This window comes from Kribbella sp. DT2 (assembly GCF_049844575.1).
GTDB lineage: Bacteria > Actinomycetota > Actinomycetes > Propionibacteriales > Kribbellaceae > Kribbella.
Genome location: NZ_JBNCLH010000001.1, coordinates 226,595 through 281,399, shown reverse-complemented (window position 1 = coordinate 281,399; position 54,805 = coordinate 226,595). Strand labels below are relative to the sequence as shown.

At 69.7% G+C, this 54,805-nt stretch carries 54 protein-coding genes and 2 tRNA genes (1 of these 56 only partly in view); 23 read left to right on the top strand and 33 right to left on the bottom strand.

What is annotated here, in order from left to right; genetic code table 11:
- The 4 genes in view from ACLQ2O_RS01310 to ACLQ2O_RS01295 are tightly spaced (at most 55 nt apart) and all read right to left on the bottom strand, a layout consistent with a single transcriptional unit that may run on beyond the window.
- Positions 1–231, bottom strand: the 5' portion of a protein-coding gene (locus ACLQ2O_RS01310; protein WP_425826239.1) for an MBL fold metallo-hydrolase. 513 nt of this gene lie to the left of the window's left edge; 231 of the gene's 744 nt are visible here — the first part of the coding sequence; it begins with the start codon at positions 229–231; its stop codon lies off the left edge, out of view.
- A gap of 22 nt (positions 232–253) precedes the next feature.
- Positions 254–1,213 (bottom strand): acetylxylan esterase, encoded by a 960-nt coding sequence (locus tag ACLQ2O_RS01305; protein WP_425826237.1) that lies wholly within the window; start codon positions 1,211–1,213, stop codon positions 254–256.
- Positions 1,214–1,255: 42 nt separating this feature from the next.
- Positions 1,256–1,714, bottom strand: coding sequence for a hypothetical protein (locus ACLQ2O_RS01300; protein WP_425826235.1), 459 nt, complete (start codon positions 1,712–1,714; stop codon positions 1,256–1,258).
- Positions 1,715–1,769: 55 nt separating this feature from the next.
- A complete protein-coding gene (locus ACLQ2O_RS01295; protein ID WP_425826233.1) occupies positions 1,770–3,317 on the bottom strand; it encodes an LCP family protein in 1,548 nt (515 codons plus the stop codon).
- Between the two features lie 298 nt (positions 3,318–3,615).
- On the opposite strand from ACLQ2O_RS01295, the gene ACLQ2O_RS01290 reads away from it, so the two are divergent.
- Positions 3,616–3,705: transfer RNA gene (locus tag ACLQ2O_RS01290), tRNA-Ser, on the top strand.
- 55 nt (positions 3,706–3,760) lie between these two features.
- Here ACLQ2O_RS01290 and ACLQ2O_RS01285 read toward each other — a convergent pair.
- Positions 3,761–4,648 (bottom strand): LLM class flavin-dependent oxidoreductase, encoded by an 888-nt coding sequence (locus ACLQ2O_RS01285; protein WP_425826231.1) that lies wholly within the window; start codon positions 4,646–4,648, stop codon positions 3,761–3,763.
- A 147-nt stretch (positions 4,649–4,795) separates the two neighbouring features.
- On the opposite strand from ACLQ2O_RS01285, the gene ACLQ2O_RS01280 reads away from it, so the two are divergent.
- Positions 4,796–5,029 (top strand): hypothetical protein, encoded by a 234-nt coding sequence (locus ACLQ2O_RS01280; protein WP_425826229.1) that lies wholly within the window; start codon positions 4,796–4,798, stop codon positions 5,027–5,029.
- A gap of 152 nt (positions 5,030–5,181) precedes the next feature.
- Here the strand turns inward: ACLQ2O_RS01280 and ACLQ2O_RS01275 are convergent, their stop codons facing one another.
- The 3 genes from ACLQ2O_RS01275 to ACLQ2O_RS01265 all read right to left on the bottom strand — a co-directional run bounded on the left by ACLQ2O_RS01275 (position 5,182) and on the right by ACLQ2O_RS01265 (position 8,277).
- On the bottom strand, positions 5,182–7,059 hold the full coding sequence (locus ACLQ2O_RS01275; protein ID WP_425826227.1) for a phosphoenolpyruvate carboxykinase (GTP): 1,878 nt from the start codon (positions 7,057–7,059) through the stop codon (positions 5,182–5,184).
- A gap of 283 nt (positions 7,060–7,342) precedes the next feature.
- Entirely contained in the window at positions 7,343–7,873 is a 531-nt protein-coding gene (locus ACLQ2O_RS01270) for a YciI family protein (RefSeq protein ID WP_425826225.1), read from the bottom strand.
- A gap of 59 nt (positions 7,874–7,932) precedes the next feature.
- Positions 7,933–8,277, bottom strand: a complete 345-nt coding sequence (locus tag ACLQ2O_RS01265; RefSeq protein ID WP_425826223.1) for a hypothetical protein — start codon at positions 8,275–8,277, stop codon at positions 7,933–7,935.
- 197 nt (positions 8,278–8,474) lie between these two features.
- On the opposite strand from ACLQ2O_RS01265, the gene ACLQ2O_RS01260 reads away from it, so the two are divergent.
- Positions 8,475–8,672 (top strand): hypothetical protein, encoded by a 198-nt coding sequence (locus ACLQ2O_RS01260; protein WP_425826221.1) that lies wholly within the window; start codon positions 8,475–8,477, stop codon positions 8,670–8,672.
- Between the two features lie 367 nt (positions 8,673–9,039).
- On the opposite strand, the gene ACLQ2O_RS01255 is transcribed toward ACLQ2O_RS01260, so the two are convergent.
- A complete protein-coding gene (locus ACLQ2O_RS01255) occupies positions 9,040–10,023 on the bottom strand; it encodes an aldo/keto reductase (RefSeq protein ID WP_425826219.1) in 984 nt (327 codons plus the stop codon).
- On the opposite strand from ACLQ2O_RS01255, the gene ACLQ2O_RS01250 reads away from it, so the two are divergent.
- The gene (locus ACLQ2O_RS01250; protein WP_425826217.1) at positions 10,001–10,570 is read left to right on the top strand and encodes a TetR/AcrR family transcriptional regulator; all 570 of its coding nucleotides are present in this window, start codon (positions 10,001–10,003) and stop codon (positions 10,568–10,570) included. The two genes, ACLQ2O_RS01255 and ACLQ2O_RS01250, sit on opposite strands and share 23 nt — an antisense overlap.
- A 180-nt stretch (positions 10,571–10,750) precedes the next feature.
- Here the strand turns inward: ACLQ2O_RS01250 and ACLQ2O_RS01245 are convergent, their stop codons facing one another.
- The 3 genes from ACLQ2O_RS01245 to ACLQ2O_RS01235 form a co-directional block, all read right to left on the bottom strand.
- Positions 10,751–10,897 (bottom strand): hypothetical protein, encoded by a 147-nt coding sequence (locus ACLQ2O_RS01245; protein ID WP_425826215.1) that lies wholly within the window; start codon positions 10,895–10,897, stop codon positions 10,751–10,753.
- A gap of 315 nt (positions 10,898–11,212) precedes the next feature.
- Entirely contained in the window at positions 11,213–11,719 is a 507-nt protein-coding gene (locus tag ACLQ2O_RS01240; RefSeq protein ID WP_425826213.1) for a DinB family protein, read from the bottom strand.
- A 76-nt stretch (positions 11,720–11,795) separates the two neighbouring features.
- Positions 11,796–11,871: transfer RNA gene (locus ACLQ2O_RS01235), tRNA-Arg, on the bottom strand.
- 107 nt (positions 11,872–11,978) lie between these two features.
- Between ACLQ2O_RS01235 and ACLQ2O_RS01230 the strand changes: the two genes are divergently transcribed.
- From ACLQ2O_RS01230 to ACLQ2O_RS01205, 6 genes are all read left to right on the top strand, one after another.
- On the top strand, positions 11,979–12,176 hold the full coding sequence (locus tag ACLQ2O_RS01230; RefSeq protein WP_425826211.1) for a hypothetical protein: 198 nt from the start codon (positions 11,979–11,981) through the stop codon (positions 12,174–12,176).
- Positions 12,177–12,463: 287 nt separating this feature from the next.
- Positions 12,464–13,042, top strand: coding sequence for a hypothetical protein (locus tag ACLQ2O_RS01225; protein ID WP_425826209.1), 579 nt, complete (start codon positions 12,464–12,466; stop codon positions 13,040–13,042).
- 62 nt (positions 13,043–13,104) lie between these two features.
- Positions 13,105–14,403: a hypothetical protein gene (locus ACLQ2O_RS01220; protein ID WP_425826207.1), complete on the top strand. Its 1,299-nt coding sequence runs from the start codon at positions 13,105–13,107 to the stop codon at positions 14,401–14,403.
- A gap of 161 nt (positions 14,404–14,564) precedes the next feature.
- A complete protein-coding gene (gene fgd, locus ACLQ2O_RS01215) occupies positions 14,565–15,569 on the top strand; it encodes a glucose-6-phosphate dehydrogenase (coenzyme-F420) (RefSeq protein ID WP_425826205.1) in 1,005 nt (334 codons plus the stop codon).
- A 13-nt stretch (positions 15,570–15,582) separates the two neighbouring features.
- Complete coding sequence (locus ACLQ2O_RS01210; protein WP_425826203.1) at positions 15,583–16,470, top strand: DUF72 domain-containing protein; 888 nt, start codon at positions 15,583–15,585, stop codon at positions 16,468–16,470.
- Positions 16,471–16,503: 33 nt separating this feature from the next.
- A complete protein-coding gene (locus ACLQ2O_RS01205) occupies positions 16,504–17,091 on the top strand; it encodes a GNAT family N-acetyltransferase (protein WP_425826201.1) in 588 nt (195 codons plus the stop codon).
- Position 17,092: 1 nt separating this feature from the next.
- Here ACLQ2O_RS01205 and ACLQ2O_RS01200 read toward each other — a convergent pair whose 3' ends face one another.
- On the bottom strand, positions 17,093–17,467 hold the full coding sequence (locus ACLQ2O_RS01200; protein WP_425826199.1) for a hypothetical protein: 375 nt from the start codon (positions 17,465–17,467) through the stop codon (positions 17,093–17,095).
- Between the two features lie 68 nt (positions 17,468–17,535).
- On the bottom strand, positions 17,536–18,075 hold the full coding sequence (locus ACLQ2O_RS01195) for a GNAT family N-acetyltransferase (protein ID WP_425826197.1): 540 nt from the start codon (positions 18,073–18,075) through the stop codon (positions 17,536–17,538).
- A gap of 324 nt (positions 18,076–18,399) precedes the next feature.
- Between ACLQ2O_RS01195 and ACLQ2O_RS01190 the strand changes: the two genes are divergently transcribed.
- Entirely contained in the window at positions 18,400–19,167 is a 768-nt protein-coding gene (locus tag ACLQ2O_RS01190; RefSeq protein WP_425826195.1) for an SDR family NAD(P)-dependent oxidoreductase, read from the top strand.
- Positions 19,168–19,171: 4 nt separating this feature from the next.
- Here ACLQ2O_RS01190 and ACLQ2O_RS01185 read toward each other — a convergent pair whose 3' ends face one another.
- The 7 genes from ACLQ2O_RS01185 to ACLQ2O_RS01155 are packed head-to-tail and all read right to left on the bottom strand — an operon-like array spanning position 19,172 to position 28,065.
- On the bottom strand, positions 19,172–20,485 hold the full coding sequence (locus tag ACLQ2O_RS01185; RefSeq protein WP_425826193.1) for an aspartate aminotransferase family protein: 1,314 nt from the start codon (positions 20,483–20,485) through the stop codon (positions 19,172–19,174).
- Positions 20,486–20,508: 23 nt separating this feature from the next.
- The gene (locus tag ACLQ2O_RS01180) at positions 20,509–21,879 is read right to left on the bottom strand and encodes a hypothetical protein (protein WP_425826191.1); all 1,371 of its coding nucleotides are present in this window, start codon (positions 21,877–21,879) and stop codon (positions 20,509–20,511) included.
- A complete protein-coding gene (locus ACLQ2O_RS01175) occupies positions 21,876–22,679 on the bottom strand; it encodes an amidohydrolase family protein (RefSeq protein ID WP_425826189.1) in 804 nt (267 codons plus the stop codon). Before ACLQ2O_RS01175 ends, ACLQ2O_RS01180 begins: the two co-directional genes overlap by 4 nt.
- Positions 22,676–23,452 (bottom strand): amidohydrolase family protein, encoded by a 777-nt coding sequence (locus ACLQ2O_RS01170; RefSeq protein ID WP_425826187.1) that lies wholly within the window; start codon positions 23,450–23,452, stop codon positions 22,676–22,678. Before ACLQ2O_RS01170 ends, ACLQ2O_RS01175 begins: the two co-directional genes overlap by 4 nt.
- Entirely contained in the window at positions 23,445–25,667 is a 2,223-nt protein-coding gene (locus ACLQ2O_RS01165) for a heparinase II/III family protein (protein ID WP_425826185.1), read from the bottom strand. Before ACLQ2O_RS01165 ends, ACLQ2O_RS01170 begins: the two co-directional genes overlap by 8 nt.
- A gap of 14 nt (positions 25,668–25,681) precedes the next feature.
- Positions 25,682–26,734, bottom strand: coding sequence for a Gfo/Idh/MocA family protein (locus ACLQ2O_RS01160; RefSeq protein WP_425829045.1), 1,053 nt, complete (start codon positions 26,732–26,734; stop codon positions 25,682–25,684).
- Positions 26,735–26,739: 5 nt separating this feature from the next.
- Complete coding sequence (locus tag ACLQ2O_RS01155; RefSeq protein ID WP_425826183.1) at positions 26,740–28,065, bottom strand: ABC transporter substrate-binding protein; 1,326 nt, start codon at positions 28,063–28,065, stop codon at positions 26,740–26,742.
- Between the two features lie 205 nt (positions 28,066–28,270).
- Here ACLQ2O_RS01155 and ACLQ2O_RS01150 point away from each other — a divergent pair, with 205 nt between their 5' ends.
- From ACLQ2O_RS01150 to ACLQ2O_RS01135, 4 genes are read left to right on the top strand one after another with little or no spacing between them, the layout of a single operon-like run.
- Positions 28,271–29,152, top strand: a complete 882-nt coding sequence (locus tag ACLQ2O_RS01150) for a carbohydrate ABC transporter permease (RefSeq protein ID WP_425826181.1) — start codon at positions 28,271–28,273, stop codon at positions 29,150–29,152.
- Entirely contained in the window at positions 29,152–29,979 is an 828-nt protein-coding gene (locus ACLQ2O_RS01145) for a carbohydrate ABC transporter permease (RefSeq protein WP_425826179.1), read from the top strand. The genes ACLQ2O_RS01150 and ACLQ2O_RS01145 overlap by 1 nt, the downstream gene beginning before the upstream one ends.
- Before the next feature lie 48 nt (positions 29,980–30,027).
- The gene (locus ACLQ2O_RS01140; RefSeq protein ID WP_425826177.1) at positions 30,028–31,599 is read left to right on the top strand and encodes a hypothetical protein; all 1,572 of its coding nucleotides are present in this window, start codon (positions 30,028–30,030) and stop codon (positions 31,597–31,599) included.
- Positions 31,596–32,432 (top strand): fumarylacetoacetate hydrolase family protein, encoded by an 837-nt coding sequence (locus ACLQ2O_RS01135; protein ID WP_425826175.1) that lies wholly within the window; start codon positions 31,596–31,598, stop codon positions 32,430–32,432. The genes ACLQ2O_RS01140 and ACLQ2O_RS01135 overlap by 4 nt, the downstream gene beginning before the upstream one ends.
- A 44-nt stretch (positions 32,433–32,476) precedes the next feature.
- Here ACLQ2O_RS01135 and ACLQ2O_RS01130 read toward each other — a convergent pair whose 3' ends face one another.
- The 3 genes from ACLQ2O_RS01130 to ACLQ2O_RS01120 form a co-directional block, all read right to left on the bottom strand.
- Positions 32,477–32,851, bottom strand: coding sequence for a YciI family protein (locus tag ACLQ2O_RS01130; RefSeq protein ID WP_425826173.1), 375 nt, complete (start codon positions 32,849–32,851; stop codon positions 32,477–32,479).
- A 79-nt stretch (positions 32,852–32,930) separates the two neighbouring features.
- Complete coding sequence (locus ACLQ2O_RS01125) at positions 32,931–33,560, bottom strand: FMN reductase (protein ID WP_425826171.1); 630 nt, start codon at positions 33,558–33,560, stop codon at positions 32,931–32,933.
- Positions 33,557–34,831 (bottom strand): LLM class flavin-dependent oxidoreductase, encoded by a 1,275-nt coding sequence (locus ACLQ2O_RS01120; RefSeq protein WP_425826169.1) that lies wholly within the window; start codon positions 34,829–34,831, stop codon positions 33,557–33,559. The genes ACLQ2O_RS01125 and ACLQ2O_RS01120 overlap by 4 nt, the downstream gene beginning before the upstream one ends.
- 221 nt (positions 34,832–35,052) lie before the next feature.
- Between ACLQ2O_RS01120 and ACLQ2O_RS01115 the strand changes: the two genes are divergently transcribed.
- Positions 35,053–36,705 carry a glycosyl hydrolase family 28-related protein gene (locus ACLQ2O_RS01115; protein ID WP_425826167.1) on the top strand — a complete coding sequence of 551 codons (1,653 nt, stop codon included), beginning with the start codon at positions 35,053–35,055 and terminating at the stop codon, positions 36,703–36,705.
- 30 nt (positions 36,706–36,735) lie between these two features.
- Here ACLQ2O_RS01115 and ACLQ2O_RS01110 read toward each other — a convergent pair whose 3' ends face one another.
- Complete coding sequence (locus ACLQ2O_RS01110) at positions 36,736–37,608, bottom strand: aldo/keto reductase (protein WP_425826165.1); 873 nt, start codon at positions 37,606–37,608, stop codon at positions 36,736–36,738.
- 150 nt (positions 37,609–37,758) lie between these two features.
- Between ACLQ2O_RS01110 and ACLQ2O_RS01105 the strand changes: the two genes are divergently transcribed.
- Together ACLQ2O_RS01105 and ACLQ2O_RS01100 are read left to right on the top strand one after the other, a co-directional pair.
- Positions 37,759–39,315 carry an alkaline phosphatase D family protein gene (locus ACLQ2O_RS01105; protein ID WP_425826163.1) on the top strand — a complete coding sequence of 519 codons (1,557 nt, stop codon included), beginning with the start codon at positions 37,759–37,761 and terminating at the stop codon, positions 39,313–39,315.
- On the top strand, positions 39,315–40,136 hold the full coding sequence (locus ACLQ2O_RS01100; RefSeq protein ID WP_425826161.1) for a polysaccharide lyase family protein: 822 nt from the start codon (positions 39,315–39,317) through the stop codon (positions 40,134–40,136). The genes ACLQ2O_RS01105 and ACLQ2O_RS01100 overlap by 1 nt, the downstream gene beginning before the upstream one ends.
- Before the next feature lie 42 nt (positions 40,137–40,178).
- Here ACLQ2O_RS01100 and ACLQ2O_RS01095 read toward each other — a convergent pair whose 3' ends face one another.
- Positions 40,179–41,759 carry an alkaline phosphatase D family protein gene (locus ACLQ2O_RS01095; protein ID WP_425826159.1) on the bottom strand — a complete coding sequence of 527 codons (1,581 nt, stop codon included), beginning with the start codon at positions 41,757–41,759 and terminating at the stop codon, positions 40,179–40,181.
- Positions 41,760–41,903: 144 nt separating this feature from the next.
- On the opposite strand from ACLQ2O_RS01095, the gene ACLQ2O_RS01090 reads away from it, so the two are divergent.
- From ACLQ2O_RS01090 to ACLQ2O_RS01075, 4 genes are read left to right on the top strand one after another with little or no spacing between them, the layout of a single operon-like run.
- Complete coding sequence (locus ACLQ2O_RS01090) at positions 41,904–42,131, top strand: hypothetical protein (protein WP_425826157.1); 228 nt, start codon at positions 41,904–41,906, stop codon at positions 42,129–42,131.
- Positions 42,128–42,994 carry a Fic/DOC family protein gene (locus tag ACLQ2O_RS01085; protein ID WP_425826155.1) on the top strand — a complete coding sequence of 289 codons (867 nt, stop codon included), beginning with the start codon at positions 42,128–42,130 and terminating at the stop codon, positions 42,992–42,994. Before ACLQ2O_RS01090 ends, ACLQ2O_RS01085 begins: the two co-directional genes overlap by 4 nt.
- A gap of 17 nt (positions 42,995–43,011) precedes the next feature.
- Entirely contained in the window at positions 43,012–43,494 is a 483-nt protein-coding gene (locus ACLQ2O_RS01080) for a GNAT family N-acetyltransferase (protein WP_425826153.1), read from the top strand.
- Between the two features lie 40 nt (positions 43,495–43,534).
- Positions 43,535–43,999: a hypothetical protein gene (locus tag ACLQ2O_RS01075; RefSeq protein WP_425826151.1), complete on the top strand. Its 465-nt coding sequence runs from the start codon at positions 43,535–43,537 to the stop codon at positions 43,997–43,999.
- Between the two features lie 9 nt (positions 44,000–44,008).
- On the opposite strand, the gene ACLQ2O_RS01070 is transcribed toward ACLQ2O_RS01075, so the two are convergent.
- The 5 genes from ACLQ2O_RS01070 to ACLQ2O_RS01050 form a co-directional block, all read right to left on the bottom strand.
- Positions 44,009–45,463, bottom strand: coding sequence for a diguanylate cyclase domain-containing protein (locus ACLQ2O_RS01070; RefSeq protein ID WP_425826149.1), 1,455 nt, complete (start codon positions 45,461–45,463; stop codon positions 44,009–44,011).
- 184 nt (positions 45,464–45,647) lie between these two features.
- Positions 45,648–46,406 (bottom strand): sugar phosphate isomerase/epimerase family protein, encoded by a 759-nt coding sequence (locus ACLQ2O_RS01065; RefSeq protein WP_425826147.1) that lies wholly within the window; start codon positions 46,404–46,406, stop codon positions 45,648–45,650.
- Between the two features lie 28 nt (positions 46,407–46,434).
- Entirely contained in the window at positions 46,435–47,265 is an 831-nt protein-coding gene (locus tag ACLQ2O_RS01060; protein WP_425826145.1) for a sugar phosphate isomerase/epimerase family protein, read from the bottom strand.
- A complete protein-coding gene (locus tag ACLQ2O_RS01055) occupies positions 47,262–48,404 on the bottom strand; it encodes a dihydrodipicolinate synthase family protein (RefSeq protein WP_425826143.1) in 1,143 nt (380 codons plus the stop codon). Before ACLQ2O_RS01055 ends, ACLQ2O_RS01060 begins: the two co-directional genes overlap by 4 nt.
- A complete protein-coding gene (locus ACLQ2O_RS01050) occupies positions 48,401–49,558 on the bottom strand; it encodes a Gfo/Idh/MocA family protein (RefSeq protein WP_425826141.1) in 1,158 nt (385 codons plus the stop codon). The genes ACLQ2O_RS01055 and ACLQ2O_RS01050 overlap by 4 nt, the downstream gene beginning before the upstream one ends.
- A 269-nt stretch (positions 49,559–49,827) precedes the next feature.
- On the opposite strand from ACLQ2O_RS01050, the gene ACLQ2O_RS01045 reads away from it, so the two are divergent.
- Positions 49,828–51,378: a threonine/serine ThrE exporter family protein gene (locus ACLQ2O_RS01045; RefSeq protein WP_425826139.1), complete on the top strand. Its 1,551-nt coding sequence runs from the start codon at positions 49,828–49,830 to the stop codon at positions 51,376–51,378.
- A 279-nt stretch (positions 51,379–51,657) separates the two neighbouring features.
- Here the strand turns inward: ACLQ2O_RS01045 and ACLQ2O_RS01040 are convergent, their stop codons facing one another.
- Positions 51,658–53,250: an RICIN domain-containing protein gene (locus tag ACLQ2O_RS01040; protein ID WP_425826137.1), complete on the bottom strand. Its 1,593-nt coding sequence runs from the start codon at positions 53,248–53,250 to the stop codon at positions 51,658–51,660.
- The gene (locus ACLQ2O_RS01035) at positions 53,247–54,794 is read right to left on the bottom strand and encodes a DUF4185 domain-containing protein (protein ID WP_425826135.1); all 1,548 of its coding nucleotides are present in this window, start codon (positions 54,792–54,794) and stop codon (positions 53,247–53,249) included. The genes ACLQ2O_RS01040 and ACLQ2O_RS01035 overlap by 4 nt, the downstream gene beginning before the upstream one ends.
- Between the last annotated feature and the right edge of the window lie 11 nt (positions 54,795–54,805).

Genomic DNA, 54,805 nt, shown 5'->3' with positions numbered 1-54,805 from the left:
CGCCAAGGCGTAGTCGGCGTTCAGCAGGTCGCCGACGTGGTCCAGGTGGAGGTGGGACACCCACACTGCGTCGAGCTGGTCCAGCGTCGTGTGCCGGAGCAGCTCGGCCAGAGAGCCAGGGCCCGTGTCCATCCACACCTGCGCGCCCCCGCCCTGCAGGAGGTAGCCCGAGCAGGGCCGGTCCGGCAGGGGGTAGGGCGCCGCGGTGCCGAGGACGGTCAGGCCGGTCATGCCCGGGACCTCGCGAACCGCTTCAGAGCTTGGCGCCGATCAACTGGAAGATGTCGTCGTGCGCGCCGGGCAGGTCGTCGTGGCCGAGGTCCGGGTAGGTCCGGATCTCCTTCGGCCCGGCGAGCCGGTTGTAGATCGCGTACTGCGTCGAGGGCGGGCAGACCTGGTCCTCGAGGCCGGTGAACAGCGTGACCTCGGCCTGGATCCGCGGTGCCAGGTGCTGGACGTCGATGTAGCCCAGCGTCGTGAAGACCTCCTGCTCGCGCAGGTGCCGCGGGTCGCGCTTCTTGAACCAGGTGGTGATCTCGTCGTACGGGCCGCGCTCGAGGTTGAGCTCCCAGGCGCGCTGGTAGTCGGAGAGGAACGGGAACACGCTGGCGGCGTACTTGATCTCGGGGGTGAGCGCTGCGCAGACCAGCGTCAGGCCGCCGCCCTGGCTCCAGCCGGTCGCGGCGACCCGGGACGCGTCGACCTCGGGCAGCGCGCGGACGATGTCGGCCAGCCGGCGGGTGTCGAGGAAGACGTGCTTGTAGAGCAGGCTGTCCGGTCCGCTGTCGAGCCCGTGGACCAGGTGGTTGTGCAGGCTGAAGCTGTTCGGCTCCTGGGACGTCGTACGGAAGCCGACCTGCTCACGCACGTCCAGGGCCGCGATGGTGAACCCGCGGGCGGCGTACGGCAGCAGGTCGACCCAGCGCGGCTGCTCGCCGCCGTACCCGTGGAACATCAGGACGGCGGGCCCGGTCGGCTCCTGCGGGCGGATCACCTTGGCGTGCACCCGGTAGCCGCCGGTGCCGTTGAAGTACAGGTGCTGGGCGGTCGCCGTGGTCAGCGGGAAGTCGGTCGCGTCGACGAAGGACGCGTCGGCGTCGATCGCGGCCAGCTCGGCCAGCGCCTTGTCCCAGAACGCGTCGAAGTCGTCCGGACGCGGGTTGGTGCCCTGGTAGACGCTCAGTTCCTCGGCAGACAGCTCGAACGACAACACTTGGCGACTCCTCGATCAGATCCGGACAAAATTCACCACGGATCATTCTGCGCGATCAGCGTCCTCACCGGCAGTGCCGTCCCAGATCGTGTAACCGTGCGCCGCGTTCAGCCGCTCCCGCAGATCGATCGCAAGCTGCTCGTCGCGGCCCGGCGGCAGCCAGCGTACCGGGATCAGGACCGAACTGTCCTTGTGCTTGGTCCGCAGGGCGAGGGCCTCGCCGTGGGTCGTCTCGACCCGGCCGACCTCGGTGACGTCGGTCCACTCGGTCTTCACGCCGCGGACCTCGATCCGGTCCTTGCCGAGCTTCAGCAGCACCGGCGGGCGGAGCAGGATCCCCAGGCCGGCCAGCGCCACCAGTCCGCCGAGCACGAGGAAAACAGCCACCACCGCACCCGGCAGCCCGACCGCCCACGCGATCGCGGCCACGCCGAGCAGGATCAACCCGGCGGCCAGGACTCCGAGGAACCGTCCTGCCCGCATCCGGTACGTCGTACGCATCGCACCAGGATCTCACCCGGTACGCCGGACCCGGCGGACCGGGTCACGACGTCGGTCAGGGCTTGGACGGGTGGTACGCGCAGGCGTCGCTGAGGTCCTCGGTGCCACCGGCGGGCGGCTTCGGGGGCGTGACCTTACCGGCCGACGGCTTCTTGGTCGGCGTCACGGTGGTCGTGGCGGCCGGCTTCTTGTTCGCGATCGCGTTCTGGACGATCTGCGCCATCGCCTCGTAGTCCGGGCGCTGGCCGCTCGGGAAGTTCTTGTTCTTGTCCAGGTCGACGTTGGTGACCTTGGCGCCCTTCACCTTGAGCCCGAGCTCGATGAAGGCCGGCAGGATCTCCTGCGGGATGTCGGTCCGCAGCAGCGTCTTGCTGGCCGAGGCGATCTGCTGGTACTTGGTCACCAGGGTCCTCGGGTTGGCGCTGCTGACGATCGCGTGGATCGTGCAGCGCTGCCGCTCCTGCCGGGACGGGTCGTCCAGGCCGTACCGGCCGCGGGCGAACCAGAGCGCGTCGTGCCCGTTCAGCTTCTGGTTCGCGCCGGGCTCCAGGTAGTCCTTCGGCAGGATGTCGTCGTTCGGGCTCGGGCCCTTGGTGTCGCCGCCGATCGGGACCTTGTAGTTGATGTTCACGGTGATCCCGCCGAGCGCGTCGACGATCGACTGGAAGCCCTTGAGGTTGACCTGCATGTAGTAGTCGATGTCCAGGCCGAGCGCGGCGCCGGCCGACACCTTCAGCACGTCGGCGCCCTCGTTGTCGGACGCGCCGAGCGCGCCGGGGTGGGCGGCCGGCAGGTTGCGGTACATCGCGTCGAGGTAGAACTCGGGCTGCTCGGCCGGGCCGTCGGGGTCGTAGAAGCCGTCCGGGTAGAACTTGTGCAGCGGGGAGTCCTCCGGGAACGGCATCCGCATCCAGTTCCGGCTGAGCGAGATCAGCTTGGTGTCGCCGGTCTTGGTGTCGATGCTCGCGACCATCACCGTGTCGGTCCGGGTGCCCTCGCGACCGGCGCCGTCGTCCGCGCCGAGCAGCAGCAGGTTCAGCCGCGGAGTGTCCGCCCAGGGGTCCTTCTTGTCCTCGACCTGGGGCCGGGTCGCGCTCTTGGAGTTGCCCTCGGAGGCGAACACGCTGCCGACCAGGTCGCGCTGGGCCATCACCGACTGCGCGGCGACGGTCGTCGGTACGGCGATGCCGAAGCAGAGCAGGCCGACGAACGCCGAGCCGGCCAGCCGGCCGACCGCGGTCAGGCTGACCGGGCGCAGCAGCTTGTGCGAGGCGACCACGATCCAGATCCAGATCAGACCGAGCACGATCACCGCGGCGGTCGCGATCAGCAGCTGGCTCGGGTCGACCGCGAGCGTGAGCACGGTGTCACGCTTGGTCAGACCGATGAACGCCAGCAGTCCGAGCAGGCCGATGCTCAGCGTCATCACGAACGCGCCGAGCTTGGTCCGGCCGCCCATCACGAACCCCGAACCCGGGATCAGGGCGCTGACCAGGGTCAGCCCGATCGCCTTCGAGACCGTCCGGGTGCGGTGCGCCTTGTGGCGCGACCGGTTGGCCTTGGGTGCAGACCTCCGGCCGGCTGCGCGATTGCTCCGCGACATGGCTCCGTTCCCTGGATCGACGACGGGTGGCGGCGAGACGGACCCGCGGCTGGCGGGTCCAGAGGGCAGGCTGATGGCCTGGTGGGATCAGCTCCCCAGTAGTACAGACGCCGTCACGGCCTCCTCGGTTGACTTCGACCTGCGACCCCCGTCGATTCGGCCAGATTACAGGGGGCCTGGTCGACACTCCCAAGGCGTCCGGTCCCGGCCACCCCCGGCGGCCGGGAGCCCGCTTTGCTCCGACGGCCTCCGGCCGGATAGTCTTGGTCGTCGTCGTGTCCCTCACGGGGCCGTCGGAGGAGGCGTCGCCTAGTCCGGTCGATGGCGCCCGCCTGCTAAGCGGGTTGAGGGTAATCCCCTCTCGCGAGTTCAAATCTCGCCGCCTCCGCAGTACGCAAGAGCCGCCAGCACGCCGCTGGCGGCTCTTGCCGTTCCGGCCGGTTTCAGCCGAACGCGATGACCTTCGCCGCGGCCAGCCGCTCGATCGAGCGGGGCGTCATCGGCTCGGTGTCGACGATCAGGTGCTCGACGCCCAGTTCGGCGTACGCCGTGAAGACTTCGGCGAGCTCCTCGACGGTGCCGGTGAAGGCGCCGGAGTCGTCGGCCGGCTTCTGCTCGACGTCCCGGACGGTCAGACCGACGGTTCTGCTCACCTCGCCGGCCGGGCGGTTGTTCCTGGTCAGGGCCTCGTCGAGGTCCGCCAGCCGCTCGCGGACCTTGTCGTCGACCGCCCCGAACCACGCCGTGTTCCACTGGTCGGCCCACTGCGCGGTCAGGTCCAGCATCCGCGGCTGCCGGGACGCGACCAGGATCGGGATCCGTCGCTCCGGCGGCGGCGCGAGCACAGCCTCGTTGACCTCGTAGTACGTGCCCTTCCGCGTGACCGTCTCGCCGCGGACCAGGCGCGCGACGATCTCCACCCACTCCGCGAAGCGACTGGCCCGGTGGTCCGTCGGCAGCCCGAACGCCACGTACTCCGGGTCGTGCCAGCCCGCGCCCACGCCGAGAATCACCCGTCCACCGGAGACCTCGTCGAGCGTCGCGGCCATCTTCGCGACCAGCCCCGGGTCCCGGAACGACGAGCACAGCACCATCGTGCCGAGCTCGACCCGCTCGGTCACCGCCGCCACCGCGCTCAGCAGCGTCCACGCCTCGTGGATCCCGTGCGTCGTACCGGCCGGGTCGCGGTAGAAGAAGTGGTCCGCGAGCCAGACCGAGTCCAGCCCGGCCTCCTCGGCCGTGAGCGCGAGCCGGCGCGTATCGGCCCACCGAGGCATCTGTCCGTCCGGCCCGTCCTCGCCACCGACGGGCAACATCACACCAAGTTTCATCTGGCCAACATATGTGCCCCGACGGCGTGGCCGCAGGTGTGACCGAGTTTCGGGGTGGGTAACTGGGGAGGTGCCCGGCGGGTGAGGCCGCGGTGAGGAGCGGGCGTAGGTGAAGCCTTTTTGACCTCACGAAAGGGTGTGGTGGCGGTGACGGATTTCGCAGTCCGACCGCAGGTGTACGACCTCCGTTTGTTCCTCCAGCTGTCCCTCCCGGCGCACGTCGCCTGCTGGGTCGACAGCACCTGGCGACCGGCCTGGCTGATCAGCCGGCTGCACTGCGGAGACGGCTGGGTCGGCCTCGTCCAGTACGACGGCCCGAACGGCCAGGAGCTCACCGCGCGGATCCCGCTCGACCGCCTCGCGCCACCACCCCGCGCCTGACATCGGCGGGACGCCTCACGCGCCCGGGCCCGGTCGGCGATGCACCCGCCGGCCAGGAGCTCCGGGAACGGCGAAGCGCCTCGCCCTGGGTAGGGCGAGGCGCTTCGCGCGGTCCGGCGTACTGGCTTCCGGTCAGCCGCCGGCGTTCGGGGTCAGGCGCCGAGACGGCTCCGCAGCCCGTCCAGCTCCAGCCTGAGCGCAGCCGGGACGGTGTCGCCGAGCTTGGCGAACCACTCCTCGATCAGCGGCAGCTCGGCCTTCCACTCCTCGGCGTCGACGTTCAGCGCGACCTGCAACGCCTCCGGCGTCAGGTCCAGCCCGCTCACGTCGAGCGCGCCGACGGCCGGTACGGCGCCGATCGGGGTCTCGACGGCCGCGGCCTGGCCCTCGAGCCGGTCGACGATCCACTTCAGCACCCGGCTGTTCTCCGAGAAGCCCGGCCAGACGAACTTGCCCGCCTCGTCCTTGCGGAACCAGTTCACGTAGAACACCTTCGGCAGCTTGTCGGCCGCGTGCTCCTTGCCGACGGTCAGCCAGTGGTCCAGGTAGTCGCCGGCGTTGTAGCCGAGGAACGGCAGCATCGCCATCGGGTCGCGGCGGACCACGCCGACCTCGCCGACCGCGGCCGCGGTGGTCTCCGACGACAGCGTCGCGCCCATGAACACGCCGTGCTCCCAGTCGCGGGCCTCGGTCACCAGCGGGACCGTGGTCGCGCGGCGGCCGCCGAAGATGATCGCCGAGATCGGCACGCCGTTCGGGTCGTCGTACTCGTCGGCGATGATCGGGCACTGCAGGATCGGCGTGCAGAACCGGCTGTTCGGGTGGCTGGACAGCTCGCCGTTGCCCGGCGTCCAGTCGCGGCCCTTCCAATCGGTCAGGTGGTTCGGCGGGGTCTCGGAGTAGCCCTCCCACCAGACGTCGCCGTCGTCGGTCAGCGCGACGTTGGTGAAGACCGAGTTGCCCTTCTCGATCGTGCGCATCGCGTTCGGGTTGGTCTTCCAGCCGGTGCCCGGCGCGACGCCGAACAGGCCGAACTCCGGGTTCACGGCGTACAGACGGCCGTCCTCGCCGAACCGCATCCAGGCGATGTCGTCGCCGAGCGTCTCGACCTCCCAGCCGTCCAGCGTCGGGTCGAGCATCGCCAGGTTGGTCTTGCCGCAGGCGCTCGGGAACGCGGCCGCGACGTAGTGCACCTTCTTCTCCGGCGAGATCAGCTTCAGGATCAGCATGTGCTCGGCCAGCCAGCCCTCGTCACGGGCCATCGCGCTCGCGATCCGTAGCGAGTAGCACTTCTTGCCGAGCAGCGAGTTGCCGCCGTACCCGGAGCCGTAGGACCAGATCGTCCGCTCCTCGGGGAACTGGACGATGTACTTCTCGTCGTTGCACGGCCAGGTGACGTCCTCCTGGCCGGCTTCCAGCGGCGCGCCGACCGAGTGCAGGCACGGCACGTACGGCGCGTCGGTGCCCATCCTCGCCAGTACGTCGGCGCCGGTACGGGCCATGATCCGCATCGAGGCGACGACGTACGCCGAGTCGGTGATCTCGACGCCGAACATCGGCTTCTCGGCGCTCAGCGGGCCCATGCAGAACGGGACGACGTACAACGTCCGGCCCTTCATGCTGCCGCGGTACAGGCCCGTCATCAGGGCCTTCATCTCGGCCGGGTCCATCCAGTTGTTGGTCGGACCGGCGTCGGCCTCGTCGACCGAGCAGATGAACGTGCGCTGCTCGACGCGGGCAACGTCCGACGGGTCGGTGCGGGCCCAGAAGGAGTTCGGCTTCTTCTCGTCGTTGAGGCGGACCAGCGTGCCGGCCGCGATCAGCTCGTCGGTGAGCTTCGCGTACTCGGCCTCGCTGCCGTCCACCCAGTGGATCCGGTCCGGCTGGGTCAGTGCGGCGACCTCGGCAACCCAGGCGCGCAGGCCCTGGTGCTCAGTCGGGGCGTCGGTCAGGTCGATGGTGTGCGGTGCGGCGGAGCTCTCGACGCTGAGCGCTTCCTCGGTCTGGGCAGGGCTGGCGGTGGTCGTCATCGGCGGCTCGTTCCCCTGTTCGGCGGTGTGATCTGTCGCATACCAGTCAACGCAGTGGGCGTATACCAGTGTGCAAGTGGTACTAACCGTACGCGACCAGGTGGGGTGTTGAGAACCGCCAGTTAGTGAGGACGATCACAAAGTTCTGCCGACAACCGCTTTCCGTCGGGGGTTTCTTGGTGAGGGTGGTTGCGGAACGTGCTGAAGCCCCGCGCCGGGTGGTTTCGGCGCGGGGCTTCGGGGGTGGGTGGTCTGGTGCTTGTGGTGGTTGGGGGCGGCGGACCTAGTCCTCGGTGGGCCGGCCGCCGAAGCGCCAGACGTGGACCTCGGCCCCGGGTCTGAGCGCGGCCGCGGCTTCGGCGGTCGGGGCTTCGACCAGTGCTGCCTGGCCGACGAGGGTCGTGCCGTCGAGCAGGTCGCCGTACAGGATCAGGTGGGACGACTCCGGTGGCTCCCGGTCGACACCGTCGAGGGCGAGCAGGAGGTACCGGGTGTAGCTCGGTACGACGTTGGCGAAGTCCCACATCGTCGTACCGACGCGTTTGCGGAAGCCGTGGACCAGGACCTCCGTGAAGACACCGGCGAGGTAGTACGGCTCGTCGTACGCGAACCGCTCGACGGCCTCGGCATCCGGTACGTCGAGAATGTGCAGGCTGCCGGTGGTCTCGGCGTCCTCGTCGTCGTGGGTGAGCGTCGGCCCGCGCGCGATCAGCTCCTCGGCGTACCGGTCCATGAAGGCCCAGTGCTGCTCGCTCAGCTCGACCTTGAGCGGAAAGGCACCGGCCCGATCGCGTCCGTAAACGAAGTACTCCACATCAACCTTTCGTCGCCGACGAGTCGAGCCAGCCGCACAGGTCAGGCCCCAACGCTCTTTCAGGTATGGCGGAAGCTCCGGCCCGGGTCGCGCCCAAGGCCGGACATCACCACGCCGATCGTTTCACCCGGCTTGACGAACTCGGCGCAGGCAGCAATGAACGAAGCGTCCGTCCCGAAGTAGTGGAAGGCCCCGAAGCTCACGATCGCGTCGAACGACTCCCGCCCGCAGTCGAGGTCCAGCACCCGCATCCCGGCTCGAGCGTCATCTCCTGCATCAACGCTTCGACCGACCACAACGGATGCGGCCCCATCGGCTCGCACCACCCACGCGGGGTCGTACCCGGACGACAGCGGATACCGCTGCTGTCGCAGCGCCTCCCGCAACAACTCGGCCGTGGTCACCCGCCCGACGATCCCACCACCGCGGAGCGGCGACAACAGAGTTTCGCCGGAACCAGTTGCCGGGGGTTCGCGTCGTACCAACCGTCGCTGGACGACCGGCTGCGGACACGCGGCCGGTGAACCCCTCGACGGGAGAAGCTGCTCCGACAAGCAAGAGGTCACGCACGGCCTCGCCTCGATTCACTCAGGAGATAAGCATGACCAAGGAAGAGCGTCAGGCCCGCAAGGACGACGCGGCCGCGAAGAAGGCGGGCGAACTTCTGAAAGCGCACCTCAACCTCCCCCCGAAGCTCGAGGAGTTGGGCCACCAGGCGGCAGCGGACAACATCCGCGCCAACGGCCGCTGGGACTCCCCGGAGGTCAAGAAGGCCGCCGAGGGCCGCGACGGCCGCTGACCCCCGCCACCAACGACAAACCCCAGGTCGTCCACCTGATGACCTGGGGTCTGCCGGCGCGCTCGGAGGGATTGGAACCCCCAGCCTTCTGATCCTTGGCTCAGCGTCGACGGTCCGAGCAGCACTCCGGAGTGTTCTCAGTCCGGGTTTGGTCGAAGGAAATGCCAGTCCGTCCGCGACTGGTCGACAGCGACGGCGCTTTCGACTTCTACCTGCCGATTGTTGAAACGAAGCCCGTCATCGTCGCCAAGAACCCAAGCGACCCGCGAAGCACACCATCGCAGCCGAATTCCTTCCGCGCTTGTCGAGGTCTCGCCGAAGAAGACGACATCTAGCCGCGCCGCAGGTCCCGGCGTCGTCAATGTTCCTAGGACGCGATCGCATCCAGTTGTGCGAGCGCGTCCGCGTCGAGGTGTACGTCGGCGGTACGCAGGTTTTCCTCGAGGTGGTCGACGCTACGGGTGCCGGGGATCAGAGCGGTGTGCTTGTCGTGCGCGAGGATCCAGGCCAGACAGATCGCTGCGGGCGAAAGACGTCGCCGGGCCGCCATTTGCTGGACGACGGGATGGTCTACGGGTGACGGAATACGGTTGAAGGCCGAGCCGAGCGGAAAGTACGGGATCCAGGCGATGCCGTGGTCCGCACACAGTCTCAGCTGCTCTTCCGATGAGCGGTCGATCAGGCTGTAGGCGTTCTGTACGCAGACGATGCCGGCCGGCAAGGCGCGCTGGATCTGCTCGGTGCTGACGGTGCTGAGGCCGATCGCTCCGATCAGTCCTTCGGTGCGGAGGGCGATCAGCTCGGCGAGCTGGTCGTCGATCGGGACGACCTGGTCACCCTCGGCGGTCAGGCCCGGCCCGTGGTCCGCTCGCCGCAAGTTGACCACCGGCACCTGGTCCAGCCCAAGCGACCGGAGATCGAGGTGGACCTGTTCGCGGAGCTGCTCCGGTCGTTGGGCAAGGGCGAGTTCGACGGGTGCGTCGATGTGTCGTGCGCCGACCTTGCTCACGATCACCAGATCGTCGGCGTAGGGATGCAGCGCGGCCCGGACGTGGCCGTTGACAGTGGCGTTGCCGTAGAACGACGCGGTGTCCAAATGGTTGATGCCGAGCTCGACAGCCCGGCGCAGTAGGGCGACAGCCGCCGTAGCATCGACCGTCCTGAGTTGCATCGCGCCGTACCCGATGCGGCCGATCTCGTGCTGCCCGAGCTTGACGGTGCCGCCCGGCCGATCAGTTCTCATCAGCAGTGCTCTCCCGGTAGAGTGGTATCGATCGGAGATTTCTCCGTTTCCTCGAAGATAGCACTGAACGGAGATTTCTCCACTTATGCGGATCGACGCCGCGCGCAAGCATGAGCAGTTGACGGCTGCGGCCGGCGAGGAACTGGCCGAGCTGGCCCTGGCCGCGCGGAACGGCGAGTCGGTACGGCTCTCCCTCGACAAGGTCGCGGCGCGGGCCGGGGTCGGCATCGCCACGCTGTACCGGCACTTCCCCACCCGGGAGGCGCTGCTGGAGGCTGTCTACCGCCAGGAGCTCACGCGGTTGTGCGAGGCCGCGCCGGCGTTGGCGACGAGCGCGCCCGCTGACGAGGCTTTACTCGGCTGGATGTACCGCTACTTGGACTTCGTCGACTCCAAGCGGGCCATGGGCGTCAGCCTGCGCGCGATGGTTGCCTCAGGCGCTGTTACGCAGTCGGACACCCGCGCGCGGCTCGCGGCCGCGATCGCTCATTTCCTCAAGATCGGTGCGGCGTGCGGCGCGCTACGGGCCGACGTGCCGGCGGAGGACGTCGTCGCGGCGATGGCCGGCGCGGTGATCGCCGCCGATCCCGATCAGCAACGTGAGCAGACAGAGCGGCTGTTGCAGCTCGTGGTGGACAGTCTGCGGACACGCTGAAGCGAGTTCTGCGCGTCCGATCAACGCGGCGGAGTCGAGGTTTCGCGGAGGAAGTGCCCTGCGGGGCCACCTCCTTCACTCGAGGCGAAGAGTCGTTCTGAACGGCTGCCCTCGCTGTTGGTGATCGTCCAACCCGTACTCGTTTTCACGACATGACGACATCACAGCGCCGGCCCTGCCTCAGGCTTCCGGGATCGGGCGGTCGTAGAAGTCGCCGCGCGGCTCGTCGGGGTCCGGTCCCGTGCGCAGCTCCGTGTCGAGTGCGTCGATCCGGGTCATCTCGTCCTCGTCGAGAGTGAAGTCGAAGATGTCCGACCCGTCGGGCACCCTCTGCACACACTCGTGCGACAGATCGTCTCCGTCAGACCGATCGACTCCTGACCTCGGCGCGCCGGCTCGTTCACGTCTCATCGCACAGAAAGGTTCCGCAGTATTCCCCGATCGGTCGGGCTCTCGTGCGCCTCGCTGCTCTACAGCCAGGGGTGCCGCTGGAGAACATCCAGGACGTGCGCGGCCACAGCTCACCGACCGTGATCCGTAGTCGAGTTCGAGGCGACCGCCCCCGACTTCAGCACATCCGAGGATGCCACTGGCTCCGGCGTACGACACAAGGTTCCACCGGAAGCAGTTGCCCTGGGCCCGCTACTCGCCGGTGGTGCCGTCGATGCGTTCGCGCAGCAGGTCCGCGTGGCCGTTGTGGCGGGCGTACTCCTCGATCATGTGCAGGTAGATCCACCGCAGCGTGTAGTCCTCGCCCGGGCTGGCCTCGTCGAGCCCACGCCCGGCGACGGCCGCGCGCGACCGGGCGACACTCGCCTGGTAGCTCGCCAGATCGTCGTCGGCGCGCGTGGCGTCGACCTCGTCGCTGCCTCCGGTCGAGTCCGGACTGTAGTCCCAGAAGAACAGGTGGTCCGGCCGGCCGTCGTACGCGTGGAACCAGGCCTCGACCCCCGACATGTGCCGAACCAGGCCGAGCAGCGAGAGCCTCGACGGCGGCACCGCGCGCAGCGCCAGCTGCTCAGGGGTCAGCCCGCCGCACTTCATCAGCAGCGTCGTGCGGTGGTACTCGAGGCGATCCTCGAGCGCGGCCCGCTCGTCGACCGGGTCGACCGGCGGCTCGGTTCGCTCAGGTGTGCTCCACGTCGGCATTCCGGTCACCTTACGGACGCCGGGGGCCGGGAACGACAAAGCCCCAGGTCGTCCACCTGATGACCTGGGGCTTTGCTGGCGCGCTCGGAGGGATTCGAACCCCCAACCTTCTGATCCGTAGTCAGATGCTCTATCCGTTGAGCTACGAGCGCAGGCAACGACGAAAACGATACAACGAGTCGGCGCCTGGGTGGTAATCGGGGGTGGGCGGGCGCGGGACGCCGGTACGGCGAGGGCGCGCGGGAACCACATTCCCGGCATGGACATCGGTGGTGCGGCGGCCAAGCGGCTGAACGACGGCAGCGGGCAGGTCAGCGGGGTTGCGACGGAGATCGAGAGTTTGGCGGGCAACCTGCAGGACCTTTCGGGGATCCTTGCGTCGGTGGGTGAGGCGTTGTCGGGGTTGGGCAGCAAGTTGAGTGAGTCAGGCGGGACCGTGAAAACTCTGCTCGGCTAGGTGGTGGTAGGCCTTTGTCCCGGCGGTGGACGGGCTGTGCTTGTTGGCGTCGACTTCGTCGCCGCGGGTTTTGGGGCTTTGTCGCCCGTTCTTCCCTCGTCGGTCGGTCGCTGCGCTCCCTCCCTCCTCAGTCCAGAACGGGCGGCCCCAAAACCTTTGGGTGCTCGTTTGGCCGGCCTGAAGCTTGGTGGGAACCGGATCGTCGCGGGTGGCGTCTAAGACGCGTTGTCGGGCAGGTGGAGACGTGACCGGTGAGGGAGAGCTTCCGCGTGGCTAGGGTCTGGGGCATGGCGAGTGGAGTGGTGCGGGGCACGCTGATCGCCTCCGGGGTCGCGCTGGTCGCGGGGCTGGGGATCGGGTTCGCGGCCGGGGAACCGGTGCACGAGGAGGACGTCGTCGGGGCGCGCAAGCTGCCGAAGGACCTGTGCGAGCGGCTCGGCGACATCTCCGAATTGTTGCCTACGGCATCTTCTCCGGTGTTCGCGCAGACCGGGACCGGTGAGGTGAGCTGCCGCGCGGTCGCCGAGGAGTCGAGCCAGCAGACCTTCACCTCCGCGGCGGTCAACGTACGGATCACGCCGTACGCCGGGAAGCTCGCGGGCGAGGGCGAGCCGACGTTCCGCCCCGACCAGATGGCGCGCAAGGCGTTCGAGCGAGGGAAGGGCGTGGTCGCGCCCGGTCGGCCCTATCCGACCAAGATCGATCGGTTCGGGCGGACCGGCGGCGAGGACTGGAAGGTGTCGGTGGTGGTGCTGCGCGACGACCTGGTCGTTCAGGTGGACTACGAGGCGCACCCGGTGGCACCGGACAAGGCCGAGCAGTCCGCGCTCGTCCTGGCGGACCGAGCGATCTGGGAAACGAAATGAACAGCGAACCGGGGGATGCGGGAAGCGAAGCGAACGGCGGGCCGGGTGGTCGGGGAGGCGAAATGAGCAGCCGGTCAGGTGGTCTGGGAGGTGATCCGGGCGCCGCGCTGGAGATCTCCGGGTACCGGCTCGATCAGCGGCTGCTGGAGCACCCGCTCGCGGAGATCTGGCGCGGGCGGTCGTTCACCGGGATGGAGGTCGTCGTCCTCGTCCTGAGCCCGGCCGGCGCCGCCGACCCCGCGGTCCGCGACCGCCTCAGCCAGGCCAGCCGCACCACCGCACTCGACCCGCAGCGCGAGGAGACTCCGCTCTGGGCCGCCAACCTGACCGCCACCAGGCCGTACGCCGTCACGCAACTCGTCCCTGGTCAGTCCGGCGCCGAGCGCCTGATCGACCCCCTCGACGGCCTCCTCGGCAACGACGAGCAGGCGCTGGCGTCGGTCCGCCAGCAACTCGCCCCGTACGGCGCCGCACCGGTCCCGTTCGAGCAGCACCCGCCCGCAGCCGAGGAGCAGCCCACGCCTGACCGACAGCCTGCCCCGTACGGCGCTGAGTCGGTTGCCGCGGGCGGGCAGCTTGCCGGAGGGCCGCCGCCCGGTGCTGCAGGTGAGCAGGGCTCTGGTGCGCAGGCCAAGCCCCCGGCGGGTGCAGGAGACCAGAGCGAGGCGAGCCCCAGGAAGTGGTGGCCGTACCTGGTGGCTGTTGTCGTGGTGCTGGCGGTGTTCAGCGTCACCTACTCGGTCGGTGCTGCGATCAAGAGTGCGAACTCGGAGACCGACCCGAAGGTGGCTCCGCCTGCTGCGGTCAGTCCGGCGGCGATGCCGACGGGGGTGCTCAAGCCGGGGATCGAGAAGATCACCTCCGTGCGGTGGTCGCGGTCGGCGCCGTTTGCCGGGGTGGTTGGCGCGGTCTACCCGCTGGGTGCCGACCTTCAGGTTGCGCGGGCGTTGGACCTGCCGTTCGAGTTCGGCTTCCCGCGGCCGCCGGTGGTCGACGAGAAGGCGTCCGTGGAGTCGTCGACGACGATCTACCGTCGCGTGCTCAGCGGGTCGACCGCGGCGACGGCCGGGATCGACCTGCGGATCGCGCTCCGGCCGTGCGCCGACCGGGCCGCGTGCCTGGCCGACCGGGCGGCGTTCGACAAGGAGTGGAGCGCGACGTACAAGACCCCGGCTCCGACCACTGCCCGCGACAGCACCACCTGGTACGCCGTCAGCGCCCAGCCGTACACGCTGGCGATGACCCACGTCTTCAACTCCCAGGGGCGCTGGTTCCTGGTCGGCACAGCCGCCGTGGCTCAGCCAGGTGAGGAGCCGGCCGCCCAGCAGGTCGTCAACGACATCTGGCGCCAAACCAGCTGACCGTCGTCCACGAGCGCCGGCCCAGCCGACCGTCGTACGAGCACGACGCCGTGACCTGTCCGCTCGAGAACCCGGCAGCCCCGCGCAGTACGGTGGCGGCATAGAACGTGCGGTGCGCGGGTTGTCACTCGGTGGACTGACTACGACGGAGGAGCGAGACGGTGGGCATTCGGATCGGTTACAAGGCGTCGGCGGAGCAGTTCGGGCCGCGGGACCTGGTCGAGTACGCGGTACGCGCGGAGGAGCTCGGGCTGGACAGCGTCACCGTCTCCGACCACTTCCTGCCCTGGCGGCACGAGGGTGGGCACGCGCCGTTCGCGCTGGCCTGGATGGCGGCCGTCGGTGAGCGGACCAACCGGGTCCTGATCGGTACGTCGGTGCTGACGCCCACGTTCCGGTACAACCCGGCGGTCATCGCGCAGGCGTTCGCGACGATGGGCATGCTGTACCCGGGCCGGATCATGCTCGGTGTCGGTAGTGGCGAGGCGCTGAACGAGATCGCCGTGTCGGGCCGCGAGTGGCCCGAGTTCAAGGAGCGGTTCGCGCGGCTGCGTGAGTCGGTCGACCTGATCCGCGCGCTGTGGACCGAGGAGTCGGTCAGCTCCGACGGACCGTTCTACAAGACCGTCGAGGCGTCGATCTACGACCGCCCGGAGACGCCGCTGAAGATCTACGTGGCCGCGGGTGGCCCGCTGGTCGCCAAGTACGCCGGCCGCGCGGGGGACGGGTTCATCGCGACCTCCGGCAAGGGCATGGAGCTGTACAACGACAAGCTGATGCCCGCCGTCCGTGAGGGCGCCGAGAAGGCCGGCAAGAAGTTCGAGGACGTCGACCGGATGCTCGAGGTCAAGCTGTCCTACGACCGCGACCCGGAGCACGCGCTGGAGAACACCCGGTTCTGGGCGCCGCTGTCGCTGACGCCGGAGCAGAAGCACAGTGTGGACAGCGCGACCGAGATGGAGCGGCTGGCCGACGAGCTGCCGATCGAGCAGGTCGCGAAGCGCTGGATCGTTGCCTCCGACCCCGAAGAGGTCGTCCAGCAGTTCCAGCCGTACTTGGATGCCGGGTTCAACCACTTCGTTGTGCACGGCCCCGGCCACGACCAGGAGCGCTTCCTGACCCAGTTCACCGAGGACGTCGTACCGCTGCTGCGCAAGCTCGGCTGATCCACTCGCGACGATGGAACGCTGGCAGGACAGTCCGTACCGGGTCGGCATCTCGGGGTGGCGGTACGCGCCCTGGCGCAAGGTGTTCTACCCGGACGGGCTGCCGCAGCGCGCCGAGCTGGAGTACGCGTCGCGGCGGCTGAACTCGATCGAGCTGAACGGTTCGTTCTACTCGTTGCAGCGGCCGTCGTCGTACCAGCGCTGGTACGACGAGACGCCGCCGGGGTTCGTGTTCTCGGTCAAGGGGCCGCGGTTCATCACGCAGATGAAGAAGCTCGAGGACGTCGGGACGCCGCTGGCGAACTTCTTCGCCTCCGGCGTGCTCGCGCTCGGGGAGAAGTTCGGGCCGGTGCTCTGGCAGCTGCCAGGCACGCTCGGGTACGACGCCGACCGGCTGGCGCGGTTCTTCGAGTTGTTGCCTCGGACAACTGGTGAGGCCGCGAAGCTCGCACGTGAGCACGACGAGCGGATGAACGACCGGTCGTTGCTGGAGGCAAGAGTTGAGCGGCCGGTGCGGCACGCGCTGGAGGTGCGGCACCCGTCGTACGAGCACGAGGAGTTCGTCGGCCTGCTGCGGGAGCACGACATCGCACTGGTGTGCGCCGACACGGCAGGGAAGTGGCCGATGCTCGACGACGTCACCGCGTCGGACTTCGTCTACGTGCGACTGCACGGTGCGGACGAGCTGTACGTCAGCGGGTACGACGACGCCGCGCTGGACCGGTGGGCCGGGCGGATCAAGACCTGGCACGGCGGGCGCACGCCGACCAACGGGCAGCGGGTCGGGTCGCCGGCGCCGCGGCGGCAGCGCGAGGTGTTCGCGTACTTCGACAACGACGTGAAGGTGCGGGCGCCGTACGACGCGGAGGGGCTGGCGCGGCGGCTGGGGATATCGAGTTGAGCTGACAGGGCGGACGCGCGGACAATCGCCGGGATGACATTCGAAGTGGTCCGCGCTGACGACCCGCGCTGCGCCGTACTGGAAGCTGACGGGTGGACCGTCGTCGGCGAGTCGTGGGGAGCGCGGCTACGGTCGCCGGATCCGGCGCGGCTGGACCAGGCCGTACGGCGAGCGACGGGTGTGGTCGTGCGCGAGCTCGGGCCGTCGTACGCCGAGGCGCTGCATGCGTTGGAGAAGGCGAACGAGGCGGACTACCCGTACACGCCGGCCACGCAGCAGGTCGTCGGGTCGCTCGAGACGATGCACGAGTTGTGGACGGACGGCCGGGTGTTCGGGGCCCTCGACGGGGACCAGTTGGTCGGGGCGACCAACATCAGGCTGGTCGGCGTGGGCGAGGAGCAACGCGCCGAGACCGGCTTCACGTCGGTGCTCGCCGGGTACCGCGGCCGCGGGATCGGACAGGCGGTCAAGGCACTGTCGATCCTCACGCTGTACGCCGACGGCGTGCGCGTCTTCGGCACCGGCGGCGCGGCGCTCAACGCCGCCAGTCTCGGCGCGAACGAGTCCCTCGGCTACGTCGTCGAAGAACGCTGGCGCTCGTACGCCCCACCCGCGGACTGACTCAGCTCGGGATCCACTCCGGCCACCAGGCGGGGACGTTCGCCGGGCAGATCGGCGTGGCCATGCCGGCGGGGGTGCCGGCCCAGGAGAACAGGGCCAGGTCGGCGATGGCGATCGCGATCAGAGCGCCGGTCAGCGGCATCAGGAACTTGCCGCCGCCGCCCTTCTTCATCACCCGCCAGACCACGCTGAACAGCACGATGTTCACCACCATCGCCACCGGCAGCCCGACGAACAGCAGCGTCGCGCCGTTGCCGACCCCGTTGAGCTTCACGCCGCAGTCGTCCCAGGCCCGCCGGGTGATCCACAGCAACCCGAACCCCGCCGCCCCACCGATCACCAACGAGAAGAACGACAGCCGGTTGCCTTTACCCATACCCCCAACCGTAGGGTCTCCGGCCCCTGGTCGCCTCCCGCAACGCCTGTCCCGGCGCTGGGCGAGTGTCAGGTGCTGATGGTGACCGGGCGGTGGGGATGGGTGAGCGGGTCCGAGGCCAGGCGGGCGTGGCGTTCTACGTCGTAGCGGGTGCCGTCGTAGGCGAGGCGTTCGCGTTCCAGGCCCTCGTACAGGAAGCCGGCGCCGGCGGCGACGCCGCAGGAGGCCGGGTTGTTGGTGCGGTGGCCGAGCTCGAGGCGGTAGAGGCCGGCGTCGTGATGGGCCCAGTCGGCCAGGGCGCGGAGCGCGTCGCGGGCGACGCCTTGGCCGCGGACCTCGGCGATCGTCCAGTACCAGGTCCAGCCGACCTGGTGGCGGTCGATGTTGGTGACCGCTACGCAGCCGACCGGGTGGTCGTCGGCGTCCGCGACGGCGTACACGTGCCCGTTGTCGAGGTCGGCGACCCGGCCGATCCAGTCGACCGCGCTCGCGGTGTCGCGGATACCGCCCTGGTTGGCCATGTCCGGGTCAGCGTGCGCCGCGGTCAGGCGCAACGCGTCGGCCACTCGCCACCGCCTGAGCTCTAGCGTCGCCAGGTCGTAACCCATTCGTCGAGGCTACCTCCGGAGGCTCTGGCGTGAGCTTGTCGTCGGCCTGTCTGTGGATTGGGGGCGCACATGGCTGTGTTTTTGGCGTCGACTTCGTCGCCGCGGGTTTTGGGGCTGTGCTTTTTGGCCTCGCCTCCGGCTCGGCGGGTTTTGGGGCTTTTTCGCCCGCTCTTCCCTCGTCGGTCGGTCGCTTCGCTCCCTCCCTCCTCAGTCCAGAACGGGCGGCCCCAAAACCTTGGGGGACTCCTCGTCGGTCCCTGATTGGTTGGTGGGGCTCGCCCGGGTCGGCGGGTTCGTGCTGGAGCGGTCCTGCAGGATGGCACCATGCGATTTCTCGACTTCTCGGATCAGGTTGTGCTTGTCACCGGCGCCAGTAGTGGGATCGGGGCGGCTGCGGCCGTCGGGTTTGCGGAGGCGGGGGCGACGGTTGCGCTGCACTTCCACGCCAATGAGTCCGGCGCGCGGCACACGTTGAACGCCGTCAACACCGCGGGCGGTAGCGGCTCGGTTCATCAGGCCGATCTTGCGGACCCGACCGAGGCCGCCGCGCTGATCGACGCCGTGCTGGCCAAGCACGGGCGGATCGACGTACTGGTCAACAACGCCGGGGACCTGGTCAAGCGGGCCGCGGTGGCCGACGTACCGGACGAGGAGTTCCACCGGATCCTCGACGTGAACCTGACCTCGGTCTTCGCGATGAGCCGACGGATCGTCCCGGTGTTCCGCGAGCAGGGCAACGGCGCGATCGTCAACGTCACCTCGATCGCCGGCCGGCACGGCGGGGGCGGTGGCTCGGTCGTGTACGCGACCAGCAAGGGCGCGGTCAGCACCTTCACCCGCGGCCTGGCCAAGGAGCTCGCGCCCGACAACATCCGGGTCAACGCGATCTCACCCGGCGTGATCAGCACCCCGTTCCACGACCGGCACACCGGCGAGGAGCAGATGAAGGCGATGCTGACCACGATCCCGATGGGCCGCACCGGTACGCCGCACGAGTGTGTCGGCACGATCCTGTTCCTGGCCTCCGACGCGATGAGCTCCTACGTCACCGGCCAGATCGTCGAGGTCAACGGCGGCCAACTCATGCCGTAGGAGATCAGAGCGACGCCAGGGCGGAATCGGCGATCGCGATGGTCTCCTCGATCTGCTGACCGGTGTGCTCGGTGGACAGGAACCACAACCCCCGCGGAACGATGCTGATCCCCTCCGCGAGCAGCGCCGCGTGGAACCTGCCCATCGCCGCCCGGTCGCAGGCGGCGAACGACCGGTAGTCCGTGACCGTAGCCTCGTCGGTCACGTACGTCTGGAAGACCGGCCCAGGCCCGTCGACAAGCAGCGGTACGCCGTGCCGCTCGGCCGCCGACCGAAGCCCGGCCATCAACTCCTGCCCCCGCGCGACCAGCGGCGGGTACACCGCGTCCCGCTCCTCGTCGAGATACCGCAGCACCGCATCAGCCGCCGCCATCGCGACCGGGTGGGAGTTGAAGGTCCCGGCGTGCGCCACCGTCCCGTCCGCGATCGACCCCATCACCTCGCGCGACCCGACGAGCGCCGAGACCTGCATCCCACCGGCCATCGCCTTGCCGAATGCCGACAGGTCCGGTACGACGCCGAGCAGCTCCTGAGCCCCACCCGGCGCGACCCGGAAGCCGGAGATGATCTCGTCGAACACCAGCAGCGCGCCGTACTGCCGGGTCAGGTCCCGCAGGCCTTCCAGGTAGCCCGGCGCCGGCGTGATGCACCCGGTGTTGCAGAGCAGCGGTTCGAGGATCACGGCGGCGATCTCGTCGCCGGACTCGGCGAACACCGCCGCCACCGCGTCGAGGTCGTTGTACGGCAGCACGATCAGGTCCGTCGCGCCGTCGCGCGGCTGGCCCGCCGTACCGCCGACCGCGACCGGGTGCCGGGCGTCGCCCGCGGAGGCCAGGTCCGGGTGCACGCTGTAGAGCACCGGGTCGAGCCAGCCGTGGTAGTTGCCCTCGAACTTGACGATCTTCGGCCGCCCGGTGTGCCCGCGGGCCAGGCGGATCGCGCCGTGCACGGCCTCCGACCCGACGCTGTTGAACCGGACGAGCTCCGCCGACGGGACCATCGCGCACAGCCGCTCGGCGACGATCGCCTCGAGCTCGTGCTGGGCGGCGTACGCGATGCCCCGGCTGACCTGGGCCGTGACTGCCTCGGCCACCAGCGGTGAGGCGTGGCCGAGCAGGTTCGGGCCCTGGCCGAGCACGTAGTCGAGGTAGCGGTTGCCGTCGACGTCCCAGAGCTCGGAGCCCTTGGCGTGGTCGACGAAGAGCGGCGTCCCCGCGGCCCGGCGGGCGTCGCTCGACACACCGCCGGCCAGCGACCGCTGGGCGCGGGCGTACAACTGCTCGGCCTGCTCGAAACCTCGGGCAACGGTACTCGGCATGTTTCCTCCGCGGAGTGGGTGGGCTATTCGAGCTTCTCGGTGAGCAGCCGGAACTGCTGGCGCGGCCTGCCGCCGCCGCTCGACCGGGCCGGCGGCAGCGGCCAGGCGAGCCCGGCGTCGACCAGTTCCTTGAGCATCCGGCGCCCGGTTCGCTGGGTGACCTGCATGATCTCGGCGACGATCTCGACGTCGGCGATCACCTGCGGACCGACGCCGGACGCGGCGGCGATCGAGGTGACGATCTCGATCGCGCGCGGGTCGATCGGCGGGGCGCCGTCCTGCGGCGCGGACTCGGTGATCGCGCGGCCGGCGCCGGGCGGGAGGTCGGTGCGCGCGTTGGCGTCGTCGAGGTAGACCGCGACCCGCCCCGCGCGGCTGACCGAGTCCTCGACCGCCATCAGCGCGTTGGCCTCGGCCGCCCGCGCCGTCTGGCCGGTGCCGGCTCCGACAGCCACCGGTACGCCGAGCTGAGCCGTCAGCACGCTCAGGAACGGGGCAGTGGTGAACTGTTCGGTCAGCTGGACCAGGGCACCGTGGGTGGTGGTGACGAGGAAGAGTGTGTCCGAGCGCCGCGACACCGTCGCCCCGACCTGACGCGCCTCCGACAGGAGCTTCTGGTGGGTCGACAGGGCGAGCTCCTGCTGCCAGTAGTCGCCGGACTCGGTGCGAGAGGTACCGGTAGGAATCAGCTGTACGGCGATCATCGCGATCTGGTGCGCGCCCATCCGGATGCCCTGGCCGAGCAGCACCGCCGTCTCCAGGGCGTCGCGCACGCTCGACCGGGTCGGCGCGATCCGGAGCACCGGTACGCCGTGCGACCGCAGCTCGCGCTCGACCGAGAGGATCGTGGTCAGGGCCAGCGTGCTGCCCTGCTCCCGCTTGGCCCGGTGGAAGGCGACGAAGCCCGCGACGGACTCGGGGCCGTCGTACGGGATGTCGTGCACGTGCGTGGTGTCGAGCCCGATCTCGGCGTACGCCTCCTCGACGTCGTCCGCGGCCAGGGAGTCGATGCTCACCCGGCTCAGGTCGACGTCGTCGATGGTCAGCGAGGCGCGCAGCAGGGCGGCGTACAGGGCGGCGCCGGTCAGCGGGAGGTGCGTGGACGGGACCGTCAACCAGTGCCCGTCCGCGGCGAGGTCGAACTGCCAGGGGCCGGGGAACACGGCGGCGTCGATGCGGTCGCGCAGCCGGCGGTACCGGTCCTCGGCCTCGGTCTGGTCGTCGTACCCGCCGGTGACGAACTTGACCCGGTTCGGCGCGTGCCGCTCGGCGATCTGGACGCCGGCCTCGGCCATCGTCTTCACCAGCCGGCGCGGACCGAACAGCCCGACCACGACGGGCGGAAGGCGTTCGCCGGCCGACGAGCTGTCGGCCGGCACTGTTTCGTCGCTCACTGAAGCTCCCCCGGATCACCCGGCAGCGGGCGCCACCGGAACAGACGGCGGGCGTTCCCACCAAGGACATCTTCGCGCTCGTCCTCGGTCAGCGACGCGTACACCACCCGGCCGAGCGACATCCGCTGGTCGATGAAGGGGAAGTCGGAGCCGAACAGCACGCGGCGGCTCCCGACCCGCTCGACCATGCCCGTGATGAGCTGACCGGTCATCTGCGATCCGCACACCTCGAGCCAGAGCGACGGGTAGCGGGAGGCGGCGTCGACGGCCTCGTCGACGCCGGCCGGGCTGATCCCCGCGTGGCCGAGGATCACCGGAGCGTCGGGGTACCTGTCGGCGACCGTCTCGAACAGCGCCGGCGCGTCGTACGCGGAACCGTGCTGGGAGTGGCTGAGCACCGGGCAGCCGGTCTCCGCGGCGAACGCCCACACGGCGGCGTACCGGGCGCCGGTGACCGGGTACTGGTGCAGCGTCGGGTGCACCTTGATCCCGACGAAGCGGTCGTCGGCCGCGAGCCGTTCGAGCTCGCGCTCCGGGTCCTGCCACGGGTTGATCACCGCGTACGCCGCGATCCGGCTCGGGTGCGCGTCCACCGCCGCCAGCGTCTCGGAGTTCCCGAGGTGGGCGTCCTGCTGGATGGCACGGTTCGCCGCGACGACCGTGACCTGGGTCCCGGTCCGGTCCATCACGTCGACCATCTGCTGGGCGCCGGGTTCCGGGATGTAGAACAGCGAGTACGGGCCGAGGTGCGCATGCACGTCGATCACCTGCCGCCCGGCCACAGGCCGGCGGCCGATCATGCGAGACCCCCGACCGGCAGTGCGAACAGCGCGGCCGCGTTGCCCGAGCCGATCTGGCGCACGATGGCATCGTCCACACCCGACCAAGCAAGCCGTACGACGCTCTCGGCGGGATCGCGCAGCCCCAGCCCGGTGGCGAACAGCAGCCGGTCGGCGAGGCCGTTGGCGGCCAGCCACTCCACTGCCTGGTGGGCCGCGAAGTTGACCAGGTCGACGGACAGGTTGTCGTGGTCGCGCAAAGCTGCCGACAGGTTCCGCAGCTCCCGGTACCCGACCTGCGAGACGACGATCCGGACCGTCGGAAAGCGCGTCGCGATCGTCGCGATCTGGGACCAGTCGAGCTCCGTGGCGTCCACGCAGAGCGGCAAGCCGGTGTCCGCGAGGGCCGAGTAGAACTCGTCCATCGCGGCGGACACCGGCGAGTACCCGTGCGATCGGGGATGGATCCGGAACGCCCCGACGCCACTCCCGTCCGCGGCCTGGCGGACCAACCCATCGAGGGTGTGCGCCTCGCCGTGGACCGGTGGCACCGCAGTCCAGCAGGCCAGGACGCCCTGGTCGGCGAGGTCGGTCGCGACGGCGCTCGCTTCCGCGTTGCCGGTCAGCGGATCGTGCAGCCACGAGGCCATCGCGCTGACGAGAGCCCCGGACAGCGCGAACGTGTCGAGATGGGCGGCGATCGCGTCCCGGTCGGTCGCCTGCAGCAGGGCCGCCGGGTGCGCGCCGGTCACGACGTGGGCGTCGAACCAGCCGCTGGTGACGTCCTCAGTCATGGGTCGCCCCCTCGATGGTCCAGCGCCCGGCGTACGGGAGCGTGAGATCCGCCCAGCCCGCCTCGTCGCTGACCGTCGTCACTGGTACGGCGTCCAGCCGGACCTCGCCGTCCAGGAGCACACGGATCCAGATCCGGCACCGGCCGGACGCGGTCACCACCAGGTGCAGCCGGCCGTCCCGCAGAGTGGCTTCCACATCGACGGGAGCCGCGCTGCGGAACAGCGGGCGGCCGCGGTCGGACAGTTCGCGCACCTGCCAACCCGTTGCCCAGGACAACTGTTCGCCTCCGGTCCGCCGGGTCCGCACCCAGTGGTTGGCGCCGACCCGGTCGACAGTGTGGCCATGGTCGATGGTCAACTTCCCCCCGCTTCGAACGACGCTCACCTCCGCCCCCGCGTCCGGGACGAGCACCGTCGTGAAGGCCCCCTGCTCACGGTCGAGCGCCAACGTGTGCAGCGGTTCGTACAAAGCCTCGTGACGCACCGGGTCCGGCCGACGGGCGGTCCCTTGGAGCGTCTCGATCGCCGTGGTCTCCGGGCTGCCTGCTTCGAGAAGGAGAAGTCCCGAACCGTCGGGAGCCGTTGTCCTGAAAGCGAGCGGACCCACCTGCTGCCATGGGTCGAGCGCCTGCCAGCAGGCCCGGAAGGTGTGCCGCTCCAAGCCGTCCAGGCCTGGCGTCGAGTCGTTGACCACGACGTACGACGGCTCTTCGCGGACCAGCGCGATCGTGCGGGCCTGCGCTACGCCGTTGCCCTGGTGGCGGCCGGTGAAGACGGCCAGGAGGTCGGTGTCGACCAGCGGGTCGGTGCTCACCGCGCGATCGGTGCTCAGCTCCTGGCCGTCCACCAGCACGGTGTTGTGACCGCGGCCGGACTGGTACCAGGTCAGGTACTCCGGATCGTCGTAGCTCGGCGGACCACCGGCCTCCCACAGCAGCGGTCGCCCTTGCCCCTCGAGGACGAAGTCGAGCACCGCGCGGTGCGAGTGCGACTCCAGCTCGTGCTCGATGTGCGGCCCGCAGTTGATCACCGCGCGCAGGTCGCCGGCGCGCAGGACGACGTACCCGGAGTAGGCCAGGACGGAAGTGCGCTGCGGCTCCGGAGCAGGGTTGCTGAGAGCTGAAGCGAGCGTGCTCGTCCATCGCGCCTGCCGGGCGGTGTCCGTCCAGGCCGGAAGCATGGCGGCTTCCTCGGCGAACGCGTCCGGGGTCAGCCACTGCGCGGCGATGCTCGCCAGGGCAGGGTTGTCGAGCACGTAGCTTCCCCGGAGCAGGCCGCTGGCCGGCCACTCGACGTGGCTGTCCTGCAGGTGCGGGATCCAGCCGCCGGGTGAGACGAGCTCGCACAGCCAGTCGTACATCGCCGTCATCTTCGGGTGCCGGGACAGCTCGCCGGACCCGTACCGGGCGTCGATCACAGCGGCCAGCTGCAGCGAGGTCAGGCACATCTTGTGGTAGCCCGGAGAGCGTTCGTAGTGCCCGCCGTCGGGATAGACATCCAGCAGCAGGTGCTCGTCGATCCGTTGGCGCCCGCGCTCGGCCCAGCTCGCCGCCTCGGTCAGGTCGGGCAGTACGGCGCTGATGTGCAGGAGCTCCGTGGCGGAGACGAGCTGCCAGTTGCCGTGCCGGAAGACGTCGTGCTCGTCGTACGCCCACCGCGCGCCGCCGACGAGGGTGCTGACCAGTCCGCCCCAGGCCCGGTCGGACAGCGGTGAAGCGGTGAGAACTTCCAGCGTGGGCAGGAGGCCGCGGCACCGGGCCCAGGTGCCGAGCGAGTACCAGATCACGTCGAGCCCGGGCCACTCGCCGGTGACGGAGTCGCGCTGCTCGACCCAGTCCTCCAGGTGCCTCTCGAAGGCTTCGAGGTAGCGGTCCTCGCCGGTCAGCAGCCAGGCGTGCACGCCCGGCGTCAGCCAGTTCAGGTAGTGGAAGCCGTAGCGCCGGGAGCGCCCGTGCTCGGTGCCGGTCACGTCGACCCCGCTGAGCAGCGCGGTCGCCTCGATCAGCACCGCGTCGGCCGCGGGCCGGGAACGAATCGCCTCGGTCCACTCCCGCAACGGCCAGGCGGGCCGCCGCATCCGGCCCGCCACGAAGGCGCGCAGGGTGGCGAGGTCGTCGACGCCGTACGGCGAACCGAAGGCCTTGATCAGGTCGGCGGTACCGATCCGGTTGATCCGGTCGTCGATGTGCCGGGCCTTCTCGGGACCGGTGGACATGGTGGCGATCTCCTTCACCGCGGCGCGGGATCGGCCAGCATCGAGACGTCGACGGGCTGCCGGGTCGCGATCGAGGTGTGCGCGGCCTCCAGCACGGCGGTGACGTTGCGGCTGCTCTCGATCGTGATCAGCGGCTGCGCGCCGGTGCGGCAGCAGGTGATCCAGTGCGCGATCGCGTCGGCGTACGCGCCGGCCGGGATCCCGTGCATCACCCGCTGCAGCATGTTCCGCGGGTAGCTGTAGCCGTCCTCGCGGGCGACCACGACGCTCTCCTTCTGCCGGTCCAGCTGGACCACGCCGTTCTCGGCGACCACCGAGACGTAGGAGTCGACCATGGTCGGGAAGGTGTTCGGGTAGATCCAGGCCGACTCGAACGTCGCCACGGCACCGCGTGAGTACTCCGCCTGGATCTGGATCGCGTCGGGGGTGTCGATGCCGAGCGAGCGCAGCTTGCCCCAGCGCGCGGTGGCGTAGACGCGGCTGACCTGGTCGCGCAGCAGCCAGGAGACCAGGTCGATGTCGTGGCTGGACAGGAACCAGGCACAGGTCGTCCGGTCGGCCCACGACAGCATCTCGGTCGGCACGAAGATCGTGTCGTCCTTACGGGCGTAGGCGACCGCGGGCTCCCCGAGGTCGGCGAGCAGGTCGTGCGCCTGCGCGTAGGCGGGCACCCAGCGATGGTTGAACAGGCACATCGCCACCACGTTGTTCCGCCGTACGGCGGCCACTGCCGCGTCCGCCTCCGCGACGGAGGTCGTGAGCGGCTTCTCGACGAGGATGTGCTTGCCCGCGTCGGCCGCGCGCACCATCATCTCGCCGTGCAGGTGGTCCGGCGTGGTGAGGACGACGGCGTCGACCTGGTCGTCCTGCAGCAGGGCGTCCAGGTCCGCGTGGATCGCCGGCCGGGGAGCGCCGCGCTCCTGGATCTCGTCGGCGAGCCGGCCGGCGGCCTCGGCCGACCGGCTGGTGCAGGCCGTGACCTCGACCTCGCCAACGGCCGACAGGGACAGGGCGTTGGCCCGGCCCATGATCCCGGCGCCGACGATGCCGATCCGGAGCTGATCCATGGTGCTCACTTGCCCTTCGCGAGGGCGCTGTTCCACGCCGTTTCGGCGGCGTCCAGCGCTTGCTTGGCGGACTTCGTCCCGGACATGAAGGCCCGGACCTGCTGGTCGAACAGTTCGCGCAGCTGCTCGTCGTTGCCCGAGCCGAGCGACGCGTCGACGCTGTTGCGGAAGGTGTCCCGCAGGATCTTGCGGGCCTGGTCGGCCGGGGTGTTGCCGGTGATGTCGGTGAAGAACGGATCCTCGAGCGTCTTCAGCGTGGACGGGTAGATCGGGACCAGCTTGCAGAGCGCCAGCTGCTGCTCCGACGACGTCACGTACTTGATCCACGCGGCCGCGGCGGCCTGGTTGCCCGACTTCGCCGGGATGCCGAAGATCTGCTGGCCGGGCAGGTAGAACTTGCCGGACTTGCCGTTCACCGGCGGCGCGACCGCGATCGACTTGTAGACCGCGGGGGAGTTCTTCTCGACGTTCAGCAGGGTGCTGGAGACCGCGAGCGGGTTGAACGCGATCTGCCGGTTCTCCAGCGACTGCGGCAGCTCGCGCTGGTTGGCGCCGAGGCTGCCGGGAGCGATCGCGCCCGAGTCGAAGGAGGTCTTGAACTTCTCCAGCAGCGCGACCGTCTCCGGCGTGTTGAAGGCCGCCTTCGTCCGGTCCTCCGAGAGCAGCGCGATGTCGTTGCCCTGCACAACATTGCTGTAGGCCATGAAGTTCGTGGCGGCCTTGCCGGAGGACTGGTGGTAGGTCTTGGCCAGGGCGAGCGCGTCGTCGTACGTCTTGGGGGGCTTGGCCGCGCTGAACCCCGCGGACTTCAGCAGGTCGTTGTTGTAGAAGCCCAGGGACGTCCCGCCGTTGTACCAGGGGACGGCGATCCGCCGGCCGTCCTTGGTGACCAGAGGTGAGGCCAGACCGGGCGCGTACGCCGCCAGCTCGTCGGCGCTGAAGAACTTGTTCAGGTCGGCCATCTGACCGGCGAACAACCCGGTGGTGGCCGAGGTGTAGTTGACCGCGTCCGGCACGTTGCCGCTCGCGATCGAGGCCAGCAGCTTGGTGGTGATGTCCTGGCCCGGGACGTCGACCCACTTGATGCTCACGTCCGGGTGCTCCGACTGGTACGCGTCGATCATCTTCTGGATGTCCGGCCCGTAGTTCTTCTGCAGGTTGATCGTCCACCACTCGACCTCGCCCGAGTAGGCGTCGCCGGACTGCTCCGGGGCGTCCTGGCTCGCCGGGTTGCCGGAGACGCAGGCCGCCAGCGTGAGCGGCAGGGCAACGGCCAGCGCCACGGCGGTGACGAAGCGGGCCCGCACCGAGGGTCGAACAGATCGCGCCATGGCGTTCTCCCAGTTGGATGAATGTCCTAAACACTACTTCTAGACATCACAGTGTTCGGGAGCTGTCGCCCGTTCGTCAACCATTCGGCTGCGATCTTCCCAGGAAAATTTGGGGGAGTTACCGCTGGCGAGTCCTGTCGTTGTGAGCTACGGTCGTGAAAATCACGAATCCAGAAGCCAGGTTTCAGACATGAGGGGACGCGCTATGCCGGGTCTCAGTGGCCGGGTCGTCGGCCAGCACTGGTACACGCCGTACCTGTTCATGCTGCCCGGCCTGCTGATGTACGCCGCGATGTTCGCCTGGCCCGCGGTGATCGCGATCCAGCTGGCGTTCTCCGACTACGACATCGTCAGCCCGGTCCGCTGGACCGGCCTGGACAACTTCGCGACGATGGCCCACGACCCGCGCTTCTTCCTGGCGCTGCGCAACTCGCTGCTGTTCCTGGTGATGTTCCTGCCGCTCACCGTCGTCGCCCCGCTGTTCCTGGCGATGCTGGTGAACGTCAAGCTACGCGGGATCCAGGCGTTCCGGATGCTGTACTACCTGCCGGTGATCACGTCGATGGTCGCGGTGGCCGTTGCCTGGCGCTACGTCTTCGACCGCGAGGGCGTCGTCAACTGGCTGCTCGGACTGGCCGGCCTCGGACCGATCGACTTCCTGCTCGACCGCGCCTGGGCGCTGCCCACCGTGGTCCTGCTCGAAGGCTGGAAGAACATGGGCCTGTTCATGATGATCTACCTGGCCGGTCTGCAGGCCGTACCCACCGACCAGGTCGAGGCCGCCCGGATCGACGGTGCGAACGCGCGCCAGCGGCTGCGGCACGTCATCGTCCCGGCGCTGCTGCCCACGTTCGCGGTCACGCTGATCCTGAGCATGCTGGAGGCGATGAAGGCCTTCGAGTCCGTCTACGTGCTGACCCGCGGCGGCCCGCTCGACTCGACCCTGACCCTCGGCTACTACATCTGGTCGAAAGCCTTCCAGGACTACGACATGGGCTACGCCAGCGCGGTCGGTCTGGTGCTGTGGGCCATCATGATCGTGATCGCGGCGGCCAACCTCGTGGTGACCCGCCGGAGGGACCGCTGATGGCGACGCGTCGTACGGTACGCAAGATCGGCCTGTACGTGCTGCTGGTCGCGGTCGCGGCGCTGTTCGTCGGGCCGTTCCTGATCCTGCTGAGCTCGGCCACCAAGTCGGCCGCCCAGGACGTCTTCGGCTTCCCGCCGGACCTGATCCCCCGCCCGCCGGTACTCGACTGGTTCAAGGAAGCCTGGACCACCGTCCCGTTCGCCCGGTTCCTGGTGAACTCGCTGATCTACGTCGGCATCACCGTGCCGATCTACCTGATCGTCTCCGCGCTGACCGCCTACCCGCTGGCCAGGATCGCGTTCCGGGGCCGGTCGCTGTTCTTCATGCTGTTCCTGTCGATCATGTTCCTGCCGGGTGAGCTGATGCTGATCCCGCGCTTCCTGGTGATGGGCCAGCTGGGACTGACCGACACCTTCGCCTCGGTGATCCTGCCCGCGATCCTGTCCTCGCTCGGCATCTTCCTGCTCCGCCAGGCCTTCTCGCAGATTCCCGACGAGGTGGTCGAGGCGGCCCGGGTGGACGGCGCGAACGAGTTCGCGATCTTCTGGCGGATCGCGGTGCCGATCGTCGCGCCGACCCTGGCGGTGCTCGCGATCCTGGGCTTCGTCTCGGTCTGGAACAGCTTCATCTGGCCGATGATCACGCTGACCAGCCAGTCCAAGTTCCCGGTCGCGCTCGGCATCGCCTACCTCACCGGTGTCAGCGGCACCGACGTCCGCGGCCTGGCCGCCGGAACGGTGATCTCGCTGCTGCCCATCGTCGTGATCTTCCTGCTGCTGCAGAAACGCATCCTCAACAGCATGGGCGGCGCCGTCAAAGGCTGAGCCCTGTCCTTCACCCCGTCCGGCCCCTTCTCCCAGTGAGGCACCGTAATGACTTCACCGATCAGCAGGCGCACCCTCCTCCTAGGCACCACCGCCGCCGGCGTGGTCGCCGCGACCGGCCTACCGGCCTCCGCGACAGGCCCGGCTTCCGCTACAGGCTTGGCCTCCGCGGCCGGTCAGCCCTTCACGGCCGCGCTCGACTACGAGTCGCCGGCGGCGTTCGCCGCGGCGCAGTCGGCGTACCTGGCCGGCAACCCGATGAGCAACGAGGCCGGTCTGTACGCATGGGGTGAGTCCTACTTCATGCTCGGACTGCTCCGGATGTACGAGGCCTACCAGGACGAGCAGTACCTGCGCACCTTCGAGGAGCGCGCGGCCCACGTCCTCGCGACGACGGACCACGCCCGCGGCGTCAAGGACTACCGCGGCCGCTCGGGCAAGGTCTGGCGGACGGCCTTCAACTACACCGCCGGTCACGCCGTGCTCCCGGACGGCGCGGGCAAGCCCGCCGTGCAGCTGCGCTGGGCCGGAACGCGGAGCGCGGAGTCGACCGCCGAGGTGCTCAACGTCTCCGGCGACACCTTCGACCTGATCCTGCGCAACCCCGCGACCACCACGGTCGTCACCCTGCGCGGCGTTTCGCTGGATCCCGGCTCGGCCACCTACGTCGTGCCCGCCGTGAACGCGGCGTACGGGCCGGCGTTCCGCTGGACGGCCGTCGACCTCAGGACGTCGCCGCGCCGCCGGACCGCTCCGCGCGCGGCCACGATCGCCTTCACCCCGCAGTTCTACGTGTTCGCGGTGCACACCGGCATGGTCGCCTACCCGCTGGCCAGGTACGCACGGATGGTGCTGACGACGCGGTCCCTGAACCGCGGTTCCCGCCGCCGCAAGGCGCTCGACCTGCTCGGTGCGGCCAAGGACGCGGTCGCCTTCCACGACTGCGAGTACGCGACGCGGCCGGGCGGAGGCGGCGACTACGTGTGGCCGAAGGGCGCCCCGATTCCCTTCGACGGCCTGATCCAGCCGTACAACCAGAGCCAGGGCCTGGGGCTGGTCATGGTCGAGCTGTTCCGGGCGACCGGCGAGCAGCGCTACCGCACGCGGGTGAACGAGCTGCTCACGTCGTACCGCGCCGGGCTCACCCTCGAGGCCGACGGCGCCTACGTCTGGCCGTACTGGCCGGTGTACGGCGAGCTGTACGCCGGCTACACCCGGGAGCAGAACCTCTCGGAGTACACGCCGTTCTACTCGGCGAACCGGCAGGTCGAGGACATCAGCCACGCGGCGATCAGCACGGAGTTCGTGCACGCCGCGTACGAGGCCGGCATCGACAACACCCTGGCCCAGGACATCGAGCGGTTCGCCGCGACGTTCCGGCAGAACGTGGTCCGGTCCGCCACCGAGGTCTGGTACCGCGTCAACGGCACCGCGGACGCCATCCCCGGCAACGCGGTCCAGTGCGCCCGCTGGATGCCGTACGCCGAGCAGGACTCGATCGTCCACGAGCAGAGCCTGCGGGTGTACGACGCCGTGCAGCTCGTCCCCGTCCAGGGATCGCACGCCCTGGGGATCGCCTACCTCAACTGGGCGAAGCAGCAAGGGTGGGCGAACCAATGAAACTGCTCCGTGTCCACGGCGACGACGGTCTGCGGGACGCCGTCCTCACCGGCGACGGCCGGGTGGTGACTCTGGCCGGTGAGGCCGGGGCCTTCGACCCCGCCCGGTTGCGGGAGCGGGCCGAGGCCGCACTGGCCGACCCGGAGGCGCAGGCGACGGCGTACGAGGACGTTCGCCTGGCTGCGCCGCTGCGGCCCGGCAAGATCGTCTGCGTCGGGCTGAACTACGCCGATCACGCGGCCGAGGGCGGTCAGGAGGCGCCGGCGGAGCCGATCCTGTTTCTGAAGACGCCGGACACGGTGGTCGGTGCGCGCGACGACGTGGTGATCCCGCGCGGCAGCGAGAAGACCGACTGGGAGGTCGAGCTGGGCGTGGTGATCGGCGCCCAGGCCGCGTACCTGTCGAGCGAGGCCGAAGCGCTCGAAGTCGTCGCGGGCTACGTGCTGGTCAACGACGTCTCGGAGCGGCACTTCCAGCTGGAGCGCGGAGGCCAGTGGGACAAGGGCAAGAACGCGGCGACCTTCTGCCCGCTCGGTCCTTGGATCCAGACCGCCGACGAGGTGCCCGACCCGCAGGCGATCCGGCTCGGTCTGGACGTCAACGGCGACGTCCTCCAGGACGGTACGACGGCCACCATGATCTTCGGCGTCGCGCACCTGGTGCACTACATCTCGCAGTTCATGACCCTCTACCCGGGCGACGTGATCAGCACCGGTACGCCGGCCGGCGTCGGTGCCGGTCAGAAACCGCCCCGCTACCTGCGCGAGGGCGACCTCCTCCGCGTGTGGGCCGACGGTCTCGGCGAGCAGCACACCCGCCTCGCGGCCGGCTGACACCGTGCCGAGCCAGTACGCCGTACTGGCTCGGCACGCAGGCCTCAGAACACGTGGATCGGGCGCAGCTCGATCGTCTCGCCGGGACCGGCGAAGACCTGGGCGACCTCGTCGGCACGCTCGGGGGTGTCGACGTCGATCAGGAAGAACCCGGCCAGGTGCTCCTTCGACTCCGAGTACGGGCCGTCCGTGACGACCGGGCGGCCCGAGTAGCGGTAGAGGCGGGACTTGGCCGGGTCGCCGAGGGCCTCCCCGCCGAGCAGCTCGCCGTTGGCCTGGAGCTCGGCGAGCAGCTTCTCGAAGTCCGAGTTCAGCTGGTCGCGCTCCGCCTTCGGGAGCGCCTGGTGCTCGGCCACGGTGTCGCCGGTCGGGTGGCCCCACGGCTGCGGGTTGGAGTGAATCAGCAGGACGTACTTCATGCGCAGGATCCCAACGTCTGAGAGGCCGCCGATCGGCCCTCCGACGCTACATCGAGGCCGATCGCCGACTCTCGACATTTCAGCTGTTGTTGAGCAGGTCCTCGAACGGCGTCGGGTTCGCGAACGGGTCGACCGCGCCCTTCGCGGGCTGGTGGGTGAGCACGTCGACCAGCTCGGTCGCCGCCCGCTCGACCCGGGCGCGCAGCGCGGTCGCGTGCGGACCCCAGTCCGACGACGCGGCGTACACACCGGTCGGTACGACGACCGCCTGCAGGTAGGCGAACAGCGGCCGCAGCGCGAACTCCAGCACCAGCGAGTGCCGCTCGGTCCCACCCGTCGCGCCGATCAGCACCGGCTTGCCGACCAGCGCCTTGTCGTCCAGCACGTCGAAGAACAGCTTGAACAGCCCGCTGTACGACGCACTGAACGTCGGCGTGACCGCGATCAGCGCGTCGGCCTTCACGACCGTCTCCAGCACCTCGCGCAGCGACTCCGACGGGAAGCCGGTGAGCAGGTTGTTCGTCAGCTCGTGCGCGAGGTCGCGCAGCTCGAAGACGACCACCCGGCGCGGGACCCCGCGGCCGTCGAGCGTGTCTCGGACGGCCGCCGCGAGCTGGTCGGCCAGCAATCGGGTGGACGACGGGCTGGTCAGTCCCGCCGTCACCACCGCGATCGTCCGCTCGCCTTCGGGGCGAGGCAGCTCCTTCATCGCTCGACCTCCTCCGCGACGGGCTGTGTTTTTGGCGTCGACTTCGTCGCCGCGGGTTTTGGGGCTTTTTCGCCCGGTCTTCCCTCGTCGGTCGGTCGCTGCGCTCCCTCTCTCCTCAGTCCAGACCGGGCGGCCCCAAAACCTTGGTGGTGCTCAGAATTGTTTGCGGGCTCGGCCAGGGTCTCCAGCGAGTGCGCCCGTTCGGCCGCCGTCTTCAGCGACTCGTGCGTCGGCGCATCCGGCACGTGCGCCGGCTTCAGCGCCGCGAACTCCTTGCGCAGCACCGGGACGACCTCTTCGCCGAGGAGGTCCAGCTGCTCCAGCACGGTCTTCAGCGGCAGCCCGGCGTGGTCCATCAGGAACAGCTGGCGCTGGTAGTCGCCGAACTGCTCGCGGAAGGTCAGCGTCCGGTCGATCACTTCCTGCGGGCTGCCCACGGTCAGCGGCGTCTCCCGGGTGAAGTCCTCCAGCGACGGGCCGTGCCCGTAGACGGGCGCGTTGTCGAAGTACGGACGGAACTCCCGGACCGCGTCCTGCGAGTTCTTGCGCATGAAGACCTGGCCGCCGAGGCCGACGATCGCCTGGTCCGCGGCGCCGTGCCCGTAGTGCTCGAAGCGGCGGCGGTACAGGTCGATCATCTGCGCGGTGTGCGAGGCCGGCCAGAAGATGTTGTTGTGGAAGAAGCCGTCGCCGTAGTACGCCGCCTGCTCCGCGATCTCCGGCGAGCGGATCGAGCCGTGCCAGACGAACGGCGGTACGCCGTCCAGCGGCCGCGGCGTCGCGGTGAAGCCCTGCAGCGGCGTCCGGAAGTTGCCCTCCCAGTCGACGACGTCCTCGCGCCACAGGCGGCGCAGCAGGGCGTAGTTCTCGACGGCGAGCTGGATGCCGTTGCGGATGTCCTGCCCGAACCACGGGTAGACCGGGCCGGTGTTGCCGCGGCCCATCATCAGGTCGACCCGGCCGTCGGCCAGGTGCTGCAGCATCGCGTAGTCCTCGGCGATCTTCACCGGGTCGTTGGTGGTGATCAGCGTGGTCGAGGTGGACAGGATCAGCTTCGAGGTCCGCGCCGCGATGTACCCGAGCATGGTCGTCGGCGACGACGCGACGAACGGCGGGTTGTGGTGCTCGCCGCTGGCGAACACGTCCAGGCCGACCTCCTCAGCCTTCAGCGCGATCGCCACCATCGCCTTGATCCGCTCGGCCTCGGACACTGTCTGCCCGGTGGTCGGATCCTGCGTCACGTCGCTGACGCTGAAGATGCCGAACTGCATCTGCCCTCCTCGTGGATTGTTAGTTCATTATTAAACTATCTATCCGTGCAGAACGCCAGCCCGCGGACGCACATTCCCCGGCCGGCGCCCGACGGACCGACGAGTTCCCGGAGCTGCTGGTTCCGTAACCGCTTCAGGGCGCTGGGGTCTTGTCAGCGGCGGTCCGCCTAGTGAAACTAGGTCCCGCCCTGCGAAACCTCACCGCCCCGAGGAGCTCGTCCATGACGCTTTCCCGTCGTCTCCTGCTCGGCAGCGCCGCCGCGATCCCCGCGGCCGGTCTGCTCACCAGCACCCCGGCCCAGGCAGGCCCGCAAGGACCCCGCGACGCCTCGACCGAGCTGCTCGCCGAGTGGACCGAAGCGCCCGGCGCGCACCCGCTGATCCCCGACATCTCGCACGCCGGCTACCGCGGCGGCGATCGCCCGCGGGCTCCGCGCACGATCGCCCGCGTCACCGACTTCGGCGCGCGGCCCGGCAGCACCGCCGACGCCGCTCCCGCCTTCAACGCCGCCGTCCAGTACGCCGGTACGCACGGCGGCGGCACCGTCGTCGTACCGCCGGGCCTCTACCGCCTCGACTCGCCGATCTGGATCCACTGGTCGAACGTCGTGCTCAAGGGCTCCGGCCGGGACCGCACGATCCTGCACTTCACCCGGCCGCTCGAGGAGAGCTACCGGCCGAACGTCCAGCCGAGTCTGCAGAGCCGCTGGTCCTGGACCGGTGGGCAGATCTGGGTGATCGCGCCCGAGCGCAAGGCGAATTCGGAGGCCGAGGACTTCGCCGCCTCCGAGGGCTGGCTGCTCGGCGACACGCTCGCCGAGGTCGGCGCCGCGTCCCGCGGCCAGCGCACGCTGCTCGTCTCCGACACGTCCGGGCTGCGGGCCGGCGACCTCGTCGTACTGGAGACCGACAACCCGGCCGATGCCGGCGTGCTCAGGCACCTGGCCGGCGACATCCCCGGTACGACGGACTACGACTGGCCGGTGAAGGCTCCGCAGCTGACGACCGGCTCGGGTGGGCAGTACGTCCAGTACGCGACGGTGCAGTGGCCGGTGCGGATCGAGGCGATCCTCGGGGAGCGGCTGGTCCGGTTGGCGCAGCCGTTGCGGTACGACCTGCGGCCGAGCTGGCCTTCGAGGCTGCGGGAGATCGGGCCGACCGTGCACGACGTCGGTGTCGAGTCGCTGACGATTCGCAACGAGCTGAAGCCGATGACCATCCACAACCGGCACCCCGGTGCGAACGGGCTGTGCTTCCAGGCCGTGCACGACTGCTGGGCCGACGACGTCCGGGTCGAGAACTGCGACCTGGGCTTCGGGTTCACCACCACTAAGGCGGTCACGCTGACCGACGTCGTGGTCGGCGGCCGGTCCGCGCACCACAGCTTCGCGTGCCGGATGCAGGCGCACGACAACCTGGTCGACGGGTTCGAGATCGAGACGTTCACGGTGCCGCTGCCGGAGGGCGCGCTGCACCACGGGCTCAACCTCGAAGGGCTGTCGGCGGGGAACGTCTGGCGCCGTGGGCGGATGGCCGAGGGCACGTTCGACACCCACCGGGCGATGCCGTTCGAGAACGCGCGGACCGACATCACGCTGGTGAACAACGGTCGCGTCGGCGGATCGGCGGCCTCGGGACCGCTCTTCGGTGCCCGGATCGCGCACTGGAACGTGCGGATCACCAGCGGTTCGCCGTACGCGATCCAGCTGGCCGACGTGGCGCCCCGCAGCCTCACGGTCGGGCTGCAGGGGCTCACGTCGAACCCGAGCGGGTTGCCACGCGACTTCCAGGGCGACCTGGAGAACGGCACGTTCCTGCTGGGCGGGCGGCCCGCCGTACGGGATCTGTACGCCGCTCAGCGAACCCTCAAATAGTGTGCGTCGCGAGGCGACTGTCGTCGCCGGTCAGCCGGCGTCGAGTGTCGCGACCTGCTCGGGGGTGAGCTCCAGGTCGACCGCGGCGTAGGAGTCGCGGATCGTCTCCGGCCGGCTCGACCCCGGGATCGGGATCACGTGCGGCGACTTGGCGAGCATCCAGGCCAGCGTCAGCTGCTGCGGGCTGACCCCGAGCTCACCGGCGAGCGTGTGGAAGGCGGGGTGCTTCTCGCCCAGGTCGGACGCCTTCGAGATGCCGCCGAGCGGCGACCAGGGCAGGAACGCGATCCCGAGCTCGTCGCACAGCTCCAACTCCGGCTCGCTCGACCGGAACGCCGGGGAGAACTGGTTCTGCACCGAGACGAGCCGGCCGCCGAGGAGCTCGTTCGCCTGCTTGATCTGCTCGGGGTTCGCGTTGGAGATGCCGGCCTGCTGGATCTTCCCGGCGTCGAGCAGGTCGCGGATCGCGCCGATCGAGTCGGCGTACGGCGTCTTCGGGTCCGGCCGGTGGAACTGGTAGAGGCCGATCGCCTCCACGCCGAGCCGCTTCAGCGACGCCTCGGCCGCCTGCTTCAGGTACTCCGGGGAGCCGTTCAGCGTCCACGAGCCGTCGCCCGGACGGAGGTGGCCGCCCTTGGTCGCGACCAGCACGTCCGAGGTGTCACCGCCGTACGACGCCAGCGCTTTCGCGATCAGCGTCTCGTTGTGCCCGTCGTCGGTCGCGGTCAGGTGGTAGGCGTCGGCGGTGTCGATCAGCGTGACCCCGGCCTCGAGGGCCGCGTGGATCGTCGCGACCGACCGGTTCTCGTCGTCGGGCCGTCCCTCGATCGACATCGGCATGCCGCCGAGCCCGATCGCACTGACTTCGACGCTGCCGATCCGGCGCTTCTTGTTGGTAGCCATGCTCCCCAAGTTCCCCCACGGGCCGATCGAAATCCAACAGGAGTTCCTGCTGGCAGTGATGACTGGAGGCACTGAATACATGTCAAGGGGTTACATTCTGAACGGTTCTTACGTAAGAATGTGACGAAATTCGAGAACGGAGCCTCCTTCATGGTCGACCGTCCATCGCCTGATCCCGCCGGCCTCGGCCGGCGGTCCTTCCTCCAACTGAGCGGGTTGAGCGCCGCCACCGTCGCGCTCGGCGTCGCGGCGCCCGCGAGCGCCGACGCCACCCCGCGCCGCCCGGTACCGTCCGGCGCCTTCGCGCTCGGGGTCGCGTCCGGCGACCCGGCCGCCGACGGGTTCGTGCTGTGGACCAAGCTCGCGCCCGAGCCGCTGGCGCTCGACGGGCACGGCGGGATGCCGCCGTACGACGTACCGGTGCGCTACGAGGTGGCCGAGGACGAGCGGTTCCGCAAGGTCGTCCGGACCGGGACGGCGATCGCGTCGTCCGAACTGGGGCACGCGGTCCACCCGCAGGTGCGCGGGCTGCGGCCGGGGCGGGAGTACTTCTACCGTTTCCGCGCCGGCAGCGAGATCAGCCCGGTCGGCCGGAGCAAGACCCTGCCGACGGGACCCGCGGCGCGGTTCTCGTTCGCGACCGCGTCCTGCCAGGCCTGGTACCACGGGTACTTCCCGGCGTACAAGGATCTGGCCGAGCGGGCGCCGGACGCGGTGGTGTTCCTGGGCGACTACATCTACGAGTACGGGATCGTTGCTGGCGGCAACCTCTGGAAGCAGGGCGTCACCGTCGGGCCGGAGCACGAGGTCGAGATCGAGACGCTCGAGCAGTACCGGCTGCGGTACGCGCTGTTCAAGACCGATCCCGACCTGCAGGCCGCGCACGCCGCCGCGCCGTGGCTGCACACCTGGGACGACCACGAGGTGCAGAACAACTACAGCGCCAACACGTCGTACTACGGCATTCCGCCGGAGATGTTCCCGTACCGCCGGGCGGTCGCCTACCGCGCCTTCTACGAGAACCTCCCGCTCTCGCTGGACAGCCTGCCGAAGGGGCCGAACAGCCAGGTCTACCGCCGCTTCGACGTCGGCCGGCTGGCCCGGCTGAACCTGCTCGACACCCGCCAGTTCCGCGACCCGGTGCCGGTCGACGAGGCCGACCGGCTGTCCGAGACCCGCACGATCATGGGCCCGGCCCAGGAGAAGTGGCTGTACGACGGCCTGAAGCGCTCCCCGGCGACCTGGAACCTGGTCGCGAACGGCGTCGTGGTCACCGCCGTCACCGACGACCGGGTCGAGCAGTGGGACGGCTACCCGGCGAACCGCCGTCGGCTGATCTCCGCGTTCGAGAAGACCAGCAACCCCGTCGTCCTGACCGGTGACATCCACCGCGCGGTCGCCTCCGAGCTCAAGGCCGACTTCGCCGACCCGTCGTCGCGGACGGTCGGCGTCGAGCTGGTCTGCTCGTCGATCGCCTCGGACGGCGACGGCGCGGAGACCGACAACTACGCGAAGGACTGGCTCCAGCACCCGTACGTGAAGTTCTACAACGCGCGCCGCGGCTACGTGCACGCGACGCTGACGCCGACCGAGATGACGTCGGAGTTCGTCGCGGTGCCGTACGTCGAGGCCGACGCCAACGCCGCCGCGCGCACGGTCGCGCGGTTCCGCACCCCCGCCGGCTCGCCGCGACTGGAGGCCCTGTGATGAAGGTTCCCGCACCGACCGGGCTGCGCGGCTCCGGTCAGATCGGTCTGGTCACGCTCACGTGGCGAGCGGTTCCGTGGTCGACGGTGGTCGACCACTACGCCGTGTACGCGGCGACGGGCGGTTCGTCGTACGAGCTGGTGGGCAAGACGGTCTATCCGCAGTTCGTGCACCGTGGGCTGGGGTTCGAAGGAGTCACCCGCAGGTACCGGGTCGTCACGGTCGACGCGGCCGGTCAGGAGTCGAGGCCTTCGGCAACTGTTGCTGTGGCCAACAAAACCTCGGTGACGGTCTCCGGTCTGCCGGTCGCTCGCGTCGGCCAGTACGACGGCAAGGGCTCCGAGTTCGCCCTGTCGCCGAACCGCAGCGCCGACTACCCGGCGACGTTCCCGAACGACGTCGACTACACCTACGGCACGTCGGTGCCCGCCCAGCACTGGAGCTACCTGTTCCCGGGGCCGTCGGACAAGTGGGCCGGCTCGAAGAACCACCGGGTCCTGTTCCGCTTCGACCTCGCCGTGGTGCCGACCAAGGATCTCGACCTCGCTCTGTGGCTGATCGACAGCCACGCCGGGCTCGCGGGCTCGGCGCTGCTGCTGGTCAACGGCACCGAGGTCGAACGCCTCACCTTCGCCCAAGGCGCCACCAAGGGCTCCACGATCGCGGACTCGACGTACCCCGGCTCGCCGCTCAAGCCGTCGTACGTCGAACGCCCGCTGCCGCGCGGTCTCTTCCGGACCGGCCAGAACGTCGTCGAGCTCGTGAAGGACCAGGGCTCCTGGATCGCCTTCGACGCGTTCGGCGTCTACAGCCGACCCTGAGCCGGTGGGGTCAGGGCACGCGCCCTGACCCCACCGCCGGGCTCAGGCCTGGTGGACGTTCGCGCGCTTGTCCTCGACGACGTACGTCGCGCGCGTGGTGACGGGCGCGTCGGGCTTGCTGACGAACGGAACGACCCGGAAGTCCGAACGCCACTGGCGCTCGTCGACGGTGACCCGGACGTACCCGCGCTGGGAGTTGAAGAACTTCAGGTGCGGGTTCGCCGCCAGGAACTGCCGGCCCTGCTCGGTGGTGTCCGCACCGTCGCCGCCGCTGGTGATCGACGTACCGACGAACTCGGTGCCGACCGTGCGCGAGCTCGGGTCGGCGAAGTCGCGCTTCAGCTCCATCGCGTAGTTCTGGTGCCGGTCACCGGTGATGACGACCAGGTTCCGCACCCCGCTGTCCTGCGCGGCCGCCAGCACCTTGTTGCGCTCGGCAACGTAACCGTCCCACGGGTCGAGCCAGACGTGCGTCTCCGGACCGGGCGTCCAGTCGGTCTGACCCATCGGCGCCTGGTTGCCCAGCACCTGCCAGCGCGCGCGGGACTGGCGGAAGCCGTCCAGCAGCCACTTGCGCTGCTTGCCGCCGAGCATCGTGTTGTCCGGGTCGAACCGGTCGTCGCAGGTCGACGAGTCGCCGTCGCCGCAGGGCTGGTCCGAGCGGTACTGCCGGGTGTCCAGGATCGTGAAGTCGGCCAGCCGGCCGTACGGCAGCCGCCGGTGGTAGTGGATGTTCGGGCCGGCCGGCATCTGCTCGTGCCGCAGCGGCAGGTTCTCGTACATCGCCTGGAACGCCTGCGCGCGGCGCTGCTTGAAGATCACCGGGTCCTGGTCCGGCTCGGTGTCGGCCTGGCTCAGGTCGCCGGCCCAGTTGTTCTCCACCTCGTGGTCGTCGAACGTGTGGATCCACGGGTGCGCCGCGTGCGCGGCCTGCAACGGCGCCTCGGACTTGTACAGCGAGTACTGCAGCCGGTAGCGGGCCAGGTCGAACGTCTCGGTGTGGAACCGCGGGTCGGTCTCGACGCCGCGCTTGTTGGTCTTCACGCCCGACTCGTACAGGTAGTCGCCGAGGTGCACGACCAGGTCGAGGTCCTCGTTCGCCATGTGCTCGTACGCCGTGAAGTACCCGTCCTGCCAGGCGTTGCACGAGGCGAACGCGAACCGCAGGTTGCGCGGCGTCGCCAACGGGTGCGGCGTGGTCCGGGTCCGGCCGACCGCGGAGACCTCGTGGCCGGTGCGGAAGCGGTAGTAGTACTCGCGGTCCGGCAGCAGCCCGTGGACCTCGGGGTGCACCGAGTGGCCGAGCTGCGGCGTCGCGAGCACGCTCGACCGCCGTACGACGAACCGGAAGCGCTCGTCCAGGGCGACCTCGTACTCGACGCGCACCGGACGGTTCGGCATCCCGCCCTTGCCGTCGACGGCGAACGGGTCGGTGGCCAGCCGGGTCCAGAGCACGACGCTGTCGTACTTCGGGTCGCCCGAGGCCACGCCGAGCGTGAACGGGTTGCCGGTCCGGCCCGGAACGGCGTACGTGGTCGATGCGTCCCAGGCACCGGTGCCGAGCAGCACCGCGGCGGTGCCGGCACCGCCGTACCCGAGGAAGCGACGACGGGAGACAGACATAGAGGTCCTCCTGAGCGGGGAGATGGGGGTCCGGGACAGCCTTCAGTTGTCAGATGACTGCCCGCGGACCGCAACGCGACTCGGAAGTGAACGGAAGTGCTCGATAAGCTGGGCACCGCCCACCGAACGTGCAGGAGTGTCCCGATGACGTACGAGCCGTGCCGCTACGCCCGCCAGTGGCCCGAGCTGTTCGAGCCGATGGACGACGCCCAGAAGCAGCGCGTCAGCGACGCCCTGGCCAGCGGCCGCCTGGACGGCTGGGAGCCCGACCGCGAGGACGTCGCCGACCTGGTCGACCGCGAGCTCGGCCGGATCGACGCCGCCGAGTACACCCGGCGGACGATCGCGAAGCTCGGTCCCCAGACGCCATGACCGAGCCCGGTCCGGCGGCGGCCAAGCCCGGTCCGGAGAACCTCAAGCCCGAGTTGGCGGCCTCCGGCGTCGATCCGGCGAAGATCGAGGCGGACCGGCGCTGGAACAGCCTGCTCTGGGAGGCGGGCGGCAACGTCCTGCGCAACAAGCTGGGCGTGAAGGACTGGCAGCAGCTGCGCACCACCGAGTACAAGCTCCGCGCGATGCGCCAGGGCGAGATCGAGCGCGGCGAGGTCAACATCGCCCGGACCTTCGACGAGACCCACCTGAAGGCGATCCACGAGCACCTGTTCCAGGACCTGTACGACTGGGCCGGGAAGTTCCGTGACGTCGACCTGCAGAAGAACGGTCAGGGGTTCTTGTCGCACGAGCGGACGACCGAGTGGATGAGCCGGGTCAGCGCCGCCGCGCAGAGCACCGACTGGCCGAACCTGTCGCGGGACGAGTTCGTCCGCCGGATCGCCGACGTGCACGCGCAGCTGAACTGCGCGCACCCCTTCCGCGAGGGCAACGGTGCCAGCACGAAGCTGTTCCTCCGCCAGCTGGCCGACAAGACGCCGTACCGGCTGGACTTCGACCGCGTCGAGAAGACCGAGTGGGACCGGGCCGCCTACGAGTCGATGACCGACCCGGACCGCACCGGGACGTTGCTCCCGGAGAAGCTGGAACCCGTCTTCGACCGGATCGTCGTCGAGCGGGACCCGCGGCCGGTCGCACTCGATCCCGAGCTGGCGAAGGCGATCCAGCTGCAGAACTCGGCGTACCCGAGCGTGAGTACCGAACAGAGCGGGCCGAGTACCGAGCAGTCCGCCGCGCAGCCGCAGACGGTCAGCCTGACCAAGGCGTCCGAGCGTGAGGTCTGACCAGGCAAACTGTGCCCATGCAGATCGATGAGCGGATCCGCCGGGCGCGACCGGACGACGTGGCGGCGATCGTGGAGCTGGTCTACGCGCTGGCCGAGTACGAGCGTGAGCCCGATGCCTGCCGGCTGACCGCCGAGCAGCTCCGGACGGCGCTCTTCGGCCCGGCCCCGGCGGTCTTCTGCCACGTCGCCGAACTCGACGGCGAGATCGCCGGCTGCGCCCTGTGGTTCCTCAACTTCTCCACTTGGCGCGGTGTCCACGGCATCTACCTCGAAGACCTCTTCGTCCGCCCCGAGCAGCGCGGCTCCGGCCTCGGCAAGTCCCTGCTCACCGCGCTCGCCCAGGAGTGCGTCGAGCACGGCTACGAACGCCTCGAGTGGTCGGTCCTCGACTGGAACACTCCCGCCATCGAGTTCTACGAGGCTCTCGGCGCCCGGCCCCAGACCGAGTGGACGACGTTCCGCCTGACCGACGCGGCCCTCACGGCGCTGGGCTCGTGAACCCCACGGCTCCTCAGGGCCCATCAGGGAGGATGCACCGGTGGACCTGAAACCGATGGTGATCACCCGGATCGCGCAGACCGTGCTCTGGCTCGCGGTGGCCGGAATTTTGGTGGGGTACCTGATCAGCACCCAGCTCGTCTGGCCGCTGACGCTGGGAATCTCCGTCGTGATTGCCGCCGTGGCACTGTTCCTGATCGTCCGAACCCACCGGATGGGGGTCCGGTACGGTCCGGAGGGACTCGAGGTCCGAGGGCTCCTGCTGAGTCGGTCGATCCCGGCGGAGCAGGTCGTCCGGGTGACCGGGTTCCCGGCGGTGCGGTGGGCGACCGCCACGGGGAGCAGCAGGTGGACGCCGATCTTCGCGTTCTACGGCATCGGCCAGCTGGCTTCGGTCGAGCGGTACAACCAGTTCTGCATCCTGCAGCTGCGGACCTGGGACGAAGAGCGTCACCCGAAGCCCCCGCCCACCGGCAACCCGCGCCGCCCGCGCCGGGGGAAGTGACCCGAACCGTCAGGTCAGGCGGGAGCGGTACTCGCGCTTGGCGTGGTACATGGCCTGGTCGGCCGTGCGGAGCAGCTCGTCGAGGTCGGCGGTGTACGGGCTGACGACCGCCGTACCGATGCTGGTCGTGACGAGGACGTCGATGCCGGTCAGCGGCCGGTTGATCGAGTCCTCGATCCGGCGCATCAGCGCGGCGAGGTCGGCGCCGTCGATCTCCTCGGCCAGTACGGCGAACTCGTCGCCGCCCAGCCGCGCGACCGTGTCACCGTGCCGTACGGCGGCCAGCAGGCGCCCCGCGATCTCGCGCAGCGCCTGGTCGCCGGCCTCGTGGCCGTACTTGTCGTTGACCTGCTTGAAGTGGTTCAGGTCGCAGAACAGCAGCACCCCGCGCCGCCCGCTCTGCCGTGAACGCTGCAGCGCCGTCGTGAAGCGGTGCTGCAGGAGCCGCCGGTTCGGCAGGCCGGTCAGCGCGTCGTGGGCCGCGTGGTGCTGCAGCTCGCGCTCGGTCTCCTTGCGGGCCGTCACGTCGTCGATCTGGATCAGCACGATCCGCGGCTGGTCCTTGTTGCCCTGGTCAACGATCGCCGCGGTGCCGCCGAGCCAGATGTCGTTCCCGTCGGTCCGCCGGAAGGTCCGCTCGAACCGGTACGGCCCGCGTCCCTGCGCCAGCTCCTCGGCCTCGCGCTTGGTCTGCCCGGCGTTCTCGTCCTGCAGGTAGTCCATCAGCGGCGACCCGGTCAGCTGGGCCGGCGTGTAGCCGGTGATCCGGCAGAACGCGTCGTTGACCCTCAGCACCCGGCCGGCCTCCGGCCCGTCGAGCGCGATCGTGGCCATCCCGTTCCCCGCGCCCTCGAACACCAGCCGGAACGTCGTCTCGCTCGCCTCCAGCCGCGCCTTCTCGGCGAGCAACTGGTCGGTCAGCCGGGCTTTGTCGATCGCCAGCCCGGCCTGCGTCGCGAAGATCTCCAGCAGTTCCCGGTGCACCGGACCCGGCCTGCGCTGGTCCTCCGGCAGGTCGACCGACAGCATCCCGACCAGCGTGCCGTCCGACGAGCGCAGCGGCGCGAACAACGCGTCCAGCGGGTGCCACGCGTCCGGATCGCTGGAGATCGGTACGTCGGGCACCCAGCCGACCACCTCGCCCTCGGGCAGTCGCTCGTGCGGCACGAACCGCAGCCCGCCCCACACGTCCGCGATCTCGAACTCGGCGTCGAAGATGTCCGCCGCGCTGATCGTGCCGAGCAACGCCTCGCGGGCCTCCGGCGACCCCGACACCGCGATCACCTCGAACTTGCCGTCCGGCTGCCGCAGGTTGAGCACGGCGATGCCGAACCCGAGGCCGTCGACGACACCGTCGACGACGGCCTGCAGGGTCTCGGCCAGGCTGCGCCCGGCGCCCATCCGGGCGCTCACCTCGTACAGGCGGCGAACTGCCGTCAACCGTACGGTGGGCTCGTTGTGCACTGCGCTTCTCCGGCGTCACGGCGTCGGCAGCCTCACGGGAACCCCGCCGTGGTGAGGGCCCCCTCACAGAGTGACAGATCGCGCCCGGAGAGCAACCGCTCCGGTACGGCGATGCCCGATCGGGTTGACTCCGGACGGTGATCGGTCACGTGCTGACAGTGACGACTGTACGCCGTACCAGCGCTTAGTACCGCATTTCCGCCAGCGTCTTGTAGCTCGTCCGCGCCGAGGCCCACGGATCGGTCGGTGCGTCGTGCTCGACCAGCCACTGCTGGACGCCACCGCTCTCGGCGTGCGCGAACATCGCCGGGAAGTCCAGCGTGCCGGCCCCGACGTCCTCCCACTCGCCGGCGGCGGACATGTCCTTCACGTGCAGCGCGGGGAACCGACCGGGGTGCTGCTGGAAGTAGTCGATCGGGTCCTTGCCGCCGTTCACCACCCAGTACAGGTCCAGCTCGAAGCCGAGCAGGTCCGGCTCGACCTCGTTCACCAGGATGTCGAACTTGACCTGCCCGTCGATCACGTCGAAGTCGTGCCCGTGGTTGTGGAACAGCAGCTTCACGCCGGCCTGCTTGGCGGTCTCACCGGCCTTGCTGAACGCGGCCGCGGCCTCCCGGAACCCGTCCAGGCTGCGCAGCTCCTCGGGCAGCGACGGGACGACGATCCACTCGCCGCCGAGCGTCCGTACGTCGTCCAGCGCGCCCTCCCAGTCGTCGGTCAGCCGCGGGTAGCCGACGTGCTCGAGCACGATCTTCAGCCCGGCGTCGTCGGCGAAGCGGCGGATGTCCGCGGCCGAGTGGCCGAACCGGCCGCTCACCCCGACGGTCTTGTAGCCGATCTCGGCGAGCTTCTGCAGGGTGCCGGGGTAGTCCTCCTTGAGGACGTCGCGCATCGTGTAGAGGTGCATGCCGATACCGTCGGCGGGAATGGTCCGGTCGGTCACGAGACAGTGCTCCTTGTTGTTGGGGGCTTCAGGCAACGTGTTCCTGGATGACGTGTTCCTGGTAGCGGGCGAGTGCCAGGTCGAACACTTCCTGGCCGGGCGCGTCCCACAGGTCCTGGTTGAAGATCTCGACCTCGACCGGCCCGGTGTAGCCGGCCGCGTCGCAGGCCTCGCGCAGGCGGCGCAGCTCGATCGCGCCGTCGCCCATCATGCCGCGCCCGAGCAAGGTGTCGGCCGGCAGCGGGACGGTCCAGTCGCTGACCTGGTACGAGCAGATCCGCGCGCCGGCCCGCTCGATCTGGCGGTACACGTCGGCGTCCCACCACAGGTGGTAGGCGTCGACGATCACACCGACCTGCTGGACCGGGAACTGCTCGGCCAGGTCGAGCGCGCCGCCGAGCGACGACACGACGCAGCGGTCGGAGCAGAACATCGGGTGCAGCGGCTCGATCGCGAGCCGGACCCCGCGCTCTTCGGCGTACGGCGCGAGCTCGGCGAGGCCGTCGACGATCATCCGGCGGGCGCCGTCGAGGTCCCGTGATCCCGCGGGCAGCCCACCGCTCACGAGGACGAGCGTGTCGGTGCCGAGGGTCGCCGACTCGTCGATCGCGCGGCGGTTGTCCTCGATCTTCGCCTTGCGCTCGGCCGGGTCGGTGGCGGTGAAGAAGCCGCCGCGGCACAGCGACGACACCTTCAGGCCGGCGTCGCTGACCAGCTGCGCGGCCTTGTCGACGCCGTACTCCTGGATCGGTTCGCGCCACAGGCCGATCCACTCCAGCTCGGCCTTGGCGCTGGCCGCGACGACGTCCTCGAGCGGCCAGTACTTGGTGGTCGCCTGGTTGAGGCTGTAGCGGTTCATGCGTCGATTCCGTGGGTCGCGAGCAGCAGGCGGAACCGCTGCGTGGCGAGCTCGGGATCGGTCAGTACGCCGGCCTGGTCCGCGAGCCGGAAGGTCTCGGCCAGGTGCGGGACCGACCGGCCGGTCTGCAGCCCGCCGACCATGCCGAAGCCGGGCTGGAAGCCGTTCAGCCAGGCCAGGAAGGCGATCCCGGTCTTGTAGTACGGCGTCGGCGCGGAGAAGATGTGCCGGGCCAGCGGGACGGTCGGCGCGAAGATCTCGTCGTACCGGGTCAGCTCGCCGTCGTCGAGCGCCTGCAGCGCGGCCGCGGCGGCCGGGGCGATCGCCGCGAAGATGCCGAGCAGGGCGTCGCTGTGGTGGTCGCCGTCGCCGCGGATCAGTTCGGGGTAGTTGAAGTCGTCGCCGGTGTAGAGGCGGACGCCCTCGGGGAGACGGTTGCGCAGGGCAACTTCCTTGGCGGCGTCGAGCAGAGAGACCTTGATGCCGTCGACCTTGGCGGTGTTCTCGGCGATCAGGTCGACCACGACGTCCGCGGCGGTGTCGAGGTCTGCTGTTCCCCAGTAGCCGTCGAGCGCGGGATCGAACATGGAGCCGAGCCAGTGGAGGATCACGGGCTTGGTCGACTGCGCGAGCAGGCCGTCGTAGACCTTGCGGTAGTCGTCCGGTCCGGACGCTGCCGCGCACAGGGCACGGCTGGCCATCAGGATCGGCTGCGCGCCGACGCCCTCGGCGACCGCGAGCTGTTCCTCGTACGCCTTGATGACTGCAACCAGGTCATGCTCACCTGGCCCTAGCTGGTCAGTGCCAACACCTACCGCGATCCGTCCGTCCGGCGCCTCCGCGGCGGACCGCCGGATCAGCTCCTGCGTTGCCGCCCAGTCGAGGCCCATCCCGCGCTGCGCCGTGTCCATCGCCTCGGCGACGGACAGTCCGAGCGACCAGAGGTGCCGGCGGAACCCGAGCGTGTGCTCCCAGTCGATCACCGCGGGAGCGCCGGGCGAGTTGTCGCCCAGCGGGTCAGCAACCACATGAGCAGCCGCGAACGCCAACCTGCTCCGTGCTGGTTTGTAGTTGCCATGAGCAACCGGCGTACCAACTAGTTGGTAGTCGACCAACTTGCCATTCAGTGGAAGCCTCATGACTCGATCGCCAGCGCCGGGACCTCCAGCTTGCGGCCCTCGCGCCACGACTGCAGGCCCAGCTCGGCCAGCTGCACGCCCTTGGCGCCCTCGACGAAGTCCCAGGTGAACGGTGCGTCGTCGACGATGTGCCGCAGGAACATCTCCCACTGCACCTTGAACCCGTTGTCGAACACCTCGTTGTCCGGCACCTCGGACCACTGGTCGCGGAACGAGTACTCGGCCGGCAGGTCCGGGTTCCAGACCGGCTTCGGCGTCGCCGACCGGTGCTGGGCGTGGCAGTTGCGCAGCCCGGCGACCGCCGAGCCCTCGGTCCCGTCGACCTGGAACTCGACCAGCTCGTCGCGGAACACCCGCGTCGCCCACGACGAGTTCAGCTGCGCGACGATGCCGCCCTCCAGCTCGAACACGCCGTACGCCGCGTCCTCGGCCGTTGCCTCGTAGGCCTGGCCCTGCTCGTCGTACCGGGTCGGGATGTGGGTCGCACCCTGGCAGTAGACCGTCTTGACCGGCGCGAAGATCTGGTCGAGCACGTACCGCCAGTGGCAGAACATGTCGACGACGATGCCGCCGCCCTCCTCGGACTTGTAGTTCCAGGCCGGGCGCTGCGCCTCCTGCCAGTCACCCTCGAACACCCAGTAGCCGAACTCGCCGCGGACCGACAGGATCTTGCCGAAGAACCCGCCGTCGACGAGCCGCTTCAGCTTGCGCAGTCCCGGCAGCGACAGCTTGTCCTGCACGACACCGTTCTTCAGCCCGGAGTCGCGGACCAGCTTGGCCAGGTCGATCGCGGCCTCGAGCCCCTCGGCGATCGGCTTCTCGCAGTAGATCGCCTTGCCGGCCTCGACCGCGGCCCGGACGCCCTTCTCGCGCAGCTGGGTGAGCTGGGAGTCGAAGTAGATCTCGACGTCCGGCTCGGCCAGTGCCTCGGACAGGTCGGTGGTCCAGCGGGTCAGCCCGTACTGCTCGGCGATCCGGCGCAGCTTGAGCTCGTTGCGGCCGACCAGGATCGGGTCGGGAATGATCATCGACCCGTCGGCGGCGGGGATCCCGCCCTGCTCGCGGATCGCCACGATGGAACGCTCCAGGTGCTGGCGCAGGCCCATCCGGCCGGTGACGCCGTTCATCACGATGCCGACGCGTCGTTCGCTCACTGTTGCTGCCTTTCTTCGGCGCGCTGGTACTCACTGCGCTCATTCGGTCGGGGCGGTCCTGCGTCAGGAGGTCAGCCGCGCGCAACGCCTCCCGACCACGCTCGGAAAGGGCTTTCCAAGCGTGTGATCGCAACCTTAGGTGGACCGTCACACCGAGTCAACCGCTTGCCGATTCCGGCCGGAAAGCGATTGCTGTTCGAGTGCGGCCGATCTGGGTTGGGTACGGCGCCTGCGAGGGCGTTAGCGTCACGATCGACGAAAGGAGCAGGGTGGCGGAGGGTGAAGGACCGGACGTCGGCCAGATGCGTGAGGTCGGGCAGGACATCCACGACGTGCCACCGCCGGCCGGCGGACCAGTTCGGCAGCCGGCCGACGGACAGGACCGGCAGCCGGAGGAGGTGTCCGTCGAGCATCGCGCGGGCGGGCGGCGGGCCGAGGATCGGCGGGACGCCGAGGAGCAGCGGGCCCGGGACGAGCAGCGGGAGCTCTACAGCACGCTCGACCTCGCCCTGCGGATCGGCGAAGTGCTGCTGTCGAGCGGTGCCGGTACGGCGGACGCGACCGCGACCATCCTCGGCGTGACCGCGGCCGGCGGGCTGCGCGGGTGTGAGGTGGACATCACGTTCACCTCGATCGCGATCTCCTACCAGGCCGCGCCCGACGTCGCGCCCGAGACGCACATGCGCGTCGTCCGGTACCGCAGCCAGGACTTCTCCCGCCTGACCGACGTCGACCGTCTCGTCCGCCACTTCGCCCGCGGCGAGCTCGGCCGCGAGGAGACCAGCCGCGAGCTCGCCCGGATCGTGTCCGCGGGCCCGCCGTTCCCGCGGTGGAGCTCGGTGCTCGCGTGGGGCGTGATGGCCGGCGGCGCGACGCTGCTGCTCGGCGGTGGCTGGCTGATCACCGCGATCGCCATCGTCACCGCGGTCGTGATCGAGATGAGCAACCGGTGGTTCAACCGCCAGCGCCTGCCCGCGTTCTACCAGCAGGTGGCGGGCGCCTTCGTCGCGACCGCGGTCGCGCTGGTCCTGTACGCCGTCCACGCGCCGGTGAAACCGTCGCTGGTCGTGGCCGCCGGCATCATCATGCTGCTGGCCGGGATCGCCCTCACCGGTGCCGTCCAGGACGCCATCACCGGGTACTACGTGACCGCCGCGGCCCGCCTCCTGGAGGCGATGCTTCTCACCGGCGGCATCATCGCCGGCGTCAGCCTCGGCCTCACGCTCGGCATCAAGCTGGGCCTCCCGGTCGCCATCGAAGCCCAGACCATCCAGCTCGCCAACCTCCCGGTGATGGTCACCTCCGGCGCCCTGATGGCCGTCGCCTTCTGCTACGCGTCGTACGCCCCGCTCCGCTCGCTGCTGCCCGTAGCCATCGTCGGCGCGGCCGGGTCTCTCGCCTACACGCTGATGGCGAGAGCCGAGTTCGGCCCGGCCTGGTCCACCGCCGCAGCCGCCTTCGTCGTAGGCCTCGCCGGCTACTCGTTGGGCCGCCGTACCGGCGTTCCCCCGCTGGTAGTAGTCGTCTCCGGCACCATCCCCCTCCTCCCAGGCCTGACCATCTACAAGGGCCTCCTGGAACTCATGGCCCAAGGCAACCTGATCGGCATCGTCAGCCTGGCCACCGCGGTCGCCATCGGAGTAGCCCTGGCCTCCGGCATCATCCTCGGCGAGTACGTCGCCCAGCCCATCCGCCGAGAAGCCCGCCGCCTGGAAGACCGCCTCGCAGGGCCCCGCCTGGTGGGCCCCCGCCGCCCTATCCGCCCCCGCCAACCCCGCCCCCGCCGAACCACCAGCCGCCGCTCCCGCCGCCACAAGTAGCCGTCCCCTCCCCACCCCAACGTGGTTGGGAGGGGAGGAGGGAACGGGACGGAGGGAGTGGAGGCGAGGGGAGGGGAGCGCCGCCGCCCCGGGCCTTCGCTGCGCTCGGCTACGCGCACTGCGTTCGCGCGCACGTCGTGCCGCCCAGTGCGCTCCCACTGCGCTCCCACTGCGCTCCCGCGCACCTCGTGCCTCGTGCCTCCCAGTGCGTTCGCGCCCCGCGCTCCCGCGCACCTCGTGCCTCCCAGTGCGTTCGCGCCCCGCGCGCCCTCCCTCTCCTCAGCGTTGTTCGAGTCGCCAAGTCTGGGGCTGGAGGTTGTTGCAGGTCCAGGTGGCGACGTTGGCTCCTGGGGCACCTGAGCCGCCGGCTACGTCCAGGCAGAGGTTGCTGTTCTGGCCGATCAGCTTGTAGTACGAGCGGCCTACGTTGACCAACCGCCAGCGTTGCCAGCCGCCGTCCTGGCAGGTCCACTGCTGGACGTTCGCGCCGGGTGTCGAGGAGTTGCCGGCGACTTCCACGCAGAGTTGGCTGTTCTGGCCGCGTAGGCGGAAGAACCCGTCGCCCTCGGAGGTGAACTGGAAGTTCTGCGGACCCTGGTTGTTGCACGTCCATTGCTGGATGTTGCCGCCGGGGACGCGGGAGTCGGCGGCGACGTCGAGGCAGTGACCGGACTGAGCGCTGACCAAGCGGTACGTCGCGTTGCCGACGCCCGCGGCATCCTGCGTGCCGATCGCGGAGCCCGACGCGTAGTACGTCTTGCAGACCGTGCCGTCCCAGTCGCTGGCCAACTGGAGGACACGCGAGCCGTCCGCGGACGGGACCAGAGGCGAGCTGTAGTTGGGGCAGAAGTTGTTCACCGGGTTGTTCACCGCAACCGGCGCCGGGATCTCCGACCAGAGCCCGTTCGACCCCTCGGTGTTGACGAACACCGTACGACCGTTGTCAGCGGCAACCGTTCCGTTCGCGTTCTGCAGGATCTGCCCGACCAGCAGCAGCTTCCCGTTCGGCGCCCCCGCGCCGGCGGCCCAGGCGATCGTCGGAGCGTGCGTGAAGTACTTCCCGTCCGGCGTCTGAGCCCGTACGCCGAGCGCCGAAGGCGAACCCCAGTTCCACCCGTCCGCGGACGTCCGCGTGTGCACCACGCAGTCGTACTGCCCACCGAGCCCACAGATCTCGTAGACCATCACGTACGCACCACTCGGCTGCTTCCGTACGACGGGCATCCCGGGCCGGTGCCCGAACGTCGGCGACGACACGGTCGGACTCCGATCCGTCCACGTGATCCCGTCCGAGCTGCGTGTCTCCATCAGCTTCTGGCTGTGCGCCGCGTCGGTCTCGTCCGCGTAGTGGCAGACCACTCGCCCGTCCGCCGCGACCGAGAACTCGGGTTCCCACAGCCCCTTGGTGTTCGGCGCCGTCGCGCAGTTCGACAGGTACGACCAGGTCCGCCCGAGGTCGTTGCTCTTCCAGATCTTCAACGCCATCGGCCGCGCGTCAGCACCGACCGACGCGGCCCACAGCATCGTCCCGGCCGGCATCGCGCCGACCTGCTGCGGCAGCTCGTACAGCGTCGCGCAGCACAGGCCCTTCCCGCCCGCGGACCCTGGGTCGGCCACGCTGCCGACCTGCGCGAAGGTCCCGCCGCCGTCGGTGCTCTCGTAGATCGCCCCGAGACCGTTGTTCCCGGCAAAGGTCACGACGCTGGCGAGGATCCGCCCGTTCGCGGCCCCGTTGTGCTCCAGCCGTACGGCGCGCGGGTAGAGCCCCGTGTCGTTCCGCAGCAGCTGCCCGGTCGCCGCCGGAGCGGCGACCGCCGTACCGCCGACAACACTGAGCAGCAGGGCGACAACCACACCGATCCGGCGCATCATCGGACCTCCTCCAGCACCACGTCGTCGACCCGGAACCAGACGTCCTGCCCGTGCCCGGTGAACCCGGCATAGACCTGCACCAACGATTCCCGCCCGGAATCGAACTCGACACTCACCTTCTCGTACGCCGGATGCGCGCCTCCAGGTTTCGCCTTCACACCCTTCCCCGCCAGCGTCCGTACGCCGACCACCGTGTCCCGGTTGTTCTCCGCCGTCCGCACCCACGCCGACAACCGGTACCGATGCCCCGGCCGCACCGCGACGTTCTGCTGCACCGCGTGCGCTCCGATCGAGTCACGCAAATATGCGTTCCGCGCACTGTTGTGCCCGAGGTCGGTCGCGTCGATCCCGCCCCGCCCGTTCAACTGCCACGGCGCCGACGGCGTCGTACCGGTCTGCTCCTCGAACCCCGGATCCGTCACCAGGTTCGTCGGCGAGCCGTCGTCGGTGAGCTTGGTGCGCATCAGGAACACGTTGTACGGGTCCCACTGCGACATCGTGAAGTACAGGTCGTCCCCCGACGACCACGGATGCATGAACGTCCCGTACAGCCCCGGGAAATCAGTGCCCTTGGCAACGATTTTCTCGCCGCTCCACGGCCCGGTCAACGACGTCGACGACCGCAGGACGACGGACGCCCGCTGTTCGTCCAGGTACATCATCAGCCACTTGCCGAGATGCGCGTTCCATTGCACCGACACCTCACTGACCGGCCCGACCGCGATCGGTACGGCGGCGCTCTCGCGCCCGGACCAGGTGCGCCCGTCCCAGTACCGCCAGGCGTTCTTGGTCAGCACCTGCTTCTCCGGCACGCGCGCCAGGTAGGCGTTGCCGAACCGGCCGTTCGGCGTACCGATCATGTAGACGAAGCCGTGGTCGCGCACCAGCGCGGTCATCTGGAAGTTGCTGTCCCAGGTCTTCGTGTTCTGCCAGCGGGCCTTCGGGTCCTTGGTCCAGGTCTCGCCGTTGTCGTCGGAGTACGCGAAACCGGAGTAGTTGGTGAACCAGCTGCCGGCCGGGCCCCAGTAGTTGACCGACATGTACTGCACGTACTGGCGCTTCCCGACCGCGATCCCGGCGGTCGGGATCACGGTGTGCTCGTCGCGGTCGATCTTCTTGCAGCCCAGGAACTCCTTGGCGTGCCCCGGCCGGTCCTCGGCGGCGCTGTCGAGCGTCATCCCGTCGGCGAGGTTGCGGTCCTTGCTGCGGAACAGCAGGTTGCACCGCCAGTCGATGGTCGCCGGATCGCCGGCGCCACCGCCCGGCCCGGTCCAGCCGCTGCCGTAGCTGTCGCCGAACGCGGTCAGGATCTCACCGGAACCGTTGTCCCAGAGGATCCCGAGGTCGGTCGCCTTCAGCGCGAACCGGGCCTCGGTGTCGTTGATCGAGCCAGGCCCGGTCAGCTTGGCGACCTGCTCGGCTGGACTCGGTACGGCGGTCGCAGGACTCGGTACGGCGGTCGCGCGGGCCGGTGGAGGGCTGGTGCCGGGCAGCAGGGCGGCGCCGAGCACCAACGGCAGGAGGAGGGCGAAACGCTTCTGCATGCGTGTCTCCT

Excerpts from the sequence above, each read along its gene's own strand:
- ACLQ2O_RS01060 (WP_425826145.1), bottom strand. The coding sequence starts at position 47,265 with ATGAACCGCTACAGCCTCAACCAGGCGACCACCAAGTACTGGCCGCTC.
- ACLQ2O_RS01150 (WP_425826181.1), top strand. The coding sequence starts at position 28,271 with ATGCCGGGTCTCAGTGGCCGGGTCGTCGGCCAGCACTGGTACACGCCG.
- ACLQ2O_RS01035 (WP_425826135.1), bottom strand. The coding sequence starts at position 54,794 with ATGCAGAAGCGTTTCGCCCTCCTCCTGCCGTTGGTGCTCGGCGCCGCC.
- ACLQ2O_RS01190 (WP_425826195.1), top strand. The coding sequence starts at position 18,400 with ATGCGATTTCTCGACTTCTCGGATCAGGTTGTGCTTGTCACCGGCGCC.
- ACLQ2O_RS01100 (WP_425826161.1), top strand. The coding sequence starts at position 39,315 with ATGAAGGTTCCCGCACCGACCGGGCTGCGCGGCTCCGGTCAGATCGGT.
- ACLQ2O_RS01085 (WP_425826155.1), top strand. The coding sequence starts at position 42,128 with ATGACCGAGCCCGGTCCGGCGGCGGCCAAGCCCGGTCCGGAGAACCTC.
- ACLQ2O_RS01105 (WP_425826163.1), top strand. The coding sequence starts at position 37,759 with ATGGTCGACCGTCCATCGCCTGATCCCGCCGGCCTCGGCCGGCGGTCC.
- ACLQ2O_RS01195 (WP_425826197.1), bottom strand. The coding sequence starts at position 18,075 with ATGGGTTACGACCTGGCGACGCTAGAGCTCAGGCGGTGGCGAGTGGCC.
- ACLQ2O_RS01155 (WP_425826183.1), bottom strand. The coding sequence starts at position 28,065 with ATGGCGCGATCTGTTCGACCCTCGGTGCGGGCCCGCTTCGTCACCGCC.
- ACLQ2O_RS01055 (WP_425826143.1), bottom strand. The coding sequence starts at position 48,404 with ATGAGGCTTCCACTGAATGGCAAGTTGGTCGACTACCAACTAGTTGGT.
- ACLQ2O_RS01185 (WP_425826193.1), bottom strand. The coding sequence starts at position 20,485 with ATGCCGAGTACCGTTGCCCGAGGTTTCGAGCAGGCCGAGCAGTTGTAC.
- ACLQ2O_RS01110 (WP_425826165.1), bottom strand. The coding sequence starts at position 37,608 with ATGGCTACCAACAAGAAGCGCCGGATCGGCAGCGTCGAAGTCAGTGCG.
- ACLQ2O_RS01285 (WP_425826231.1), bottom strand. The coding sequence starts at position 4,648 with ATGAAACTTGGTGTGATGTTGCCCGTCGGTGGCGAGGACGGGCCGGAC.
- ACLQ2O_RS01130 (WP_425826173.1), bottom strand. The coding sequence starts at position 32,851 with ATGAAGTACGTCCTGCTGATTCACTCCAACCCGCAGCCGTGGGGCCAC.
- ACLQ2O_RS01125 (WP_425826171.1), bottom strand. The coding sequence starts at position 33,560 with ATGAAGGAGCTGCCTCGCCCCGAAGGCGAGCGGACGATCGCGGTGGTG.
- ACLQ2O_RS01205 (WP_425826201.1), top strand. The coding sequence starts at position 16,504 with ATGACATTCGAAGTGGTCCGCGCTGACGACCCGCGCTGCGCCGTACTG.
- ACLQ2O_RS01160 (WP_425829045.1), bottom strand. The coding sequence starts at position 26,734 with ATGGATCAGCTCCGGATCGGCATCGTCGGCGCCGGGATCATGGGCCGG.
- ACLQ2O_RS01260 (WP_425826221.1), top strand. The coding sequence starts at position 8,475 with ATGACCAAGGAAGAGCGTCAGGCCCGCAAGGACGACGCGGCCGCGAAG.
- ACLQ2O_RS01230 (WP_425826211.1), top strand. The coding sequence starts at position 11,979 with ATGGACATCGGTGGTGCGGCGGCCAAGCGGCTGAACGACGGCAGCGGG.
- ACLQ2O_RS01120 (WP_425826169.1), bottom strand. The coding sequence starts at position 34,831 with ATGCAGTTCGGCATCTTCAGCGTCAGCGACGTGACGCAGGATCCGACC.
- ACLQ2O_RS01115 (WP_425826167.1), top strand. The coding sequence starts at position 35,053 with ATGACGCTTTCCCGTCGTCTCCTGCTCGGCAGCGCCGCCGCGATCCCC.
- ACLQ2O_RS01090 (WP_425826157.1), top strand. The coding sequence starts at position 41,904 with ATGACGTACGAGCCGTGCCGCTACGCCCGCCAGTGGCCCGAGCTGTTC.
- ACLQ2O_RS01295 (WP_425826233.1), bottom strand. The coding sequence starts at position 3,317 with ATGTCGCGGAGCAATCGCGCAGCCGGCCGGAGGTCTGCACCCAAGGCC.
- ACLQ2O_RS01040 (WP_425826137.1), bottom strand. The coding sequence starts at position 53,250 with ATGATGCGCCGGATCGGTGTGGTTGTCGCCCTGCTGCTCAGTGTTGTC.
- ACLQ2O_RS01175 (WP_425826189.1), bottom strand. The coding sequence starts at position 22,679 with ATGATCGGCCGCCGGCCTGTGGCCGGGCGGCAGGTGATCGACGTGCAT.
- ACLQ2O_RS01225 (WP_425826209.1), top strand. The coding sequence starts at position 12,464 with ATGGCGAGTGGAGTGGTGCGGGGCACGCTGATCGCCTCCGGGGTCGCG.
- ACLQ2O_RS01210 (WP_425826203.1), top strand. The coding sequence starts at position 15,583 with ATGGAACGCTGGCAGGACAGTCCGTACCGGGTCGGCATCTCGGGGTGG.
- ACLQ2O_RS01220 (WP_425826207.1), top strand. The coding sequence starts at position 13,105 with ATGAGCAGCCGGTCAGGTGGTCTGGGAGGTGATCCGGGCGCCGCGCTG.
- ACLQ2O_RS01275 (WP_425826227.1), bottom strand. The coding sequence starts at position 7,059 with ATGACGACCACCGCCAGCCCTGCCCAGACCGAGGAAGCGCTCAGCGTC.
- ACLQ2O_RS01240 (WP_425826213.1), bottom strand. The coding sequence starts at position 11,719 with ATGCCGACGTGGAGCACACCTGAGCGAACCGAGCCGCCGGTCGACCCG.
- ACLQ2O_RS01165 (WP_425826185.1), bottom strand. The coding sequence starts at position 25,667 with ATGTCCACCGGTCCCGAGAAGGCCCGGCACATCGACGACCGGATCAAC.
- ACLQ2O_RS01135 (WP_425826175.1), top strand. The coding sequence starts at position 31,596 with ATGAAACTGCTCCGTGTCCACGGCGACGACGGTCTGCGGGACGCCGTC.
- ACLQ2O_RS01170 (WP_425826187.1), bottom strand. The coding sequence starts at position 23,452 with ATGACTGAGGACGTCACCAGCGGCTGGTTCGACGCCCACGTCGTGACC.
- ACLQ2O_RS01095 (WP_425826159.1), bottom strand. The coding sequence starts at position 41,759 with ATGTCTGTCTCCCGTCGTCGCTTCCTCGGGTACGGCGGTGCCGGCACC.
- ACLQ2O_RS01140 (WP_425826177.1), top strand. The coding sequence starts at position 30,028 with ATGACTTCACCGATCAGCAGGCGCACCCTCCTCCTAGGCACCACCGCC.
- ACLQ2O_RS01080 (WP_425826153.1), top strand. The coding sequence starts at position 43,012 with ATGCAGATCGATGAGCGGATCCGCCGGGCGCGACCGGACGACGTGGCG.
- ACLQ2O_RS01300 (WP_425826235.1), bottom strand. The coding sequence starts at position 1,714 with ATGCGTACGACGTACCGGATGCGGGCAGGACGGTTCCTCGGAGTCCTG.
- ACLQ2O_RS01200 (WP_425826199.1), bottom strand. The coding sequence starts at position 17,467 with ATGGGTAAAGGCAACCGGCTGTCGTTCTTCTCGTTGGTGATCGGTGGG.
- ACLQ2O_RS01145 (WP_425826179.1), top strand. The coding sequence starts at position 29,152 with ATGGCGACGCGTCGTACGGTACGCAAGATCGGCCTGTACGTGCTGCTG.
- ACLQ2O_RS01250 (WP_425826217.1), top strand. The coding sequence starts at position 10,001 with ATGCGGATCGACGCCGCGCGCAAGCATGAGCAGTTGACGGCTGCGGCC.